59 protein-coding genes, 1 pseudogene and 2 riboswitches (1 of these 62 running past the window's edge) are annotated in these 54,016 nt (G+C 62.6%); of the genes and pseudogenes, 31 read left to right on the top strand and 29 right to left on the bottom strand.

Annotated features, from left to right (window positions below):
• Both BN1079_RS09000 and BN1079_RS08995 read left to right on the top strand, forming a co-directional pair.
• Positions 1–497: the 3' end of an RNA helicase RhlE1 gene (locus BN1079_RS09000; protein WP_037023790.1), read on the top strand. Its footprint begins 832 nt before the window's first position; only the last 497 of its 1,329 coding nucleotides appear in the window; its start codon lies beyond the left edge, outside the window; its stop codon occupies positions 495–497.
• Positions 498–679: 182 nt separating this feature from the next.
• A complete protein-coding gene (locus BN1079_RS08995) occupies positions 680–1,300 on the top strand; it encodes a glutathione S-transferase family protein (protein WP_037023788.1) in 621 nt (206 codons plus the stop codon).
• Positions 1,301–1,305: 5 nt separating this feature from the next.
• Here the strand turns inward: BN1079_RS08995 and BN1079_RS08990 are convergent, their stop codons facing one another.
• Positions 1,306–2,214 (bottom strand): LysR family transcriptional regulator, encoded by a 909-nt coding sequence (locus BN1079_RS08990; protein WP_037023787.1) that lies wholly within the window; start codon positions 2,212–2,214, stop codon positions 1,306–1,308.
• Between the two features lie 143 nt (positions 2,215–2,357).
• Between BN1079_RS08990 and BN1079_RS08985 the strand changes: the two genes are divergently transcribed.
• From BN1079_RS08985 to BN1079_RS08975, 3 genes are all read left to right on the top strand, one after another.
• Positions 2,358–3,413, top strand: a complete 1,056-nt coding sequence (locus BN1079_RS08985) for an oxidoreductase (RefSeq protein WP_037023786.1) — start codon at positions 2,358–2,360, stop codon at positions 3,411–3,413.
• Positions 3,414–3,476: 63 nt separating this feature from the next.
• On the top strand, positions 3,477–4,838 hold the full coding sequence (locus BN1079_RS08980) for an NTP/NDP exchange transporter (RefSeq protein WP_037023785.1): 1,362 nt from the start codon (positions 3,477–3,479) through the stop codon (positions 4,836–4,838).
• A gap of 81 nt (positions 4,839–4,919) precedes the next feature.
• Positions 4,920–5,666: a class I SAM-dependent methyltransferase gene (locus BN1079_RS08975; protein WP_037023784.1), complete on the top strand. Its 747-nt coding sequence runs from the start codon at positions 4,920–4,922 to the stop codon at positions 5,664–5,666.
• A gap of 27 nt (positions 5,667–5,693) precedes the next feature.
• Here BN1079_RS08975 and BN1079_RS08970 read toward each other — a convergent pair whose 3' ends face one another.
• From BN1079_RS08970 to BN1079_RS08955, 4 genes and pseudogenes are all read right to left on the bottom strand, one after another.
• The gene (locus BN1079_RS08970) at positions 5,694–6,002 is read right to left on the bottom strand and encodes an AzlD family protein (RefSeq protein ID WP_037023783.1); all 309 of its coding nucleotides are present in this window, start codon (positions 6,000–6,002) and stop codon (positions 5,694–5,696) included.
• Positions 5,992–6,707 (bottom strand): annotated as a pseudogene (locus BN1079_RS08965) (AzlC family ABC transporter permease). The gene BN1079_RS08970 and the pseudogene BN1079_RS08965 overlap by 11 nt, the downstream one beginning before the upstream one ends.
• 334 nt (positions 6,708–7,041) lie before the next feature.
• Positions 7,042–7,326, bottom strand: coding sequence for a cupin domain-containing protein (locus tag BN1079_RS08960; RefSeq protein WP_037023782.1), 285 nt, complete (start codon positions 7,324–7,326; stop codon positions 7,042–7,044).
• An 87-nt stretch (positions 7,327–7,413) separates the two neighbouring features.
• A complete protein-coding gene (locus BN1079_RS08955) occupies positions 7,414–7,845 on the bottom strand; it encodes an N-acetyltransferase (protein WP_037023781.1) in 432 nt (143 codons plus the stop codon).
• A 167-nt stretch (positions 7,846–8,012) separates the two neighbouring features.
• Here BN1079_RS08955 and BN1079_RS08950 point away from each other — a divergent pair, with 167 nt between their 5' ends.
• Both BN1079_RS08950 and BN1079_RS08945 read left to right on the top strand, forming a co-directional pair.
• Entirely contained in the window at positions 8,013–8,633 is a 621-nt protein-coding gene (locus tag BN1079_RS08950) for a flavin reductase family protein (RefSeq protein WP_037023780.1), read from the top strand.
• Between the two features lie 70 nt (positions 8,634–8,703).
• Complete coding sequence (locus BN1079_RS08945; RefSeq protein WP_037023779.1) at positions 8,704–9,096, top strand: GFA family protein; 393 nt, start codon at positions 8,704–8,706, stop codon at positions 9,094–9,096.
• Positions 9,097–9,110: 14 nt separating this feature from the next.
• Here the strand turns inward: BN1079_RS08945 and BN1079_RS08940 are convergent, their stop codons facing one another.
• Positions 9,111–10,343: a TIGR03862 family flavoprotein gene (locus BN1079_RS08940; RefSeq protein WP_037023778.1), complete on the bottom strand. Its 1,233-nt coding sequence runs from the start codon at positions 10,341–10,343 to the stop codon at positions 9,111–9,113.
• A gap of 171 nt (positions 10,344–10,514) precedes the next feature.
• A complete protein-coding gene (locus BN1079_RS08935) occupies positions 10,515–11,435 on the bottom strand; it encodes a histone deacetylase family protein (RefSeq protein ID WP_037023776.1) in 921 nt (306 codons plus the stop codon).
• 191 nt (positions 11,436–11,626) lie between these two features.
• Between BN1079_RS08935 and tesB the strand changes: the two genes are divergently transcribed.
• Together tesB and BN1079_RS08925 are read left to right on the top strand one after the other, a co-directional pair.
• Positions 11,627–12,496, top strand: coding sequence for an acyl-CoA thioesterase II (gene tesB / locus BN1079_RS08930; protein ID WP_037023774.1), 870 nt, complete (start codon positions 11,627–11,629; stop codon positions 12,494–12,496).
• Positions 12,493–13,083 carry an HAD family hydrolase gene (locus BN1079_RS08925; RefSeq protein WP_037023772.1) on the top strand — a complete coding sequence of 197 codons (591 nt, stop codon included), beginning with the start codon at positions 12,493–12,495 and terminating at the stop codon, positions 13,081–13,083. The genes tesB and BN1079_RS08925 overlap by 4 nt, the downstream gene beginning before the upstream one ends.
• 460 nt (positions 13,084–13,543) lie before the next feature.
• On the opposite strand, the gene BN1079_RS17890 is transcribed toward BN1079_RS08925, so the two are convergent.
• Both BN1079_RS17890 and trxA read right to left on the bottom strand, forming a co-directional pair.
• A complete protein-coding gene (locus tag BN1079_RS17890; RefSeq protein WP_269450523.1) occupies positions 13,544–13,666 on the bottom strand; it encodes a hypothetical protein in 123 nt (40 codons plus the stop codon).
• A 239-nt stretch (positions 13,667–13,905) separates the two neighbouring features.
• Complete coding sequence (gene trxA, locus BN1079_RS08920; protein WP_037023770.1) at positions 13,906–14,775, bottom strand: thioredoxin; 870 nt, start codon at positions 14,773–14,775, stop codon at positions 13,906–13,908.
• A 179-nt stretch (positions 14,776–14,954) separates the two neighbouring features.
• Here trxA and yedE point away from each other — a divergent pair, with 179 nt between their 5' ends.
• Together yedE and yedF are read left to right on the top strand one after the other, a co-directional pair.
• Positions 14,955–16,181 carry a selenium metabolism membrane protein YedE/FdhT gene (gene yedE / locus BN1079_RS08915; RefSeq protein ID WP_037023769.1) on the top strand — a complete coding sequence of 409 codons (1,227 nt, stop codon included), beginning with the start codon at positions 14,955–14,957 and terminating at the stop codon, positions 16,179–16,181.
• A complete protein-coding gene (gene yedF, locus BN1079_RS08910) occupies positions 16,150–16,389 on the top strand; it encodes a sulfurtransferase-like selenium metabolism protein YedF (RefSeq protein WP_037023768.1) in 240 nt (79 codons plus the stop codon). Before yedE ends, yedF begins: the two co-directional genes overlap by 32 nt.
• Before the next feature lie 12 nt (positions 16,390–16,401).
• Here the strand turns inward: yedF and thpR are convergent, their stop codons facing one another.
• The 3 genes from thpR to BN1079_RS08895 form a co-directional block, all read right to left on the bottom strand.
• Positions 16,402–16,935, bottom strand: coding sequence for an RNA 2',3'-cyclic phosphodiesterase (thpR, locus tag BN1079_RS08905; protein WP_037023766.1), 534 nt, complete (start codon positions 16,933–16,935; stop codon positions 16,402–16,404).
• A gap of 224 nt (positions 16,936–17,159) precedes the next feature.
• A complete protein-coding gene (locus BN1079_RS08900; protein WP_037023765.1) occupies positions 17,160–17,816 on the bottom strand; it encodes a class I SAM-dependent methyltransferase in 657 nt (218 codons plus the stop codon).
• On the bottom strand, positions 17,813–18,241 hold the full coding sequence (locus BN1079_RS08895; RefSeq protein ID WP_037023763.1) for a YbaY family lipoprotein: 429 nt from the start codon (positions 18,239–18,241) through the stop codon (positions 17,813–17,815). The genes BN1079_RS08900 and BN1079_RS08895 overlap by 4 nt, the downstream gene beginning before the upstream one ends.
• A 114-nt stretch (positions 18,242–18,355) precedes the next feature.
• Between BN1079_RS08895 and nrdR the strand changes: the two genes are divergently transcribed.
• Together nrdR and ribD are read left to right on the top strand one after the other, a co-directional pair.
• Positions 18,356–18,823, top strand: a complete 468-nt coding sequence (gene nrdR / locus BN1079_RS08890; protein ID WP_037023762.1) for a transcriptional regulator NrdR — start codon at positions 18,356–18,358, stop codon at positions 18,821–18,823.
• A complete protein-coding gene (gene ribD / locus BN1079_RS08885) occupies positions 18,820–19,926 on the top strand; it encodes a bifunctional diaminohydroxyphosphoribosylaminopyrimidine deaminase/5-amino-6-(5-phosphoribosylamino)uracil reductase RibD (RefSeq protein WP_037023761.1) in 1,107 nt (368 codons plus the stop codon). The genes nrdR and ribD overlap by 4 nt, the downstream gene beginning before the upstream one ends.
• Positions 19,927–20,129: 203 nt before the next feature.
• Here the strand turns inward: ribD and BN1079_RS08880 are convergent, their stop codons facing one another.
• Positions 20,130–21,035: a hypothetical protein gene (locus BN1079_RS08880; protein WP_331709044.1), complete on the bottom strand. Its 906-nt coding sequence runs from the start codon at positions 21,033–21,035 to the stop codon at positions 20,130–20,132.
• Positions 21,036–21,318: 283 nt separating this feature from the next.
• Positions 21,319–21,464: riboswitch (FMN riboswitch) on the top strand.
• An 80-nt stretch (positions 21,465–21,544) separates the two neighbouring features.
• Here BN1079_RS08880 and BN1079_RS08875 point away from each other — a divergent pair.
• The 7 genes from BN1079_RS08875 to BN1079_RS08845 all read left to right on the top strand — a co-directional run bounded on the left by BN1079_RS08875 (position 21,545) and on the right by BN1079_RS08845 (position 26,989).
• Positions 21,545–22,207 carry a riboflavin synthase gene (locus BN1079_RS08875; RefSeq protein WP_037023760.1) on the top strand — a complete coding sequence of 221 codons (663 nt, stop codon included), beginning with the start codon at positions 21,545–21,547 and terminating at the stop codon, positions 22,205–22,207.
• Between the two features lie 12 nt (positions 22,208–22,219).
• On the top strand, positions 22,220–23,299 hold the full coding sequence (ribBA, locus tag BN1079_RS08870; protein ID WP_037023758.1) for a bifunctional 3,4-dihydroxy-2-butanone-4-phosphate synthase/GTP cyclohydrolase II: 1,080 nt from the start codon (positions 22,220–22,222) through the stop codon (positions 23,297–23,299).
• A 93-nt stretch (positions 23,300–23,392) separates the two neighbouring features.
• Entirely contained in the window at positions 23,393–23,869 is a 477-nt protein-coding gene (gene ribH / locus BN1079_RS08865; protein ID WP_037023756.1) for a 6,7-dimethyl-8-ribityllumazine synthase, read from the top strand.
• A complete protein-coding gene (gene nusB / locus BN1079_RS08860; protein ID WP_037023755.1) occupies positions 23,866–24,348 on the top strand; it encodes a transcription antitermination factor NusB in 483 nt (160 codons plus the stop codon). Before ribH ends, nusB begins: the two co-directional genes overlap by 4 nt.
• A gap of 10 nt (positions 24,349–24,358) precedes the next feature.
• A complete protein-coding gene (gene thiL, locus BN1079_RS08855; RefSeq protein ID WP_037023754.1) occupies positions 24,359–25,318 on the top strand; it encodes a thiamine-phosphate kinase in 960 nt (319 codons plus the stop codon).
• 217 nt (positions 25,319–25,535) lie between these two features.
• The gene (locus tag BN1079_RS08850; protein WP_139053075.1) at positions 25,536–26,003 is read left to right on the top strand and encodes a phosphatidylglycerophosphatase A family protein; all 468 of its coding nucleotides are present in this window, start codon (positions 25,536–25,538) and stop codon (positions 26,001–26,003) included.
• A gap of 341 nt (positions 26,004–26,344) precedes the next feature.
• Positions 26,345–26,989 (top strand): retropepsin-like aspartic protease family protein, encoded by a 645-nt coding sequence (locus BN1079_RS08845; protein ID WP_037023752.1) that lies wholly within the window; start codon positions 26,345–26,347, stop codon positions 26,987–26,989.
• Between the two features lie 49 nt (positions 26,990–27,038).
• Here the strand turns inward: BN1079_RS08845 and BN1079_RS08840 are convergent, their stop codons facing one another.
• Positions 27,039–28,427 (bottom strand): O-antigen ligase family protein, encoded by a 1,389-nt coding sequence (locus tag BN1079_RS08840; RefSeq protein ID WP_037023751.1) that lies wholly within the window; start codon positions 28,425–28,427, stop codon positions 27,039–27,041.
• A gap of 349 nt (positions 28,428–28,776) precedes the next feature.
• Positions 28,777–29,214, bottom strand: a complete 438-nt coding sequence (locus BN1079_RS08835) for a pilin (protein ID WP_037023750.1) — start codon at positions 29,212–29,214, stop codon at positions 28,777–28,779.
• Positions 29,215–29,535: 321 nt separating this feature from the next.
• Between BN1079_RS08835 and pilB the strand changes: the two genes are divergently transcribed.
• The 3 genes from pilB to BN1079_RS08820 all read left to right on the top strand — a co-directional run bounded on the left by pilB (position 29,536) and on the right by BN1079_RS08820 (position 33,489).
• Positions 29,536–31,239: a type IV-A pilus assembly ATPase PilB gene (gene pilB / locus BN1079_RS08830; RefSeq protein ID WP_037023749.1), complete on the top strand. Its 1,704-nt coding sequence runs from the start codon at positions 29,536–29,538 to the stop codon at positions 31,237–31,239.
• A gap of 2 nt (positions 31,240–31,241) precedes the next feature.
• Positions 31,242–32,459 carry a type II secretion system F family protein gene (locus BN1079_RS08825; protein WP_037023748.1) on the top strand — a complete coding sequence of 406 codons (1,218 nt, stop codon included), beginning with the start codon at positions 31,242–31,244 and terminating at the stop codon, positions 32,457–32,459.
• A gap of 163 nt (positions 32,460–32,622) precedes the next feature.
• Positions 32,623–33,489, top strand: a complete 867-nt coding sequence (locus tag BN1079_RS08820; protein ID WP_037026723.1) for a prepilin peptidase — start codon at positions 32,623–32,625, stop codon at positions 33,487–33,489.
• Positions 33,490–33,585: 96 nt separating this feature from the next.
• On the opposite strand, the gene BN1079_RS08815 is transcribed toward BN1079_RS08820, so the two are convergent.
• Entirely contained in the window at positions 33,586–33,900 is a 315-nt protein-coding gene (locus BN1079_RS08815) for a c-type cytochrome (RefSeq protein ID WP_037023746.1), read from the bottom strand.
• A gap of 565 nt (positions 33,901–34,465) precedes the next feature.
• Here BN1079_RS08815 and BN1079_RS08810 point away from each other — a divergent pair.
• The 8 genes from BN1079_RS08810 to BN1079_RS08775 all read left to right on the top strand — a co-directional run bounded on the left by BN1079_RS08810 (position 34,466) and on the right by BN1079_RS08775 (position 41,726).
• Positions 34,466–35,245, top strand: a complete 780-nt coding sequence (locus tag BN1079_RS08810; RefSeq protein ID WP_171819327.1) for a CbbQ/NirQ/NorQ/GpvN family protein — start codon at positions 34,466–34,468, stop codon at positions 35,243–35,245.
• Positions 35,229–35,816: a cytochrome c oxidase subunit 3 gene (locus tag BN1079_RS08805; protein WP_037023742.1), complete on the top strand. Its 588-nt coding sequence runs from the start codon at positions 35,229–35,231 to the stop codon at positions 35,814–35,816. Before BN1079_RS08810 ends, BN1079_RS08805 begins: the two co-directional genes overlap by 17 nt.
• 10 nt (positions 35,817–35,826) lie before the next feature.
• Positions 35,827–36,078 (top strand): cytochrome C oxidase subunit IV family protein, encoded by a 252-nt coding sequence (locus BN1079_RS08800; RefSeq protein WP_037023740.1) that lies wholly within the window; start codon positions 35,827–35,829, stop codon positions 36,076–36,078.
• Positions 36,079–36,500: 422 nt separating this feature from the next.
• A complete protein-coding gene (locus BN1079_RS08795; RefSeq protein WP_037023739.1) occupies positions 36,501–36,941 on the top strand; it encodes a c-type cytochrome in 441 nt (146 codons plus the stop codon).
• Between the two features lie 3 nt (positions 36,942–36,944).
• Entirely contained in the window at positions 36,945–38,375 is a 1,431-nt protein-coding gene (locus tag BN1079_RS08790) for a cbb3-type cytochrome c oxidase subunit I (RefSeq protein ID WP_037023738.1), read from the top strand.
• Positions 38,376–38,465: 90 nt separating this feature from the next.
• Entirely contained in the window at positions 38,466–40,310 is a 1,845-nt protein-coding gene (locus tag BN1079_RS08785; protein ID WP_037023737.1) for a nitric oxide reductase activation protein NorD, read from the top strand.
• Between the two features lie 397 nt (positions 40,311–40,707).
• Positions 40,708–41,325: a GTP cyclohydrolase II gene (ribA, locus tag BN1079_RS08780; RefSeq protein ID WP_037023736.1), complete on the top strand. Its 618-nt coding sequence runs from the start codon at positions 40,708–40,710 to the stop codon at positions 41,323–41,325.
• On the top strand, positions 41,322–41,726 hold the full coding sequence (locus tag BN1079_RS08775; protein WP_037023735.1) for a hypothetical protein: 405 nt from the start codon (positions 41,322–41,324) through the stop codon (positions 41,724–41,726). The genes ribA and BN1079_RS08775 overlap by 4 nt, the downstream gene beginning before the upstream one ends.
• Before the next feature lie 4 nt (positions 41,727–41,730).
• On the opposite strand, the gene BN1079_RS08770 is transcribed toward BN1079_RS08775, so the two are convergent.
• The 13 genes from BN1079_RS08770 to BN1079_RS08715 form a co-directional block, all read right to left on the bottom strand.
• Entirely contained in the window at positions 41,731–42,075 is a 345-nt protein-coding gene (locus BN1079_RS08770; protein WP_231850772.1) for a hypothetical protein, read from the bottom strand.
• 43 nt (positions 42,076–42,118) lie between these two features.
• Positions 42,119–42,262, bottom strand: a complete 144-nt coding sequence (locus tag BN1079_RS17715; protein WP_171819295.1) for a hypothetical protein — start codon at positions 42,260–42,262, stop codon at positions 42,119–42,121.
• A gap of 4 nt (positions 42,263–42,266) precedes the next feature.
• Positions 42,267–42,995 (bottom strand): ABC transporter ATP-binding protein, encoded by a 729-nt coding sequence (locus BN1079_RS08765; RefSeq protein ID WP_037023731.1) that lies wholly within the window; start codon positions 42,993–42,995, stop codon positions 42,267–42,269.
• Positions 42,986–43,972, bottom strand: a complete 987-nt coding sequence (locus BN1079_RS08760; RefSeq protein WP_037023730.1) for a FecCD family ABC transporter permease — start codon at positions 43,970–43,972, stop codon at positions 42,986–42,988. Before BN1079_RS08760 ends, BN1079_RS08765 begins: the two co-directional genes overlap by 10 nt.
• Positions 43,960–44,730 carry an ABC transporter substrate-binding protein gene (locus BN1079_RS08755; protein ID WP_037023729.1) on the bottom strand — a complete coding sequence of 257 codons (771 nt, stop codon included), beginning with the start codon at positions 44,728–44,730 and terminating at the stop codon, positions 43,960–43,962. Before BN1079_RS08755 ends, BN1079_RS08760 begins: the two co-directional genes overlap by 13 nt.
• Before the next feature lie 113 nt (positions 44,731–44,843).
• Positions 44,844–46,790, bottom strand: coding sequence for a TonB-dependent receptor (locus tag BN1079_RS08750; protein WP_037023728.1), 1,947 nt, complete (start codon positions 46,788–46,790; stop codon positions 44,844–44,846).
• Positions 46,791–46,896: 106 nt separating this feature from the next.
• Positions 46,897–47,111: riboswitch (cobalamin riboswitch) on the bottom strand.
• A 338-nt stretch (positions 47,112–47,449) separates the two neighbouring features.
• On the bottom strand, positions 47,450–47,968 hold the full coding sequence (gene cobC / locus BN1079_RS08745; RefSeq protein WP_052114457.1) for an alpha-ribazole phosphatase family protein: 519 nt from the start codon (positions 47,966–47,968) through the stop codon (positions 47,450–47,452).
• Positions 47,953–48,729 carry an adenosylcobinamide-GDP ribazoletransferase gene (locus BN1079_RS08740; RefSeq protein ID WP_037023727.1) on the bottom strand — a complete coding sequence of 259 codons (777 nt, stop codon included), beginning with the start codon at positions 48,727–48,729 and terminating at the stop codon, positions 47,953–47,955. Before BN1079_RS08740 ends, cobC begins: the two co-directional genes overlap by 16 nt.
• On the bottom strand, positions 48,726–49,781 hold the full coding sequence (cobT, locus tag BN1079_RS08735; RefSeq protein WP_037023726.1) for a nicotinate-nucleotide--dimethylbenzimidazole phosphoribosyltransferase: 1,056 nt from the start codon (positions 49,779–49,781) through the stop codon (positions 48,726–48,728). Before cobT ends, BN1079_RS08740 begins: the two co-directional genes overlap by 4 nt.
• A gap of 124 nt (positions 49,782–49,905) precedes the next feature.
• Entirely contained in the window at positions 49,906–51,789 is a 1,884-nt protein-coding gene (gene dxs / locus BN1079_RS08730) for a 1-deoxy-D-xylulose-5-phosphate synthase (RefSeq protein WP_037023725.1), read from the bottom strand.
• Positions 51,790–51,912: 123 nt separating this feature from the next.
• A complete protein-coding gene (locus tag BN1079_RS08725) occupies positions 51,913–52,800 on the bottom strand; it encodes a polyprenyl synthetase family protein (protein WP_037023724.1) in 888 nt (295 codons plus the stop codon).
• Positions 52,797–53,039 (bottom strand): exodeoxyribonuclease VII small subunit, encoded by a 243-nt coding sequence (locus tag BN1079_RS08720; RefSeq protein WP_037023722.1) that lies wholly within the window; start codon positions 53,037–53,039, stop codon positions 52,797–52,799. Before BN1079_RS08720 ends, BN1079_RS08725 begins: the two co-directional genes overlap by 4 nt.
• Positions 53,040–53,206: 167 nt before the next feature.
• Positions 53,207–53,977, bottom strand: a complete 771-nt coding sequence (locus tag BN1079_RS08715) for a sulfite exporter TauE/SafE family protein (protein ID WP_037023714.1) — start codon at positions 53,975–53,977, stop codon at positions 53,207–53,209.
• Positions 53,978–54,016 lie beyond the last annotated feature (39 nt).

Genomic DNA, 54,016 nt, shown 5'->3' with positions numbered 1-54,016 from the left:
GGCCGCAGGCGTCGCGGCTGCGTGCGCTGGAATCGTTCAAGGCCGGTGAGGTGCAGATCCTGGTGGCCACCGATGTTGCTGCGCGCGGGCTGGATATCCATGACCTGCCGCAGGTGGTCAACTTCGACCTGCCCATCGTTGCCGAGGACTACGTGCACCGTATCGGCCGCACCGGCCGCGCGGGCGCCACCGGTGAGGCGATCTCGCTGGTCAGCGCGGATGAAGTCGACCAGCTCGCCGCCATCGAGACCCTGATCAACCAGGTTCTGCCGCGCCACGACGAGCCGGGCTTCGTTCCCGATCACCGGGTGCCGCTGACCCAGCCGGGCGGGCAGATCATCAAGAAACCGAAGAAACCCAAGAAGCCCAAGGACGGTACCGCCAAGGGCCGAATCCACCTGGGCAACTGGTTCGACGAAAGCGACAAACCCAACGCCAAGCCGGTCCGCAAGGTGCCGAGTCTGGGCGGGGCGAAGCCGGCCAAGAAGAAACGCTGAAACCACCCGGTGGATTGGTGAAGCGCGATCCACCCTAGCGTCACGGGCGTGCAGTTCGTAGGTCGCCTTTCACATCCACCACAACTCCGTGCGTTATGCGTCACCCGGCGGATCGGCGAAGTGCGATCTACCGTGGCTAGGCTAGAGTTGATGTTCCGATGCAAGCAGGCAGGTGATATCGCATGTTGAAACTCTGGGGCCGGACCAATTCCACCAACGTGAAAAAGGCGCTCTGGTGCCTCGAGGAGCTGGGCGTTCCCTACACCCGCATCGATGCCGGTGGCGCCTTCGGGGTCGTCGACGAGCCCGACTACGCCGCGAAGAACCCGAACCGCCTGGTGCCCTGCCTGGAGGATGGCGAGCTGGTGCTCTGGGAGTCCAATGCCATCGTCCGTTATCTGGCGGCGCAGTACGGTGAGCCCGCGTTGTGGAACCCCGACCCGCGCCGGCGCGCGGAGGCGGACAAGTGGATGGACTGGATGACCTCGTCCCTGGCCGCCCCCTTCCGCGTGGTGTTCTGGAACATGGTGCGCACGCCCGCCGAACAGAGGGACATGGCCGCGGTTGCGGCGGCGCTGGAGGAGTGTGGCAGCCTGCTTGCCCGGGTCGATCAGGTGCTGGCCGAACAGCCGTATCTGTCTGGCACGGCGTTCGGCATGGGCGATATCCCGCTCGGCAGTTTCATCTACGCCTGGTTCGAGATGCCCATCGATCGCCCCGAATTGCCCCATCTCCAGGCCTGGTACCAGCGCCTGCAGCAGCGCCCGGCCTATCAGCGCGCGGTGATGATTCCGCTGACCTGAGCTCGCTAGCCGTCCTCGCCCTGCGCCTCGGCCTTGATGAAATCAATGAAGGCGCGCAGCGGCGAGGGCATGTGCCGGCGCCCGTGGTAGTAGAGAAAGGGCCCGTCGAACGGCTGCCACCAGTCTTCCAGAATGGGCACCAGGCGGCCGTCGTCGAGCGCCTCGCGTAGAAATTCCTCGAAGATGTAGACGATCCCCAGGCCGTTGATCGCCGATTGGATGCGCAGGTCATGGGAGGAGGTCACTAGCTGGCCGCGCGGGGGAATACGCAGCGTCCGGCCATGCTTCTCGAACTCGAAGACACCCACCTTCCCGTTCTCGAACCGGTGCCCGAGCAGCTGGTGATCGGTCAGCTCCGACGGGTGCTGCGGCGTGCCGTGAGCGGCGAGATAGGCGGGCGAGGCGGCGGCAACGAAGCGCTGCCGGCGTGGCCCGATGGGCACGGCGATCATGTCCTTGGCCAGGCTTTCCTCGTAGCGCACGCCGGCGTCGTAGCCGGCGCCGATGACGTCGATGAAGCTGTTGTCCATCACCACCTCGACATTCACCCCAGGGTAGCGCTTGAGAAAACGCTCGAGCAGCCCGGGCATCAGGTGGCGCGCCACCGGCACCGGCACGTTCAGCTTGAGGGTGCCCACCGGGCGCTGTGATTCGTCGTCGAGGTCGTTGAAGGCGGCGCTGATTTCCTCCAGTGCCGGCCGCAGCCGCTCCAGCAGGCGCGCACCGGCGCTGGTTGGGGTGACGCTGCGGGTGGTGCGGTTGAGCAGGCGCAGGCCCAGGTCGCTTTCCAGGCGGCGCATGCAATCGCTCAGCGACGAGGCCGACATGCCGCGTTTCTGCGCGGCGGCGCGAAAACCGCCGGCTTCGACCACGGCGGCGAACAGGGCCACATCGCTCAGGTTGGGTTGGCGCATCGGAGCTCCTCGGTTGCCATGGAAAACTGTACGACCTGCCGTACAGCCCGTCCATATTTGCCTGGATTATCACCGGATATCCACCGGCGGATACTGAATCCGTCGACCATCCGGTCACTCCTGGACAACCTGAGGACACCGCCATGTGGAGCAGAACCAACACCCTGGCGTCGGGCGATGTACAGCCCACGCACCCACTGATGAAACTCGGCCGCACCCTGGTCGCCGGCGTCGCGCTGGCGGCGGCGGTCGCGGCGGAAGCCGCCAATCGCGAATCACCGAAACCGGACTGGAACACCCAGGACATGCCCTCGCAGCAAGGCCGTATCGTGCTGGTCACTGGCGGCACCAGCGGCATGGGCTACGAGGATGCGCTGGCACTGTCCCGGGCCGGCGCCGAAGTCATCATCGCCGCGCGCAATGCCGAACGCGGGCAGCAGACCCTCCAGCGCATCCGTCAGCAGGTGCCGGACGCGCGGGTCCGCTTCGAGGCCGTGGACCTGGCCGACCTGGCCTCGGTGCGTGACTTGGCCGAGCGCCTCGAGGGTCGCCTGTCGCGCCTCGATGTGCTGATCAACAACGCGGCCATCATGGCGCCGCCGCAGCGCCGGACCTCGGCCGATGGCTTCGAGCTGCAGATGGCCACCAACTATTTCGGCCACTTCGCGCTGACCGGGCTGCTGATGCCGCTGCTGCGCGAGAGCGAGGATGGCCGGGTGGTCAGCCTGTCCAGTATCGCCGCGGGCCGTGGCGCACTGGATTTCGCTGACTTGCAGTCCGAGCAGGACTACGAGCCCTACGTCGCCTATGCGCAATCCAAGCTGGCCGTGCTGAACTGGACATTCGAGCTGCAGCGCCGCAGCGACGAGGCGGGCTGGGGCATTCGCAGCATTGCCACGCACCCGGGCGTTGCCGTCACCGAGCTGATCGAACGCGGCCCCGGCCTGGACAGCCCGTTCGGCGAGCAATGGGCGCAAAACCGGGACGACTACCATTCCGCCGCCCAGGGCGCGATTTCCACGCTGTACGCGGCCACCGCACCCGAGGCTATCGGCGGCGCCTACTACGGGCCGACCGGCGAGGACGAAAAGCGCGGACCACTGGGCTTCGCCCGGACGCCGGGGGCCGCCAGCCAGCGCACGGATGCCGAGCAGCTGTGGCAACTGTCGGAGCGCCTGACCGGCGTCACCTATCCCTGATCGCCGGGGGCACGGGCCACGCGGCTCGTGCCCCGGCCGCACACGACTTCGTGGAGCCGCCTCATGAACGCGCTATCCCTCTCGCAACGCCTGAGCACCACCCTCAATGCCGAACCCCATGAGCTGTGCCCGGCGCTGCTGGGCTTCGTGCTGTTCTTCTGCCTGTTTGCCGGCTACTTCATGCTGCGCCCGATTCGCGAGTCGATGGGCATCGCGGCGGGGGTGGAGAACCTGCAATGGCTGTTCACCGCCACCTTCTTCGTCATGCTGGCGGCGGTGCCCCTGTTCGCCTGGCTCAGCTCGCGGGTGCCGCGGCTGCATTTTGTCGACTGGGTGTACGGCTTCTTCTGCGCGAACCTGCTGACGTTCGCCGCGTTGTTTCACCTCATGGGCGAAAGCCCCTGGCTGGCGCGGGTGTTCTATGTCTGGATCTCGGTCTACAACCTTTTCGTGGTCTCGGTTGGCTGGAGCCTGATGGCGGACGTGTTCGACGCCGGCCAGGCCAAGCGCCTGTTCGCCTTCATCGCCGCAGGGGCGAGCGTCGGCGGCCTGGTGGGGCCGGCGCTCAGTGCTCTGCTGGCCGCTAGCCTAGGCGAAGCCGGGCTGATGTTGCTGGCCGGGCTGCTGCTCGGTGTTGGATTGGCGCTCAAGTACTCGCTGATGCGCTGGCGCGAAGTGGGCGGCGCCGGCCGACCGGATGCGCTGCCTGCCGAAAGCACGCGCAGGCCCTTGCCCGGCAACCCCTTCAGCGGCATCACGCGGGTGCTCAAGTCCTCTTATCTGTTGGGCATCGCCGGCTTCGTCGTGCTGCTGGCCACGGTCACTACCTTTCTCTACTTCGAGCAGGCGCGGCTGGTGGCCGAGCTGTTTCCCGACCGGGCCGCGCAGATCCGTGTGTTCGGCGCCATCGACGTGATCGTCCAGGCCGGCGCCTTGCTCTCGCAGGTGTTCATCACCGGGCGTCTGGCGCAGAAGCTGGGCGTGCGCGTGCTGCTGGCGATAGTGCCGTTGCTGGTATGCCTGGGCTTCCTCGGGCTGGCACTGGCGCCCAGCTTCGCCATGCTGGCTGCGCTGATGATCGTGCGGCGGATCGGCGAGTACGCTTTCGTCAGGCCTGGGCGCGAAATGCTCTTCGCGCCGCTGGACGCCGAGAGCAAGTACAAGGCGAAGAACGTTATCGACACCATCGTCTACCGCGGCGGTGACGCCCTCAGCAGCTGGGGCAAGACCGCGCTGGACCTGTTCGGCCAGGGCGCCGGACTGGTGGCGGTGGCCGGCGCGCTCTGCGCCTTGCTGTGGGGCGGTCTCGGCTGGCAGCTGGGCCGGCAGGCCGATCGTCAGGCAGCGGGAGCCAGGGAAGAGCCGAAGTCAGTGGTTCTTGTGCCGTCAGTAGCGGCATCCGGCAGGGCGGGCCGGGTCCAGTAGCGGTCCGAACCCATCCGTTGGCGCTATGCTGCGTGCAACGAGCGAGGCAGGCCGGCCACGGCCAGGACAGAGGAGGTAGTGATGAACTTGCCGAGAAACTGGTTCGATCAGGGCGGGCAGGCTTATGCCCGCTTCCGCCCGGAATATCCATCCGGCCTGGCCGAGTATCTGGCGTCGATAGTTCCCGATACCCGGCTGGCGGTGGACGTCGGTTGCGGCAATGGCCAGCTCACCGGGCAGCTCGCCGCGCATTTCAGCTCTGTCGTTGGGCTTGATCCGAGTGCCGATCAGGTCGCTCACGCCACGGCTCGGGACAATGTGCGCTACTGCTGCGCCCCGGCCGAGGCGCTGCCGTTGGCTGACGGCAGCGCAAGCCTGATCACCGCGGCGCAGGCCGCGCACTGGTTTGATCTGCCCGTGTTTTACGCAGAGGCGCGGCGAGTCGCCAGGCCGGGCGCGGTTCTGGCGCTGGTCAGCTACGGGGTGCTGCAGTTCGGTGGTGAGCTGGATACGCGCTTTCAGCAGTTCTATCGCGAGGAAATCGGCCCCTACTGGCCGGCTGAGCGGCAACTGGTGGACAGTGGCTATTCCACCCTGGAGTTCCCCTTCGAGCCGATTGCCACGCCTGCAATGACCATCCGCCTTGAATGGAGTCTGGATGAGTTCCTTGGCTATACCGCTACCTGGTCCGCCGTGCGTCAGGCAAGGGAAGCAGGCAGGGCGGACCTTCTGCAGGGTTTCGCGAACGATCTGACCCATCTCTGGGGCGACCCGGAGCGCCGGCAGCCGATCACCTGGCCCATCAATATGCGGGTCGGGCGGCTGTGAATCAGGTTGTTGGTGATGGTTGCGACTTCAGAATTGCCTGACCAGCGCCGCGGTCAGAATGCCGGCGGCGATTGCCGGCAGCGGCTTCTTCAGTAGCAGCATGGTCACAGCGGTTGCGAGCAAAGCCAGCCGCGCGCCGCTATCGCCTTCAAGTGCCATGGGCGCCAGCAGTGCCACCAGCACCGAACCGGACATGGCGCCGATAAACTGCTTAACCCGATAACCGATGGGCACGAAGGACATCACGTAGACGCCGCCCCAGCGGGTTGCCAGTGTTACCACTGTCATCACCAGCACCAGGACCAGTGCGCCATACCCCGTGGATTCAAGATTCACGTCGTTTCTCCGGCCAGAAGGTCCCGAGCAGGCCGCCGGCCAGGGCGCCGACCACCACATGGCTGTTGTCGGGCAGGTACCAGTAGGCCAGCAGCGATGCGCCGGCGGCGACCACCCAGATCATCAGTATCCGCAGGTTCTTCTCGCCTCCTGCCACCATGGCCAGCAGAAAGCAGCCCATCACCATGTCCAGCCCCAGGCTCTTGGCATCCTCGATGGCGCTGCCGAAGTACACGCCCAGCCAAGTCCCCACTATCCAGGCAGACCAGAGTGCCAGCCCGCCGCCCAGCAGAAGCCCGATGGCCGGCTGCCCGCGGTTGAAGGCCTGCATGGCCATCGCCCAATTGGCGTCTGAGGCCACCAGCATCACCCCATAGCGCTGCGCCGGCGGTAGCTGACGCAACCACGGATACAGCGTTGCGCCCATCAGCAGGTGACGTGCGTTGATGGCGAACACGGTAATCATCAGCGTGAGCAGCGGAACCTGTGGCCCCCACAACTCCAGCGCGGCAAATTGAGAAGCGCCGGCAAAGACCAGGGCGCTCATTGCGAGGATTACCGAGCCATCCAGGCCCGCTTGCACGGCAGCCAGGCCGAACGCCGCGCCGAAAATCACCACGAACAGGGAGACCGTGCAAGTTTCTTGAAGCCGGCCCACACCATGCGCCGGTTGAATTGATGCAGCGTCGTTTCGGCGTCAGTCATGCCGCGGTCTCTGGTGGGAATGCTTATGAATGGATGCGGACGAAGCTATCGCATGACGGGGCAGGAAGGGCGTCACGCTAACCTGGTGAATGCTGCATGTTATTCGATGAGCCAGGAACAGACCCAGGCTTTCGCCATGCGACCTGCGGCGCGCACCATTCATCACGGATTGTCTCTAACGACATGAGCCATTCCCGGCTCGACCGGAGGTGAACATGCGTAGCGATCCGCTCGACAGACTTCATAGCCAGCAGCCCGAGCCCGGCTTCGGGCTAAAAACAGGTTAGGCGCTATCTTCGCCGCCTGCCGGCGCCGGGTGGAGATGCACCGCCAGCTAGAGGGCGCCGTTGGTGACACGCCGGACCACATGCAGCGTGCCGGCGGGCAGAAACAGGTAGTCGCCGGAGCGCAGCTCGACAGCCTTGCCCGCCACCTCGAGGGTCGCCTCGCCCTGGAGCAACACCACCCACTCGTCCTGCGGTTGCACGTAATCGGTTGGCGTTATATCCGCTGAGCTGATGATGCGTTCGATCACCAGGTTCCTGTGGCTCAGCAGCGCCTCGAAGCGCTCCCCGTTCAGGGGCACCTCGAAGTCGGCGAACAGGTTTCCAGTGGTCATGTTTTGCAAGGCTCCGGCTGATCCAAGCCGCGTGGCTTCGGCTTGAATGGTGTAGCGAACTCTACTGGCCCAGTGCTCTACCGCAGCCTAGGCAGACCCGCCCCAGCGCATGAGGTACTCCTCATGTCCGGTGGCAGCGTCCACGCTTTCCTGCGCAATCCTGAATCCCTGGGATTTGTAAAATCCTATGGACTTTGAATTGGCTTTATAAACGGATAAATCAAGCGCATCGCGTTTGAATTTCGCATGGGAAAGAAGCAGTTTTCCTATGCCTGTGCCTTGAAGGTCGGGCGCGACGAAAATTGCGGCGAGCTTATTTTCAAGCAGTGCGTAGAAACCGATAACCGTTGAGCCCGACTCATACACATAGACTTCCGAAGCCGGGATGTAGGTGCTGCGCATGTTTTCCAGCTGTGAGCGCCAAAAGTCTGGTGCTATGAAGTCATGCGCCTTCAGTGATGCTGACAGCCATACATCAAGCACGTCTTCTATGTCGCTTTCTGTAAATGCTCGAATCATGGTGATTGCCTTAAAACCTGGGACAGTATTTAGAGTGCGGCCATGCCGCGAATGGTTTTTTGCTCTGGCGTATCGAGCGCCACGCGTTGAAGATGCGGGCTGGAGCCGCCGCGCATGTGCATGGCAGGCCCCTTCCAGACCAGGTTGCAATGCTCAGGAGCCGCTGCATGCAGAGCGAAATGTATTACTACGAGCCCGCTCAAGGTCATGGGCTGCCCCATGATCCCTTCAACGCCATAGTCGGCCCGCGCCCCATCGGCTGGATCTCATCGCATGATGCCGAAGGGCGGCTCAACCTCGCGCCTTACAGCTTCTTCAATGCGTTCAATTACACCCCGCCAATCATTGGCTTTTCCAGCGTCGGACGTAAGGACAGCCTGAACAATATCGAGGCCACCGGCGAGTTCTGCTGGAATCTGGCGACCCGCTCGCTGGCCGAAGCGATGAACCAGAGCTGTGCCGCCGTCGCGCCCGAGGTGGATGAGTTTGCCCTCAGCGGCCTGACGCCGGTGGCTTCCAGGGTCGTGGCGGTGCCGCGGGTGGAGGAAAGCCCGGTGTCATTCGAGTGCAAGGTGACTCAGCTCATCCAGCTGCATGGCGTGGACAAGGTGGCTGTGCCGACCTGGCTGGTGCTCGGTGAAGTGGTGGCGGTGCATATCGCCAAGGCGCTGCTGGTCGATGGCATCTACGACACGGCGGCAGGCGAGCCCATTTTGCGGGGCGGCGGGCCGGCGGACTATTTCCAGCTGGGCCGCGAGGCAAACTTCAAGATGTACCGACCCAAGTGACGAGTCGCCTCAAGCTGGGCCGCTAGCGCCTGCTATCGTCCTGGCAACGGCTTATCGAGAGGAGTGCGGCATGGACCAATTCACCGGTGGCTGCCTGTGCGGCGACGTGCGAATTCTGGCTGCAGGTCGGCCGTATCGGGTCGGGATTTGCCATTGCCTCGACTGCCGCAAGCACCATGGTGCGCTGTTCTTTGCTGCGGCAATGTTCCCGCAGGAGGCGGTGACCATCGAGGGGGAAACGCATAACTACGCGGGGCGCCACTTCTGCCCGCGCTGCGGCTCGTCGGTATTCGCCCAGAGCGGCGATGAAATCGAGGTGCACCTCGGTGCGCTGGATGCGCCGGACCAGCTGTTGCCGAGCTATGAGTGTTGGACCCTGCGCCGCGAAACCTGGTTGCCGCCGTTTCCGTTCGCCAAACATTATGAGCGGGACCGTGATGGCGCAGGTCGTACTGAAGACTAGCGAGGCAGCCTGGCCTAGCGCTGCTTCAGCCAGCGCAGCATGCCTTCGGCAGCAGCACGGCCCGTGGCGAAACAGGCAGTGAGCAGATAGCCGCCGGTGGGCGCTTCCCAGTCAAGCATCTCTCCGGCGCAGAACACGCCGGGTAGCTGGCGCAGCATCAGGTTTTTATCCAGTGCTTCGAAGGGCACGCCACCGGCACTGCTGATGGCTTCGTCCAGCGGGCGTGGACTCACCAGGCGGATCGGCAGCGCCTTGATCGCCGCGGCAAGGGCGTGCGGGTCCTGAAAGGTTTCGGCAGTGCTAAGTTCACGCAGCAACGCCGCTTTGGCGCCGTCCAGCTTCAACTGCCGGTGCAGGTGCTTGGCCATGGACTGCGAGCCGCGCGGCCTGGCCAAGGCAGCGGCGATTTGTTCGTGCGAGCGATCCGGCAGCAGATCGAGCAGCACGGTTGCTGAACCGGCCGCGTTGATCGCCTCGCGGATATCGGCTGACAGCGCATAGACCAGGCTGCCTTCGATGCCGGTTGCGGTAAGGACGAATTCCCCTTTGCGCGCTGTGGTGCCGGGTAAAGCCAGGCTGACCGTCTTCAGCGGCGCGCCGGCGAATTTCTCCACCAGGTGCGTGCTCCAGCCGGTCACTTCGAAACCGCAGTTGGCCGGTTGCAGTGGCGCGATGAAGATGCCGCGGCGCTCCAGCAGTGGCACCCAGGCGCCATCCGAACCCAGCCGCGCCCAGCTGCCGCCGCCGAGGGCAAGCAGGGTGGCATTCGGATTCAGCAGCGTTTCGCCTTCCGCGCCGGTCATAAGCAGCTGACCGTCTGCGTTCCAGCCCAGCCAGCGCTGGCGGGTGTGGATCTGCACGCCGCCGTCGCGCAGGCGCTTGAGCCAGGCGCGCAGCAGCGGGGCGGCTTTCATGTCTGTAGGGAAGACACGACCGGAGCTGCCGACGAAGGTGTCGATGCCCAGGACATGAATCCATTCGCGCAGGCGTTGCGGGGGAAAGGCGTCCAGCATCGGGCGCAGCCGGTCGGCGCGCAGGCGATAACGCCCGACGAACGCGGCGTAGTCCTCGGCGTGGGTGATATTCATGCCGCCAACTCCGGCCAGCAGGAATTTGCGCCCGACCGAGGGCATGGCGTCATAAAGATCGACCGCGACGCCGGCCTGGCTCAGCACTTCGGCCGCCATCAGCCCGGCGGGGCCGCCACCGATGATGGCGATGCGGGAACGCATGGGAGTCGCGGGCATGGTTCAGGCCTGGCGGTACGGGGCCGGCATTGTAGCGAATGCTGCGCTGCGCCTGTACGTGGGAGTGAGGGTTTGCCGAGGCCTTCGTCATGAATCGCAGGACAACGCAAAAGCTTCGCCAGCAAGGACTCGGCGTCCCCTGGATCCTACAAAAGCGCGGGCCAGGGCGGCTCAGCGCAAGCCATGGCGAGTCCAGGCCTGGGCCGCGCTGAAATGCAGCTGCGCATGGCGACGGGCGAGCAGGGCGCGGTCCTTGTCGTAGCCGCCGCCGATCACGCCGACCAGCGGAATATCGCGGCCCAGACAGTGGTCGATGACGGCGCTGTCGCGCATCGCCAGGCCTTCATCGCTGAGGTTGAGCAGGCCCAGGGCGTCGTCGCGGTGCACATCGACGCCGGCGTCATAGAGCACCAGGTCCGGTTGGTACAGGGGCAGCAGGTAGTTCAGGGTGTCGTTCACCACCTTGAGGTATTCATGGTCGCCCATGCCCGGCGCCAGCTCGATATCCCAGTCGCTTCGGGCCTTGCGCAAGGGGAAGTTCTTCTCGCAATGCAGCGACACGGTGACCGCGTCCGGCACCTGTTCGAGGATGCGCGCGGTGCCATCGCCCTGGTGCACATCGCAATCGAAGATCAGCACCCGGCCTACGCGACCGCTTTCCAGCAGCGACAAGGCCATGATCGCCAGGTCATTGAAGATGCAGAAGCCCGAGGCGTGGTCGTAATGGGCGTGGTGAGTGCCGCCGGCCAGATGGCAGGCCAAGCCATGTTCCAGCGCAAGGTCAGCGGCCAGCAGCGAACCGCCCACGGCGCGCACGGTGCGCTGCGCCAGTTGCGGGCTCCATGGCAGGCCCAGGCGGCGCAATTCGTCGCGGCTCATGTCGCCACTGCAGTAGCGCTCGATATAGGCATGGTCATGGGCCAGAGCGAGAACTTCAGCTGCGCACAGTTCGGGGCGCAGAATCTCTGCGTCGGTGGTCAAACCGCTATCGACCAGGTGATCGCGCAGCAGGCGGAATTTTTCCATCGGGAAGCGGTGTCCCGGTGGCAGTGGCGGGCTGTAGTCGTCGTGAAATACCAGCGGCAGGGGCATCGATTGGCGCCTAAAGTCATTCGTAGCGCTGCGGCCGCTCTGGCGGCTCGCAAACGGCGGCAGTATGCCGGCCTGATCGCGGCACGCTCAAGGCGCGGGCGTCGTCCGGGCGGTCAGCTGGAGTCTGTTCGGTTTAAACCCTAAAATCTCCGCCTTTGCCCGGAAGGGCCTTCGCCGGAAAGGAAATTCGCATGACCGAGACACTCGATACTCTGGTGAGCTTGCTGTCGCTGGAGCGCATCGAGGAAAACCTGTTCCGTGGCAACAGCCAGGACCTGGGTTTTCCGCAGCTGTTCGGCGGTCAGGTGATCGGCCAGGCGTTGTCGGCGGCTAGCCAGACGGTGGTGCCGGAGCGGCATGTGCACTCCATCCACGGTTATTTCCTGCGCCCCGGCGACGCCCATCTGCCGGTGGTTTATGACGTCGATCGGGTGCGTGACGGCGGCAGTTTTTCCACCCGCCGCGTCAGTGCCGTCCAGAAAGGCAAGACCATCTTTACCTGCAGCGCTTCGTTCCAGATCGATGAAACCGGCTATGAGCACCAGTTGCCGATGCCCGACGTGGAAGGGCCGGAAAACCTGCCCAGCGAAAGCGCCCTGCTGGACCGGCTGGAGAGCATTGTTCCTCAGCGCGTGGTGGAAAAGCTGCGCCGGCCCAAGCCCATCGAGATTCGCCCGGTGACCCTGCTGGATCCGGTCAACCCGCAACCCATCGAACCGATCCGGCATCTGTGGTTCCGGGCTGCGGGCACGCTGCCGGACAACCCGGCGGTGCATAAATACCTAATGGCCTACGCCTCGGATTTCAACTTCGTCAGTACGGCGCTGCAGCCCCATGGAGTCACCTTCTGGAGCAAGTTCATCCAGCTGGCCAGCCTCGATCACGCCATCTGGTTTCACCGTGAAGTGCGTGCGGATGACTGGCTGCTGTATTCGATGGACAGCCCCTGGGCCGGCAACGCCCGTGGCTTTGCCCGTGGCAGTATCTTCAACCGCGCCGGCGAACTGGTGGCCTCGGTGGCTCAGGAAGGCCTGATCCGGGTGCGGGAGGACTTGCGATGACACTCTCCAGCGCACGCCACTGGGTATTCGACATGGACGGTACCCTGACCATCGCCGTGCATGACTTCCTGGCGATCAAGCGTGCGCTGGAAATCCCGCTGGAAGACGACATTCTCCATCACCTCGCCGCGTTGCCAGCTGAAGAGGCCGCGAGCAAGCGAGCCTGGCTACTGGAGCATGAGCGCGAGCTGGCTCTTGCCGCTGAACCGGCGCCGGGCGCGCTGGAACTGCTGCACGAACTACGGGACCGCGGCTGTCAGCTTGGTGTACTGACCCGTAACGCCCATGAGTTGGCGCTGATCACGCTGCAGGCCGTAGGGATGGGTGACTGCTTTGCCAGCGAAGATATTCTCGGGCGCGATGAAGCACCGCCCAAGCCCGATCCGGCTGGCTTGCTCTATCTGGCTAACAAGTGGCAGGTGGAGCCGCAGACGCTGGTTATGGTGGGTGACTTCCACTTCGACCTGGCCTGCGCAAAAGCGGCCGGTGCGCGGAGCGTGCTGGTTAACCTTCCGGAAAATCTCTGGCCGGAACTGACCGATCTGCACGCCCGCGACTGCCGTGAGCTGCGGCAGATGCTCAGCTAGAGCAGGGCGTCAGCTTTCGTGGGAACGGGCCATGCCCGTTAAGGCAACCCTGGCGAAGTGCCAAGCCATGGTTCGTGGGCATGGCCCACTCCTACAGCGGCTCGTAGGTCGCTGGGCGTGCCCGGGTTGGGGCGCGGTCACCTCGCCTGCAAGCTTGAGCACAAATCATCAGGCCCCGCTGCTTTTCGTGGGAACGGGCCATGCCCGTGAAGGCAACCCTGGCGAAGTGAAAGCCCGGTTCGTGGGCATGGCCCACTCCTACCACAGCCTGCAGGTTGCTTGGCTTGCTTGGCTTAGAGCACAGTCACCTCGCTTGCAAGCTTAAGCACAATCACCAGGCCGCGCTGCTTTTCGTGGGAACGGGCCATGCCCGTGAAGGAAGCCCTGCCGAAGGCGCAGGCCATGTTCGTGGGCATGGCCCACTCCTACCACAGCCTGCAGGTTGCTTGGCTTGCTCGGCTTAGAGCATAGTCACCTCGCGTGCAAGCTTAAGCACGATCATCAGGCCGCGCTGCTTTTCGTGGGAACGGGCCATGCCCGTGAAGGAAGCCCTGCCGAAGTGCAAGCCATGGTTCGTGGGCATGGCCCACTCCTACAGCGGCTCGTAGGTCGCTTGGCGTGCGCGGGTTGGGGCGCAGTCACCTCGTTTGCAAGCTTAAGCACAATCACCAGGCCGCCTGCTTTGTGGGAACGGGCCATGCCCGTGAAGGCAACCCTGGCGAAGTGCAAGCCCGGTTCGTGGGCATGGCCCACTCCTACCGCAGCCTGTAGGTGGCCCGATGTGCCCACCCAGGATCATGGGCACGATTGGCTTTTGCTCTCTCAGTAAATCGCCTGGTACAGCTTGCGACGGTAGGTGGTGACCAGCGGGTGGTCGTTGCCCAGCAGGTCGAACACCTGCAGCAGCGTCTTGTGGGGCAGGCCGTCGGCGTAGTTGCGGTTACGCACGAAGAGCTTGAGCAGGGCGTCCAGAGCGGTTTCATATTGCTGGCGCGCTAGCTGCTGGATGGCCAGCTGGTAGGCCGCTTCGTCATCTTCAGTGTTCTGGGCCAGGCGGCTTTTGAGGTCGGCGACTTCCGGCAGGTCGCTGGCCTGGCGCAGGAAGGTCAGTTGCGCTCGGGCAGCGGCAATGGCCTGCTTGTGCTCGTCACCCTTGGCGGCATTGAGGACGGTCTCGGCTTCGCCCAGTTCGCCCCGCTCGGCCAGGCAGCGGGCATAAAGGATCAATGCTGCGGCGTTCTCGTTGTCTTCGGTCAGCAACTGCTTGAGCAGGTTTTCCGCCTCGCTTATACGGCCTTCGGCAAACAGCGCCTGGGCGGCTTCAAGCTGGTCTGCCTCGGGAGTTGCCGGGGCCTGGACATGGGGTTCGAGCATCGCGCGGATGGCCGATTCCGGCTGTGCGCCGGCGAAGCCGTCCACCGGTTGGCCATCCTTGAACAGCACCACGGTGGGCAGGCTGCGCACGCCGAAGCGGGCCACCACTTCCTGCTCGATATCACAGTTGACCTTGGCCAGCAGCAATTCGCCCTGGTACTCCTCGGTGATCTTCGCCAGCAAGGGCATCAGCGCCTTGCACGGCGCACACCATTCGGCCCAGAAGTCCACCAGTACCGGCTTGTGAAAGGAGTTTTCCAGCACCAGCTGTTCGAAGTTGGCACTGGTGACGTCGAAGATGAAGGGAGTCTGGCTCATCAGGGTTCTCAAATGGGCGCTGTAAAGAAGGTGCATGTTATGTGGGGGCGGCGATTACCGGAAGCAAGCGTGCCCAGCCGCATGCCGACGGATTGTTCACCCAAGTCGCTCGCCAGAGGACTAGAATGCGCGCCACTTTTTTCGGTGCGGCGTTTGCAGTCGCGCAAAAGGGGTCATCAATGTCCATTCTGTCCGAGTTCCGGGCGCGCTATCTGGTGCGTTTCTGGTCACCCATTCCTGCGCTCGTCGCGCTGGGCGTCGCTTCCGCCTACTACTTCGCGATTACCGGCACCTTCTGGGCCGTGACCGGCGAGTTCACCCGATGGGGTGGGCACGTGCTGGCCTGGTTCGGGTTCCAGCCGCAGGAGTGGAGCTATTTCAAGCTGATCGGCCTGCAAGGTACGCCGCTGGATCGCATCGACGGGGTGATGATCATCGGCATGCTGCTCGGCGCGCTCTGCACCGCGCTGTGGGCCAACAACGTCAGCCTGCGCTGGCCGACCAGCAAGCGCCGGCTGGTGCAGGGGCTGATTGGCGGCATCATCGCCGGCTTCGGTGCGCGCCTGGCCATGGGTTGCAACCTGGCGGCGTTCTTTACCGGCATTCCGATGTTTTCGCTGCACGCCTGGGCCTTCATGCTGGCCACTGTCGGCGGTGCCTGGGTCGGGGTGAAGATCTGCCTGCTGCCTTTCCTGCGCGTGCCTCTGAAGGTGGGCAGCCAGGCCAGTTCGCTGTTCGCCGATCCGCAGGCGCGGGAACAGCGTAACCGGATGCAGGTGCGCCTGGGTGTGGCGGTGGCGGCCGTCGCAGTTGCATTCGCGGCCTGGCGCTTCGAAGTGTCGATTGCCCTGGGCATGGCGGTGCTGTTCGGCGTGGTCTTCGGCGGCCTTATCGAACGAGCGCAGATCTGCTTCACTAGCGCCGCGCGGGATCTCTGGACCACCGGCCGCACGCAGATCGCCTACGGCATCCTGCTGGGCATGGCCGTGGCCTGCGTCGGCACCTTCGGCGCGATCATGCTGGGCGCCAGCGCAAAGATTTTCTGGATGGGCCCGAACGCCGTGATCGGCGGCCTGCTGTTCGGCATCGGCATCGTCCTGGCCGGCGGCTGCGAAACCGGCTGGATGTACCGTGCGATGGAAGGCCAGGTGCATTTCTGGGTGGTTGGCATCGGCAACGTCATCGGCGGCACGCTGGTGGCTGTGTACTGGGATGAGCTGGGTACCTCACTGGCACTGCCCTACCCGAAGATCGACCTGCTGGAACAGATGGGGCCGGGCACCGGCCTGCTGTTCAGCTTTGCCGGCCTGGCCCTGGCCATGCTGTTGGTTCACTTGAATGCCCGTCGTTTCCAACCCAAGAGGAGTGCTGCACTTGAGCCAGCCCAAACCGAATCTCTCGCTTGATCTGCGCGGCGAACATTGCCCGTACAACGCCATCGCCACGTTGGAGACCTTGGATACCATGCAGCCGGGGCAGGTGCTGGAAGTGGTGACCGATTGCTCGCAGTCGGTGCAGGGCATCCCCGAGGACGCCAAGCTCAAGGGCTACAACTGCCTGGCGGTTGAGCAGCACGGTCCGTTGTTTCGTTTCCTGATCGAAGTACCGGCCTGATTCCAGACCCGCTCAGGTCGTCTCGGACGCCCGCAGCGGCCAACTGCCCAGTTCCCGGTAACGCACGCCGTCCGGGGTGTTCTGCGATTGGTAGAGCACGAACCGCTCGGCCTTCCAGCTGAAACTGGCGGCGGCGCCCTGGATCATCCTGGCGGCCTGTCGTGTCAAGGTCATGTGCGGCAGGTAGGGGCGACTGTCGAGCGCCAGGCCCAGCGCGACCAGGCGCTCGGCAAGGCTGGCCGCCAGGTGCAGCAGTGCCGGCGGTGCCTCGGTAGGTGCCAGGCAGACGAAGCCCTTGCTCAGCGTGATCAGCCGGTTCAGTACCAGCTCGAAGTCCGGAGAGTCGATGTCGGCGGCCAGTTGCCGGATCGCTTCCAGGTCTGACTCGGGCTGGGCGCCCAGAAACGCCAGGGTCATATGCAGATTGGCGGCCGGAACGGGCCGACCTCCCAGTCCCTGCTTGTCACGCCATTCACAGATGGCGGCGGCCTGCTCGGGTGGACAGGGTAGGGCGAAGAACAGGCGCAGGGTGTCTTCATTCGTCACGTTGAGTCACCTTTGAGGCGGTGCGGTTGCTGCTCTTCTTTCCTGGGCGCGTCCGCGTCGCGGATATTTTGTCCTTGCTGAGCAGGCTGCGGCCTGCATTCGGCGCGGGGTCGTGCCTCCCACTGAAAGCGTTGGGCGCAGTCTGGGATTGTGGGAGCGCAGCCCTCGGCGCGAAGCTTAGGACTTTGCTACAGGAAGTTTAGCCATTACGTGGCTCAAGGCTTTCAAGCCCGGCGCGCGTGGTACAGGCTGACCCGGCGGAATTCTGCAGGCTCGGCCAGATCCGGCCAGGTGCAGGCGTCGAATATGCCGAGGCGCTGGTAAAGCGGATGCTGGAAGTCGCGCACTCGCGAGTCTGCCACCAGCACTTCGCGCCCTCGGCTGAGAAACTGGTCCAGCAGCGGTAGGTTGGCGCGGTCGTAGAGCACATCGGCGACGATGATCAGATCGAAGCGGTCGGCTTCGGCGAAGAAGTCTTCGGAGTATTCCAGTGTTACGTCATTGAGTGCCGCGTTGGCACGACTGGCTTGCAGCGCCAGCGGATCAAGGTCGCAGGCCACCACTTCCAGGGCGCCAGCCTTGGCCGCAGCGATGGCCGCCACCCCGGAACCAGCACCGAAATCCAGCACCCGCTTGCCGCGGACCCATTGGGGATTTTCAGCCAGCCAGCGCGCCAGTACCAGTCCGCTGGCCCAGCAGAAGCACCAGTAGGGCGGCTCTTCCAGAATCCGGCGGGTTTCATCCGGGCTGAAGGCTCGATCCATGTTGTCCGCATCGATCAACCAGAGGCGCAGGTCGGTATCGGGCAGGGGGCTGACGCTAAGACGAGCATCGCCCAGCAATTGGCCAAGTGCGGCCTGCAGAGTGGCCGGCGGTGTCACGGCACAGGCACCAGTCGCAGCGGGCCAAGTGCCTGGTCGGAGGCCTGATGAATCTGTATCGGAAGCAGGCGCATGATCAGCTGCCCCGACTGGGTGACGCGACCGCGCAGTTCGACCCGCTGCGTGGCGGAAAAAGCTTCGGGGTTGAACTGCAGGATAAACGGCAGCTCGTTGCCGCGACCGCTCAGTTTGACGTTGCTGAGGAGCTTGTCGGGCTTGTTGCGGCGGTCGACTTCCAGCAGCGCCAGTTCCACTTCGCTGCCTGCGGGCGCACCGATCAGTGAGCCGCTCAACTGATTGAGCACCTTGGCTTGCGGCGCCTTGCTCTGTTCGATGGGCGTGGCTTTTGGTGCTTCGGAGGGCTGGCTCGCACAGCCAGCCAACAGCGCGATCAGCGCGAGGGAAATAACGGAACGTGACGGCACAAACGGCTCCTCAAGGTCATGACCGGGCGCCTGTATAGCAGCAAACCCGCCAGCTTGTCTTGCCGGTCGGATGCGCTACCATGGCCCTCTTCATACGTCTGACCAGCCCAACTCATGCATTGTCCCTTCTGCGTTGCACATGACACCAAAGTCATCGATTCGCGCCTGGCTGCCGAGGGCGACCAGGTCCGTCGTCGCCGCGAATGTCTGGCCTGTGGCGAGCGTTTCACCACTTTCGAAACCGCCGAACTGGTGATGCCGAGGCTGATCAAGCAGGACGGCAGCCGCCAACCTTTCGACGAGGACAAGCTGCGTGCCGGCATGCAGCGGGCGCTGGAAAAGCGCCCGGTCAGTGTCGAGCGTCTGGAAGCGGCCATCGCCCATATCAAGCACCGCCTGCGTGCCACTGGCGAGCGCGAGGTTAAATCCCTTGTCGTGGGCGAACTGGTGATGGGCGAGCTGCAGAAACTCGACGAGATCGCCTATATCCGCTTTGCCTCGGTTTACCGCCGCTTTCAGGATCTGAACGAGTTCCGCGAGGAAATCGAGCGGCTGTCCCGCGAACCCGCGAAGCACGAATGAGCGCCGCCGATCACGCCTGGATGGCCCACGCGCTGCGACTGGCGCGCCAGGGGCTGTATTCCACCCATCCCAATCCGCGGGTCGGCTGCGTCATCGTGCGTGACGGCCAATTACTCGGCGAGGGTTGGCATCAGCGCGCTGGCGAGCCCCATGCAGAAGTCCACGCACTGCGCCAGGCTGGAGACCGCGCACGCGGCGCCACTGCCTACGTGACCCTGGAGCCATGCAGCCATTACGGCCGCACGCCGCCTTGCGCCGAAGCCCTGGTTACGGCGGGGGTAGCACGGGTGGTGGCGGCCATGCGCGACCCCAATCCATTGGTGGCAGGCCGTGGGTTGGAGCGCCTGCGCAGCGTCGGTATCGAAGTGGCCAGCGGAGTGCTGGAAAGCGAAGCGCGAGAGCTGAACATAGGCTTCGTCAAACGCATGGAAACCGGGCTGCCTTATGTGCGCGCGAAGCTGGCGATGAGCCTGGATGGCCGAACCGCCATGGCCAGCGGCGAAAGCCAGTGGATCACCGGGCCAGCGGCGCGCAGCGAAGTGCAGCGTTTGCGGGCGCGCTCCAGCCTGGTGCTGAGTGGCGCCGATACGGTGCTGATGGATGGCGCGCGGCTGACCGTGCGGGCTGCTGAGTTGGGCCTCGATCCTGAGCAGGCCGAACTGGCTGTTAAGCGTCCGCCGCTGCGGGTGCTGGTGGATGGCCGTCAGCGGGTTCCGCTGGATGCGCCTTTCTTCCAGGCCGGCCCGGCGCTGGTGGCTTCTACATCGGAGGCTGCCGAGTCCTATCGGGCGGCGGGGCATGAGCTGCTGACGCTGGCCACTGCCGAGGGGCGCGTCGATCTGCCTGCATTGCTACGCACACTGGCCGAGCGCGGCGCCAACGAAGTGCTGCTCGAAGCCGGACCGCGTCTGGTTGGTGCCTTTGCGGCGCTGGGGCTGGTCGATGAATATCAGATTTTCGTCGCGGCCAAGTTCCTTGGCTCCTCGGCAAGGCCGCTGCTCGACCTGCCGCTGGATCGCATGAGCGAGGCGCGCGAACTGAAGATCGAGGACATTCGCGCCTTCGGCGATGACTGGCGGATTCTGGCGCGTCCGGCTGGTTGAGTACATCGGGCCGGGGCGGCCCTTGCACAAGGCCTCGAGCGTGAGCCAACAAGGGTCTAGCAGGCTGTGAAAAACTACCTGCGTTGGCAATACCGCGTTAAAACGGCCTCAAAGTGCTCATTTACAACTCGTAAACTGCGCTTTTTCGGCCTTTTTTGCCTTGTCTTGCCTGCCTCGCCTACGTTTTTCAACGGCCTGCTAGATCAGTTGACCGGTCGCAACCCGTTGTGATCCAGCTTGGCCCGGCGTTTGTTGGTGCCGAGTATCAGACGTGCCAGCCAGCTGTCGTGGTGGGGGTTGCCGAAGTGAAACAGGGCGGTAGCCCGCAGTAGTGCCGGGTCGCACTCATCATTGGCGTGCAGGCTGCGGTAGCCCCAGAACAGGTACAGATTGCCCGGCTCGAGTTTGAGCCGGATCGGCTTCAACCATCCGCGCTTGACCGCCAGCGCAACCATCTTCTGGCTGAAGCTGTTGTGCAGCACTGCCTTCTCGATGACATTGAACAGGGCGTTGAAACGCACCGGGCGCAGGTTGGGAAAGATGATCAGATCGCCGCAGTGTTCCCCTTCGGTAGGGATGTACAGCGGTAGCAGGGCGGTCACTGCCGTGGCGTCGAAATGATAGAAGTGCGACTGCTTGAGGCCGCTCTTGCCCTGCAGGCAGCGAATGACCGGGAACACCTGTTCTTCCGCCGAAGGCGCACGGCCTGTCTGCGTTTTGTAGAGTTCGCTGAGCATCTCGCGCAATGGCGTGCTGAGCGCCAGGCTTGCCGGGAGGCTGCCGCTCAATGCCTCGATGCCATGTATCGCAAAGTACTCGCCGTTATGTTGCTGGGTCTGCTGGCTGATAAAGGTCCGACCTTGTTCCAGCATCTCCGGGGAGAGGTAATTTTCCAGAATGGCAAAGCCGTTTTGGTCGATTTCCGCAGCGAGGCGTGTGATCGTCTCGTCCATTGACAGCCCGGACCAATCCGCATCGCTGGTCGGCAATAGGCTGTCAAGAACCGCTTCGACATGCTCCCCAGGAGCTTGCAGGGTCTCCGTCGTCGGTTGTGCTGAGGTCCTGAGTACTCCGGCAGCATTGACCAGCGGAGTGGTGACTTCCGACATACAAGTTCCCTCTTGAGACGGCTGATAGAGACGACTGTGTCCTGCTCTGTGGAGTGCGGCCGCCGCCGGTTACGGCTAGGTCCGCTCCCCTGAAGCAAGCAGCAATTGCGCAGGCAATGGACCGGCAAGCGAAGCGGTAGTTTCTATCCGTGCAAAGAATTTGATTTGCCGCTTGCAGTGCCTGATAGAGGGCGTCTTTGATCGTCATAGCCACTGCAGGCTGGCGCGCTCGCTGCAAATCGCGCGCGTTTGTGGTAAAAACTGCGCCGGGCCGTGACCGGCCCAACGTTCTCAGGGCGGGGTGCGATTCCCCACCGGCGGTAATGGCCTTGGCCTAGCCCGCGAGCGCTTGCCAGTTATGCTTGCAAGGTCAGCAGACCCGGTGTGATCCCGGGGCCGACGGTATAGTCCGGATGAGAGAGAGCGGGATATTCCGCGTGCGCCGTTCTGGTGTGCGCTGCGTCCCTTTCGATCTGCAACGCCCTGTTTTTTCAAAACAGGAGTTCGTCATGTTCACTGGAATAATCGAAGCCATCGGCACCATTCGCGCGATCACGCCCAAAGGTGGCGACGTTCGGGTGTTGGTCGAGACCGGCAAGCTCGACCTGGGCGACGTCAAACTGGGCGACAGCATTGCCGTCAACGGGGTCTGCCTGACCGCGGTGGAGTTGCCGGGTAACGGCTTCTGGGCCGATGTCAGCCGCGAAACCCTGGCGCGTACCGCCTTTATCGATCTCAAGGCCGGCAGCAAGGTCAACCTGGAAAAGGCCCTGACCCCCACCAGCCGCCTCGGCGGGCATCTGGTCAGCGGGCATGTGGACGGTGTCGGCGAGATCGTCTCTCGTGAGGAGAATGCCCGCGCGGTGCAGTTTCGCATTCGCGCCCCGCGCGAGCTGGCCAAGTACATCGCCTTCAAGGGCTCGATCACCGTCGATGGCACCAGCCTGACGGTAAACGCCGTCAATGGGGCCGAATTCGAACTGACCATAGTGCCGCACACCCTGAGTGAAACCATCATGGCCGACTACCGGCCTGGGCGGCAGGTGAATCTCGAGGTGGATCTGCTGGCCCGCTACCTGGAACGCCTGCTGCAGGGCGACAAGGCGGCCGAGCCCACCGCCGGCGGCATCAGCGAAGGTTTTCTGGCCGAACACGGCTACCTGAAGAATTAAGGAAAGGCGACGATGGCACTCAATACCGTAGACGAACTGCTCGAAGACATCCGCGCCGGCAAGATGGTCATCCTCATGGATGACGAGGACCGCGAAAACGAGGGCGACCTGATCATGGCCGCCGAATGCTGCCAGCCCGAGCACATCAACTTCATGGCGCGCTTCGCCCGTGGCCTCATCTGCATGCCCATGAGCAAGGAGCGCTGCGAGCGCCTGCAGCTGCCACTGATGGCGGCGCACAATGGCTCCGGCTTCGGCACCAAGTTCACCGTTTCCATCGAGGCGGCAGAAGGCGTCACCACCGGTATCTCCGCCGCCGACCGCGCGCGTACGGTGCAGGCCGCCGCGGCGAAAAATGCCAAGGCAGAAGATATCGTCAGTCCCGGCCATATCTTCCCGCTGATGGCCCAGCCCGGCGGCGTGCTGGCCCGCGCCGGTCACACCGAGGCGGCGTGCGATCTGGCGCGCATGGCCGGCTTCGATGCCAGCGGCGTGATCTGCGAGATCATGAATGACGACGGCAGCATGGCTCGTCGTCCGGAGCTGGAAGTCTTCGCCCAAGAGCACGGCATCAAGATCGGCACCATCGCCGATCTGATCCACTACCGCATGATCCACGAGCGCACCATCGAGCGTGTGTCCGAGCAGCCGCTGGATACGGAGCTGGGTCAGTTCAACCTGGTCACCTACCGCGACGGCGTCGAGGACACCGTGCACATGGCTCTGACCATGGGCGAGATCGGGCCTGAGGTGCCGACACTGGTGCGCGTGCACAACATGGAGCCGCTGCGTGATCTGCTGATGGTCAACGTGCCGGGGCGCTGGAGCCTGCGCGCGGCGATGGGCGAGGTGGCCAAGGCTGGCAGCGGCGTGGTGCTGCTGCTGGGCAACCCGCTCACCGGCCCGCAGTTGCTGGCCCAGCTCAACCGCCAGGTGCCGCCGACACCAGCGATCTACAGCACCGTGGGTGCCGGCTCGCAGATTCTGCGCGACCTCGGCGTGCGCAAGATGCGCCTGATGAGTTCGCCGATGAAGTTCAACGCGATATCCGGGTTTGACTTGGAAGTTGTAGAATACCTGCCCGCTGAGTAAGACGACCGCGCTACCTTGCTCGAGCTACAGAATTTTTGGCAAGCCTGTGTGAGGCTTGCCCAAGCTCTTTAACGTTTATACGAGACCTGTTCCATGACCCTGAAGACCATCGAAGGTACCTTCATCGCCCCGCAAGGGAAGTTCGCGCTGGTAGTCGGCCGCTTCAACAGCTTCGTCGTCGAAAGCCTGGTGAGTGGCGCCATCGACGCGCTGGTTCGCCACGGTGTGAGCGAAGACGACATCATCATCATCCGCGCGCCAGGCGCCTTCGAGATTCCGCTGGTGGCACAGAAGGTCGCCCAGCAGGGTGAGTACGACGCCATCATCGCCCTGGGTGCGGTCATTCGTGGCGGCACCCCGCACTTCGAATACGTCGCCGGCGAATGCACCAAGGGCCTGGCCCAGGTCTCCATGGAGTTCGGCGTGCCGGTCGCCTTTGGCGTGCTGACCGTCGATTCCATCGAGCAGGCCATCGAGCGTTCCGGCACCAAGGCCGGCAACAAGGGTGCCGAGGCCGCACTGTCCGCACTTGAAATGGTGAGCCTGCTGGCGCAGCTGGAGGCCAAGTGAGCCTTAATCGCGACGAAAGCCAGGAGCCCCAGCCGAAGGCCAAGGGCAAGATCGCTACGCGCCGCGTCGCGCGTAGCCTGGCGATGCAGGCCCTGTATCAGTGGCACATGGCAGGCCAGAGCCTGAACGAGATCGAGGCGCAGTTTCGCGTCGACAATGATTTCTCCGGTGTCGATGGCAACTACTTCCACGAACTGCTGACTGGCGTGGCCCGTGCCAAGACCGAGATCGACGGCGCTATCGTGCCCCACCTCGACCGCCCGCTGGAGGAACTCGACCCGGTGGAGCTGGCGATCCTGCGCCTGTCCACATTCGAGCTGATGCAGCGGATCGATGTGCCCTATCGTGTGGTGATCAACGAAGGCATCGAGCTGGCCAAGGTATTCGGCGCCACCGACGGACACAAGTTCGTCAACGGCGTGCTGGACAAGCTGGCGCCCAGCCTGCGCAGCGCTGAAGTCCGCGCCCGCAAGGGCTGATTCCGCCCCGATGGGTGAGTTCGAGCTGATCCGCCATTACTTCGCCGCCGCCGCTTGTGCCAGGGTCGGCGGCGATGTGCTGTTGGGCATCGGCGATGACTGCGCAGTGCTTGCGGTTCCGGCGGGTGAGCAGTTGGTGGTTTCCACCGACACCCTTGTGGCCGGTGTGCACTTCCCCGATCCCTGCGACCCTTATCTGCTCGGCCAGCGCGCGCTGGCGGTGTCCACCAGCGACCTGGCGGCCATGGGCGCCACCCCCATCGGCTTTACCCTGGCTCTGTCCCTTCCCGCAGCCGAACCTGGGTGGCTGGAGGGCTTTGCACGGGGCCTCGATGCAATGGCGGCCCGCTGCGAGATGCGCCTGATCGGCGGCGATACCACCCGTGGCCCGCTGAGTATCACCGTGACGGTATTCGGTCGTGTACCGGCGGGGCAGGCGTTGCTGCGCAGCGGTGCCAGGGCCGGAGACCTGCTTTGTGTTGGCGGGATGCTCGGTGATGCGGCCGGCGCATTGCCGCTGGTCCTGGGTGAGCGTGAATGTGGAACTGCGGAGGCCGCGCAGCTGCTTGACCGCTATTGGTCGCCACAGCCGCAGTTGGCCTTTGGTCAGGCCTTGCGTGGCAAGGCTACGTCGGCGCTGGATATTTCCGATGGTCTGTTGGCCGACTGCGGGCATATCGCCGCGGCATCGGGTGTGCAGCTGTGCATCCAACAGCAGCAGGTGCCGTTGTCGGAGGCGTTGACCGAGTTGTTGGGGCCGGAGGCCGCGCTGCAGTGCGGCCTGACCGGCGGCGATGATTATGTGCTCGCATTCACTTTGCCTGCAGATGAACTACAAGGTTTGCAAGCCGCTGGCTGGCCGGTGCAGGTAATTGGCGCTGTTGAGCCTGGTGAAGGTGTTCGCCTGCTGGACGCCGACGGCAATACTTCGGTCGTGGGCAAACAGGGTTACAACCATTTCAGCCCCTGAGTGGCCATTTGGAGAGCTATGTTCCCGTTACGTGTTGGTGAAGCAGCCCCGCTTTCGCGGGAGCGGCTTTTAGATCTGAGCTCTCCGCGAAATTCGTCACCGAAGCGGAACGCCGCCCGACCGCTCTTGCAGTGGCCACCTCATATCTCCGCTTGTAACAGCCAGCACCACTCGGAGGGCAGCCGGTTTGACTGATTCCCTGCAATCCAGCCAGCCGATGCCATTGTCGGTATGGCGCAATCCTTGGCACAACCTGGCGTTTGGTTTCGGCTCCGGCACCCTGCCAAAAGCGCCGGGCACCTGGGGCTCGCTGCTGGCGCTGGCCTTCGTGCCGCTGTGGCAGACGCTGCCCGGCTGGGCCTATGGGTTGGTGATTGTCGCAAGCATGCTGTTTGGTATCTGGCTGTGCGGCAAGGTTGCGCAAGATTTGGGAGTGCACGACCACGAAGGCATCGTCTGGGACGAGTTTGCAGGTATCTGGATCACCTTCTGGCTGGTGCCTGCCGGCTGGCCGTGGCTGCTGCTGGGCTTCCTGGTGTTCCGCGTGCTGGATATCGTCAAGCCCTGGCCGCTCAGCTGGGTAGACCGCAATGTCACTGGCGGCCTCGGCATCATGCTCGACGATATCCTTGCCGGTTTTGCTGCCTGTGGTCTGGTGCATCTGGTGGTGTGGCTGGTCGGCTGAGGAAACAACGGACTTGGCTTTGTAGGGTGGATATCGCTTTTATATCCACCAAGCCCCCGCTCGGTGGATCGCCAGCCTGTGGATCGATGAAGCGTGATCCACCCTACGACTCTGTGCGGCGGGTCGCCGTAACCATTGCCTCGCCCGTGGAAGAATGCCGGTCAGCTTTCAACTGACTGCTTTTGGGGACGGGCCGTGCCCGTGAATGGCTTGCACAGAGGCAGCGCCTGATTCGCGAGCATGGCTCGCTCCTACACAAAATGTGTGCCGTCTGAAGATCATGCGTTTGATCGTTTAACTGACCGGCACTAGTCGCCATCCGTCTGCAAGGAAGTTGCCTGATGCGCTCCATCCCCCTGTTGCTTATCACGCTATTGCTGGTCGCCGCTTATGCTGCCGCCTCACCGCGAGTGCAGGTGGTAGGCTTGTTTCCCGGAGCCGCCGTGCTCAATGTAGATGGTCAGCGCAAACTGGTACGTGTTGGGCAAACAGGGCCGGGCGGGGTCCAGGTGGTCAGCGCTGACTCCGCTGGAGCGGTGCTGCGTGTAGAAGGTGTCGAGCGTCACTATCCCCTCAGCCGCGAGCTGAGCGGCGGATATGCCGAGCCTGAAGGCAAGCAACTGAGCATCGCCAAGGGGCAGGGCGGTCACTACTGGGTCGCCGGCTCGATCAATGGCCACCCGGTGCAGTTTCTCGTCGATACGGGCGCAACCTCGGTGGCGATCAACGAAAACCAGGCGCGTCGCCTGGGCATCGACTATCGCGTCAACGGCAAACAAGTCGTGGTCGGCACCGCCAGCGGTACGGCCAAGGCCTGGCGGGTGCACCTCAACAGCGTCAAGGTCGGCGCCATCAATGTTATGGGCGTAGAGGCGGTGGTCGTGGAGGGCTCATCCCCTACCGAAGCACTACTGGGTATGAGCTTTCTCGGGCGAGTCAGCTGGCGCGAAGACCAGGGCTTGCTGAGGCTTGAGTCGAAGATTTGAAAGCGGTGGTAGCCGCGCAGATTCATCCGCCTATAGTGTTTTCCAGCATCTACGGCGTTTCCATTGGTATCCATCCTTGGGACCAAAAGCGAGGCGTCCAGCCTGTATGGTGCTCTTCTATATATGCTTCTTGAACTTGCGGAAGTGTCGGGACTTCTATTACCAGCACTTGGCCCAGCACTAGCACAACCGGTACGGCAAGGATGCCGAGCGCGATACGTTGGGCAGCTTTTGCTGGGGTGGGAGAGTTCCAGCGGGCCATAGCCAGGCCAATTAGCAGGGCCAGCCAGGTTTCCGTATACGGCATGACAAAAACGCCATCAACCTGCGCCAGTACAAGTGCGCCGGCAATTGCCCCCCATAGTCCGGCGTCCAGTTCGTTGGCGGATGCTTGGCGTAAATAGCGGGCGCCGTGCAACAGTCCCCAGGCGCCCAGCGCGAGGGCAATAAGGGTTGCAGCAAAGCCCCACTCAGCCAGCCATTGCAGGATGACCTGATGAGGATGGGCGGCGATTGGGTTATAGGTTGCCGAGTAGTGCATGGGGCCGGCGCCCAGCCAGGGGTTGGCCAAAGCCATTTCCCAAGCCCATTGCCAGATCTGTTCACGGCCTGAAAGACTGGTGCGCAAATTGTCACGCAGTACGGGATCCAGACCCAGCCAGAGCGGGATCAGCTTGAACAGCAGCCCAAATAGCAGAAGGCCCGACAATGCGGCAACTGCCTGTAACGCCAGGACGCGCAATAGCTTTCGGTTGATCAGAATCAGCGCAAGATGGCTGGTTAGCAGCCCCAGCCACAGTCCGCGACCGCCGAGCGTAAAGGCGATGCACCATTGAGTGATGAGAGCCAGTGTCAGCAGTGTCACGAGCGCCAAACGCTGCTGTTGACGGCAGCGCTCCACCAGCAGCGTCATCACGGGAATCAGCATGACTTGGAACTGGCCGAAAAAGCGCGGGTTGGAAAAGCCGCTGAACAGAATGTCGGCATCGAGCATCCGTATGCCGGAGATAAAGGCCGTCAAGTAGGCAACGAGAAACTGAAACGCATGAATAAAGCCGACAGCGGCCATGGCCCAGAGTATGAGACTTTGCCAGGTTGGGCGTGTTTTCAAGCTGCTGATAAGCAACGCCAGCAGAAGCAGTCCGGTATAGCGGCTCCACTCCTTAAGTGCCCAATCAGGCAGTGCAGCCAGTGCGGAGGAGCAGAGGCCCAAAACAAGCAAGCCAGACAAAAGCACCAGGACGGGACGGGGCAACGTTGCCTGGCGCAGTAGCGCTGCTAACGGCGCGCAGGTGCATAGCAGCAGTAATTGATAGATGCGCTGCTGGTCGTGCCACTGATATCCAGGGTGCCAAATTTGTATGGCAGACAGGCAAAAGACGGCGACTAACACAGTGAGCAGTAAATAAATTACCGCTGCCGGAGTGAATGCTTTCATCCGTAACGAAATAATATCCAAATAAAAATATATTAAGTCAGCAAGCGAGCTAGTTCGTAGGGCGTATTAGCCGGAGGCTTAGTCCGTCGCAAGACATTAGCATCATAAAATGTCAATCAGCGCAAATCGCCCTCACAGGCGGTCCGTCCTCGTGGCATACGACGGATTACGCCTTTGGCTAACCATCCTAACGATAGGACTCTACCGTGTTTAGAAAGAGTGCTGGTCGCTAGTGTTGGCGTATATGCCGATGTGTTGGGCGGCATGGCCAGAAAAAAACAAAAAACCCCGCCGATGAGGGGCGGGGTTTACGGCCTTTCAGCTGAGCGGTAGCTCGCTTCTCTGCCGATTAGCTACGGAAGTTGGCTGGTACAAACTTGGTGCAGTTAGTGTGCGAGCTTCCGGCCCATTCAAGGCTGCCAGTAGTCGCGTTTATGGTTGGGGTTAGTGTCAACGCCGGCGAAGCAGAGTTACAGCTGGTGTCAATGCCTTTAACCGTTGCAGTGATCACACCGTCATTCACAGCGAGACTGGCCACATATTGAGATGTGGTTGTGGCGCTCAATCCTGCTTTAGCAGTGTTAATACCGGTCAAGGTGTTAAGGTCTGCATAAGCTTCAGTAACACCGGTTTTTGCTGCTGCGATAAATGCTATCGCTTCGGACATTTTGGCGCGCTTGGTGTAATCCTGATAAGCAGGCAACGCAATAGCCGCCAAAATCCCGATGATCGCCACAACGATCATCAATTCAATAAGGGTAAAGCCCTTCTGCATTTGCGCTTTCATTTGTGTTTCTCCTTGGAAGTGTCAGGCAACCGCCTGCGAGAGATAGAGCAGCTTGCATGCCAGCTTTTGCGATCGCGGCGCCAATGCGGAGGAACTGTGACGTGGCTCAATTCCCTGAGGCCGGGTGGCTACTTTCAGACGGCCAGCCATGGACGGAAATGCCTATGTAGGTGGTGCTAGAGCCTTCCATCTATATGCATTCGCGAACATGTGCCCATTCATGGCGGCATTAAGTGACCTGTTTCGTCACTTGTTGTGGCGCATGTTTGCACGGCTTGGCAACTGCGCTATAAGGCGAGCTCGGAACCAAGCGAGGCAGCCATGAGCGACACTATTTCCCTATCCGGCCTAGCCCGGCAGATGGTGCAAGCCGGAGTGATGGATGAACGGACGGCCCAACAGGCGCAGGTGCAGGCGCTGCGTAGTCAGACATCACTGGTCACCTATGTAGTACAGAACAAGTTGGCCAAGGGACGTGCGGTCGCGGAGCTGGCCTCCGAGCAGTTTGGCGTGGTGCTGTTCGACCTGGCTGCGCTGGATAAGGAGGTTCAGCCCAGGGAGATCGTCAGCGAAAAGCTGGCGCGCCAGCATCGGGCGCTGCCATTGGTTAAACGTGGCAACAAACTATATGTAGCGATATCAGACCCGAGTAATCAGCAGGCAATCAGTGATATCCAGTTCAGCACTGGGCTGACCACCGAAGGCATTCTGGTAGAAGACGACAAGCTGGGCGTGGCGCTGGACAAGTTCTTCGAGGGTGGCGCTACCGGTCTGGAAGACATGGGCGACATCGATCTGGATGGTCTGGATGTCGAGACGGTCAGCGATGACGGCAAAGCCGATGACGCTGGCGAGGCTGCCGACGATGCGCCAGTGGTGCGCTTCGTCAACAAGATGCTGCTGGATGCCATACGTGGCGGCTCATCCGACCTGCATTTCGAACCCTACGAGAAAACCTTTCGGGTGCGCCTGCGTACCGACGGGGTGTTGCATGAGGTGGCGCGGCCGCCGATCCAGCTGGCGCCACGGATTTCGGCGCGCCTGAAAGTGATGGCCGGATTGGATATTTCCGAGCGGCGCAAGCCGCAGGATGGCCGGATCAAGATGAAGCTGTCGAAGAACAAGGCCATCGACTTTCGGGTTAACACCCTGCCGACCCTGTGGGGCGAGAAGATCGTGATGCGGATTCTCGACCCTTCCAGTGCGCAGATGGGCATCGATGCGTTGGGTTATGAAGAGTCGCAGAAAAAGCTCTATATGGATGCGCTGAAGCAGCCGCAAGGGATGATTCTGGTGACGGGGCCAACCGGCTCGGGCAAGACGGTTTCCCTTTATACGGGGCTGAATATCCTCAACACGCCGGATGTGAATATCTCCACGGCGGAAGACCCGGTAGAGATCAACCTGGAGGGCATCAACCAGGTCAACGTCAATCCGCGCCAGGGGATGGACTTTGCGCAGGCGCTGCGCGCCTTTCTGCGTCAGGATCCGGACATCATCATGGTCGGCGAGATTCGTGACCTGGAAACTGCGGAGATTGCCATCAAGGCCGCGCAGACCGGCCATATGGTGATGTCGACGCTGCACACCAACAGCGCCGCGGAAACCCTGACGCGTCTGCGCAACATGGGTGTGGCAGCCTTCAATATTGCCACCTCGGTGAACCTGATCATTGCTCAACGTCTGGCACGCAAGCTGTGCAGCAGTTGCAAGAAAGAGGTCGAGCTGCCGCGCGAGGCGCTGCTGCATGAAGGATTCCCGGAAGAAAAAATCGGGACTTTCAAACTGTACGGGCCGGTAGGCTGTGAAAACTGTACAGGTGGTTACAAAGGGCGTGTCGGTATTTATGAAGTGGTTAAAAACACGCCTGCACTGGCCCGGCTTATCATGGAAGACGGTAACTCAATCGATATTTCCACCCAGATGCGCAAGGACGGCTTTAACGACCTGCGGACTTCGGCGCTGATCAAGGCCATGCAGGGCGTGACGAGCCTGGAAGAAGTCAACCGGGTGACAAAGGACTAACCATGGCGCAGAAAGCGATCAAAAACAGTGTGTTCATCTGGGAAGGCCTCGACCGGCAAGGCGCGAAGGTCAAGGGTGAACTGAGCGGCGTCAGCCCGGCACTGGTCAAGGCGCAACTGCGCAAACAGGGCATCAACCCACAGAAGGTTCGCAAGAAGTCGATTTCGTTGTTCAGCGCGGGCAAGAAGATCAAGCCCATGGACATTGCGCTGTTTACCCGGCAGATGGCCACCATGATGAAAGCTGGTGTGCCGCTGTTGCAGTCGTTCGACATCATTGCTGAAGGATTCGATAACCCCAACATGCGCAAGCTGGTGGACGACCTCAAGCAGGAAGTGGCTGCGGGCAACAGCTTTGCAACGTCGCTGCGCAAGAAACCGCAATATTTCGATGAGCTGTACTGCAACCTGGTGGATTCGGGGGAGCAGTCCGGTTCGCTGGAAACGTTGCTCGACCGGGTTGCGACATACAAGGAGAAAACCGAGCAGCTCAAGGCCAAGATCAAGAAGGCGATGAACTACCCGATTGCGGTCATTGCCGTGGCCGTGATCGTTTCGGCCATTCTGCTGATCAAGGTGGTGCCGCAGTTCCAGGAAGTTTTTGCCAACTTCGGCGCGGAACTGCCGGCCTTCACGCTGATGGTGATCGGCCTTTCCGAACTGCTGCAGGAATGGTGGTATATCGTGCTGGTCGGAATGATTGGCGCAGCTTATGCCTTCAAGCAGGCACACAGCCGCTCGCAGAAGTTTCGCAACTGGTTTGACCGGCTGATGCTGAAAGTGCCGGTGGTGGGCGACATTCTGTACAAGTCTTCGGTGGCGCGTTTCGCCCGGACGCTTTCGACCACATTCGCGGCGGGCGTGCCGCTGGTGGATGCGCTGGACTCGGTGGCAGGCGCCACGGGCAACGTGGTGTTTCGCAATGCTACGGCGAAGGTCAAAAGCGATGTTTCCAGCGGTATGCAACTGAACTTCTCGATGCGCACCACCGGAACCTTCCCGAGCATGGCGGTGCAAATGACAGCGATCGGCGAGGAATCCGGTTCGCTGGATGAGATGCTGGCCAAGGTGGCGACCTTCTATGAGGAAGAAGTGGACAATATGGTCGATGGGCTTACCGCGCTGATGGAGCCGATGATCATGGCCGTCCTTGGTGTGCTGGTGGGCGGACTGATCATTGCGATGTATCTGCCGATTTTCCAGCTGGGCGCCGTGGTTTAAGCGTAGGGCGGTTTATTGGTATTTCCGTAGGAGCGGGCCATGCCCGCGAACACGGGACCAGGCAAAGCGTGGTGGCTAAAGCCGCTGCCACAGACGAAGACTTACAGCTCCGGTATGCGTGACAGACAACCGGCGCATAACCATTTCAATGGTCTGCCAAAAAATGATATTTGAGTTTCTGGCCAGCAATACGCTGGCCTTTGTTTTGTGTGTGCTGGTGCTGGGGTTGCTGGTGGGCAGCTTTCTTAACGTCCTTATTTACCGTTTGCCGGTCATGATGCAGCGGCAGTGGCGTGCACAGGCGCGGGAGTTCCTGGAGTTGCCGGTCGACTCGAATGGAGCGCCGTTCAATCTGCTTTTACCGCACTCTCGATGCCCGCATTGCAATCATCGGATTCGAGCCTGGGAGAACGTTCCGCTGGCTAGCTGGCTGGCGCTGCGTGGCAAGTGCTCGGCATGCAAGGCGCCGATCAGCAAGCGCTATCCGCTAGTGGAGCTGGCGTGTGGAGTGCTCTCGGGATATATCGCCTGGCATTTTGGATTCACCTGGCAGGCAGGAGCGATGTTGCTGCTGACCTGGGGGTTGCTGGCGATGAGCATGATCGATGTCGATCACCAGCTGCTGCCGGACTCGCTGGTGCTGCCGCTGCTATGGCTGGGGCTGATCGTTAACAGTTTCAGCCTGTTCGCTTCGCTGGAAGACGCGCTATGGGGGGCTGTGGCGGGCTATCTCAGCCTGTGGTCGGTGTACTGGTTGTTCAAGCTGGTGACCGGCAAGGAAGGCATGGGTTATGGAGACTTCAAGTTACTGGCCATGCTGGGCGCCTGGGGCGGTTGGCAGGTGCTTCCGCTGACCATATTGCTGTCTTCTGTGGTCGGCGCGGTGCTGGGAACCATCATGCTGCGCATGCAGAAAGCGGAGAGCAGTACGCCTATTCCCTTTGGCCCCTATCTGGCGATTGCCGGCTGGATTGCGTTGCTCTGGGGCGAGCAGCTCACTGCCAGTTATCTGCAGTTTGCCCGGTTCTGAAGGCGCGAGGCTAAAGAGGTGAGGTAGGGGCGGGAGCGAGGGGCATCAGGCATGACACTGCGTGGCGGGACACTTTCCTGATGCCCTCTCAGGGTATTACTTGAGGCTCAGAACCCACTCGGCGAGTGTCTTGGCTTCTTCTTCGGTAACGGCGTTTGGTGGCATGGGGATCGGACCCCATACGCCCTGGCTGCCATTCTTGATGTGACCGGCGAGCAGGTCAGCAGCCCCGTCTTGGCCAGCATATTTGGCAGCAACCTCTTTCAGCGCAGGGCCGACCAGCTTAGCGTCCAGGCTATGGCAGGCTGCGCAAGGTTTGCTCTTGAACAGCGCTTCGCCGTCCTGAGCCACAGCTGGCTGCAGAACCAGAGCGCCACCCATTGCCAGCAGTGGGATTAGAATTTTCTTCATGGGTACTTCCTCAAGGCTAATTTTTGGGGTTGGGCCCGCCACCAGGATTTCCGACAGGGCGTGCCGGAACATGCACGTTAAGTTTACCGGCTGAGCGAAGCAACCTTTTGTCCCCGATCATGGTTGCGGGCGATGCATCAACGGTACAGCTCCGGACCACAGCCACGCCGTGAGAATGCGGTACTCGCAGGCCTGGGTCCTTGACTGCAATCAACCAGAACATCGTCTCGTTTGCGGCGTCATCCGCGACCCTATGCCGCCTTAGGCGCGGGCTTCGAGGGCGGTGCTCTGTGTGCTTTGACAGCCGCAACGGGGCTTTTCGCCAGTCAGGGCTAGGGTTTTATCGGCAGGCAGGCTGCTTTACTGATCTCGTGTGCAGGAGACGCCTTCGGCTACCCCAGGCGACGGGTTTCGGCGCCATCCATACCGCTGCTTGACCGTAATCAAGCTTTGCCGGCAGGCCGCTTGAGGCGATGAGACGGAGGCGGGTACTTTGGCTGCGACTGAATTAACCAACCGTCGCAGTGAGGTATTGCCAATGAATGCGCCCGAGAGCCTTGTCGGTCTGAACGATGCGCCGTTCTACCAGGCGCTGGGCAACGAAGAGGTGCTGTTCGAACAGGCCTGGCGGCATGGCATGCCGGTGCTGATCAAAGGGCCAACCGGGTGCGGCAAGACCCGTTTCGTCCAGCACATGGCGCATCGCCTGAACCTGCCGCTGTACACCGTGGCTTGCCACGATGACCTGTCCGCTGCCGACCTGGTGGGGCGCCATCTGATCGGCTCCCAGGGCACCTGGTGGCAGGACGGCCCACTTACCCGCGCAGTGCGTGAGGGCGGTATCTGCTATCTCGACGAGGTGGTCGAGGCACGGCAGGACACCGCAGTGGTGCTGCACCCGCTGGCCGATGACCGTCGCGAGCTGTTCATCGAGCGCACCGGCGAAGCGCTCAAGGCGCCGCCGGGCTTTATGTTGGTGGTCAGCTACAACCCCGGCTACCAGAACCTGCTCAAAGGCATGAAGCCCAGCACCCGTCAGCGCTTCGTAGCCATGCGTTTCGATTATCCTGCGCCTGCCGAGGAGGTGCGCATCGTCGCCAACGAGGCGCAGGTGGATGCCGAGCTGGCAGGGCAGGTCGTCAAGCTGGGCCAGGCGTTGCGCCGGCTGGAGCAGCATGATCTGGAGGAAGTCGCCTCGACGCGTCTGCTGATCTTTGCCGCACGCATGATCCGCTCCGGCATGAGTCCGCGCGAAGCCTGCATGGCGTGTCTTGCCGAGCCGCTGTCGGATGATGCACAGACCGTCGCCGCGTTGATGGATGTCGTCGATGTCCACTTTGCCTGATACCGCTGCCGGAGCGAGCCGTCGTCTACCGGGCGACCTGGCGATGTGGTTCTTTATCCTGGTCGAGCTGTCGTGCTTCGCCATCCTGATCCTGGCCTTCGCCATCACCCAGATGCTTCATCCCGAGATGTTTGCCCAGAGCCGAGCCGCGCTCGACAGCTCGACCGGCCTGGCGCTGACGCTCAGCCTGCTGACGTCCGGCCTGTTTGCCGCGCTGGCGGTGGAACAGGTTCGCATGGGGCAGTCACGCCGTGCTGCCTGGCTGTTGCTGGCGGCGCTGCTGACGTCATGTGTCTATGTGGTGCTCAAACTCGATGAGTACGGCCACCTGGCCAGCCTCGGGCTGGGTCTGGAGCACAATACCTTTTTCACCCTGTACTGGATTCTCACCGGCTTTCATTTTCTGCACGTGCTGCTGGGCATGGTGATTCTCGGCTGGATGGCCGATCGCTGCCGGCGTCGTGCCTACAGCGCGCAGAATCACGCGGGGATGGAGTCCGGAGTGCTCTATTGGCACATGGTCGATATGGTCTGGGTGCTGCTGTTTCCGCTGGTTTATGTCCTCAACTGATGAGGTTGCGATGTCCGCTTCGAAAGTGCTGATCGGCTGCTGGTTCGGGCTTGCCGTCCTCTCCGTCGCCACCGTTATCCTCGGCAGCTCGGGCTCGACTTTGCTGCTGGCTGCTTGCGTACTGGTGGTGGCCCTGGTCAAGGCCTGGCTGATCTCCGACGGCTTTATGGAGCTACGCCATGCGCCGCTCCAGTGGCGCCTGCTGCTGGCTACCTGGCCGGTGGTAATGGCGGGCGGCATCCTGGTGGCGATGCTGCTTTGAGCTTCGCAGGACGGAATCGCTGCAGGCGCATCCGTCGCCGAAACCTCACATTTGCCGATACCCCCGCCACCGTCAGGTTCTGCTCGAAATCCAGACTACGCCTTCGGCTAAACCAGACTACGGAGCTATCGGCTACGGTCTGGCTCGCGTAGGAGTGGGCCATGCCCACGAACAAGCACTGCACCCAGGGTAGGGTTTCCTTCACGGGCATGGCACGTTCCTACGAAAGATTTTCTCCTCCGCTCGACAGCCTTTTCCCCCTCCGTTTCTCCGATTCCATTCAAAGAAAAGCACCCTGCGCGAAGCTGTCGCCTGCCTTCTTTAATACCTGAGCTCTTTGATCGGATGTTCTTGATTGGCATCAAGCAGATTTAGATAGCTGCCTTTTTAAACTGGCGACGCCAAGCCATGAGGAGGCGACCATGTCCGAGACCTTCACCAAGGGGATGGCCAGGAATATCTACTTCGGGGGAAGCATCTTCTTCTTCCTGGTATTCCTAGGTCTGACCTATCACACAGAGCAGACTTTCCCAGAGCGTACCAACGCGTCGGAGTTGACCGAGGCGGTAGTGCGCGGCAAGGAAGTCTGGGAAAACAACAACTGCATTGGCTGTCACAGCCTGCTTGGTGAAGGCGCCTACTTCGCGCCGGAGCTGGGCAACGTCTTCGTTCGTCGTGGTGAGGATGCGGCCTTCAAGCCCTTCCTGGCTGCCTGGATGAAGGCTCAGCCTCTGGGCGTACCAGGACGCCGGGCCATGCCGCAGTTCAACCTGAGCGAGCAGGAAGTGGACGATCTGGCGGAGTTCCTCAAATGGACTTCGAAGATCGATACCAACAACTGGCCGCCAAACAAGGAGGGTTGAGACATGAGCATCATGAATCCGCATCTCAAGTTCCAATCGCAGGCCGTCGCCAAACCCTACTTCGTGTTCGCGCTGGTCCTGTTCGTCGGGCAGATCCTGTTCGGTCTGATCATGGGTCTGCAGTACATAGTGGGTGACTTCCTGTTCCCGCTGATTCCATTCAACGTGGCACGGATGGTTCACACCAACCTGCTAATCGTCTGGTTGCTGTTCGGCTTCATGGGCGCGGCCTACTACCTCATACCCGAGGAAGCGGACCGCGAACTGCACAGCCCGAAGCTGGCCATCATCCTGTTCTGGGTGTTTGCCGCAGCGGGTGTGGCGACCATTCTCGGCTACCTGCTGGTGCCCTACGCCGCGCTGGCGCAGATGACCGGCAACCACCTGCTGCCGACCATGGGGCGGGAGTTCCTTGAGCAGCCGACGATCACCAAGATCGGTATCGTGGTGGTGGCCCTGGGCTTCCTATACAACGTCGGCATGACCCTGCTCAAAGGTCGCAAGACCGTGATCAGCACGGTGATGATGACGGGTCTGATCGGGCTTGCAGTGTTCTTCCTGTTCGCCTTCTACAACCCGGAAAACCTCTCGCGCGACAAGTACTACTGGTGGTTTGTGGTGCACCTGTGGGTAGAGGGCGTGTGGGAACTGATCATGGGCTCGATGCTGGCCTTCGTCCTGATCAAGGTCACCGGTGTCGACCGGGAGGTGATCGAGAAGTGGCTCTATGTGATCGTCGCCATGGCGCTGATCACCGGCATCATCGGTACCGGTCACCACTTCTTCTGGATCGGTGCGCCTGTGGTCTGGTTGTGGCTGGGGTCGATCTTCTCCGCGCTGGAGCCGCTGCCGTTCTTCGCCATGGTGCTGTTCTCGCTGAACATGGTACGGCGTCGTCGGCGTGACCACCCGAACAAGGCCGCCTCGCTGTGGGCCATCGGTACTACCGTGACTGCATTCTTCGGCGCAGGCGTATGGGGCTTCATGCACACCCTGGCTCCGGTGAACTACTACACCCACGGTTCGCAGCTGACTGCCGCCCACGGACACCTGGCCTTCTACGGTGCCTACGCGATGATCGTGATGACCATCATCAGCTACGCCATGCCGCGCCTGCGTGGTCTGGGTGAAGCACCGGATGCACGGGCACAGCGCATCGAGATCTGGGGCTTCTGGCTGATGACCGTTTCCATGGTCGCCATCACGCTGTTCCTCACCGCTGCCGGTGTGGTGCAGATCTGGCTGCAGCGTATCCCTGCCGACGGCGCTGCCATGTCGTTCATGAATACGACTGACCAGCTGATGATCTTCTTCTGGCTGCGTCTGATCGCCGGTGTGATCTTCCTGATCGGCCTGGTCTGCTACCTGTACAGCTTCAGGCAGCGTGGCCGAGTCACCGTCGACCAGACGGTTTCAGCCACGGCTGCCGCATGAGTCGCTGGTGATGTGATGTGACGGCCCGGCTGACCTAGCGGGCCGTTGCTGTTTGAAGTAGCTGCTTTGACCTGTACTGAGGGGAATGCCATGGCTTTTGCGATCGAAGTCGAAGAGTGGGTCGGTAGTGTCTGGCACCGCTTCATCACCCGCCGCGCCAGCCCGGACTTTCCCGAGGCCCGCGTCGAGCTCGAAAGCATGCGCCGCCCGCTGTCGGTGCTGTTTCGGGCCATGGGGGGTGCCAGTGGCGTCGGCGTCGAGGCGGCTAATGCGCGGGATCTGATGCTGCGCCGCAACCTGCTGCAACAGGTCGCCGGGACCTGCAAGCAGTTGCCGGTGGCCTGGTGCGATGCCAGCAATCTCCGTCTGCCGCAAAGTCTTGCGGTGTTTCCCGAGGTCGAACTTAACCAGGATTTGTATCGTTGGCTGGCGCTGCTCGCGGCGCAGGCGGGCGAGATGCGGCACTGGGCACGTGATAACCAGCGCTGGACCCAGGCACTGCTTCAACAGTATCCGGCAATGCGCTCGCGCTATGAGCGGCTGGTGGAGGCGCATCTGCTGCTGCGTCCCGATCCGGATTCTCTGCCCAAGGCCGAAGGTGCGCTGGAGCGGGCACTACGCCAGGCACTGCGCGAGCCGGGCAGCGTCGATCAATTTCCGCGCAGCGAAATTGCCCCCTGGCCGCTGCCGATGTGGCTGTACCCGGCGGAAAACCTTGGCGTGCCGCAGGCTACCGAACTGGCCGACGAGGACCCGGACAACAACCTGCAAGCGCCGCCATCCGAACAGAAGGGCCTGCGCAAACGCGCCAAGCGCGTCGAGGAAAACTCCGGCAAGGGCGGGCTGATGCTGTTCCGCCTGGAGAATCTGTTCAGCTGGACCGAGCACGTCGAGCTGGATCGCCAGAGCGATGACAGCGAAAACGAGGACGCCTCGCGCGTGGCCGAAGACCTCGACGAGATCGCCATGTCGCGCCAGCGCATGCGCAAGGGTGGTGGGCTGAAGCTGCACCTGGACCTGCCGCCGGCCGACTTCGACGATATTCCCCTGGGCGAGGGCATCAAGCTGCCGGAGTGGGACTATCGCAAACAATCCCTGCAGGAAAACTTCGTCAACCTGCAGATGATGCTGCCACGTGGTTCCGAGCCGCAGGGCTTGCCGCTGCGCCTGAGCCCGCTGGCGCGCAAGCTGCGCCGCCAGTTCGAGCACCTGCGCAACGACCCGCAATGGTTTCGCGGCCAGCCGCAGGGTTCCGAGCTGGACATGCAGGCCTGGCTGGATTTTCACGTCGAGCGCCAGCATGGCCAGTGTGCCGAGCGTGGCCTGTTTATGGAGCAGCGCCAGAGCCGTCGCGACCTGGCCTGCCTGTTGCTGGCCGACCTGTCGATGTCCACCGACGCGCATCTGGACAACGAACACCGGGTCATCGACGTGATTACCGACAGCCTGCTGCTGTTCGGCGAGGCGCTGTCGGCGGTGGGTGATGAATTCGCGCTGTACGGCTTCTCCTCGTTGCGCCGCCACCAGGTGCGAATGCAGGAGCTCAAGCGGTTCCGCCAGCCCTACGGCGACGAAACCCGCGGGCGGATCCAGGCGCTCAAGCCCGGCTTCTACACCCGCATGGGGGCGGCGATACGCCAGGCCACCGAGCTGCTCGGCAAATGCCCGCAGCGGCGTAAGCTGCTGTTGCTGGTAACTGACGGCAAGCCCAATGATCTGGATATCTACGAGGGCCGCTACGGCGTCGAAGATACCCGCGAGGCGGTGCTCGAAGCCCGCCGTCAGGGGCTGGTGCCGTTCTGCATCACCATCGACAGCGAGGCCGGCGACTACTTGCCCTACATGTTCGGCGCCAATGGCTACACCCTGATCAAGGAGCCGCAGCAACTCCCGTTCCGCCTGCCGCAACTGTACAAGCAGCTGACGCAGCGCTGAGGTTTTACCTGCCACCGGTAGGAGCGAGCCGCGCTCGCGAACGGACCCGCACCTGAGCACAAGCCCTTCACGGGCATGGCCCGTTCCCACATAAGGGGCAGTGACCCGCCCTGTAGGAGTGAGCCACGCTCGAACGGACCCGCACCTGAGCACAAGCCCTTCACGGGCATGGCCCGTTCCCACATAAGGGGCAGTGACCCGCCCTGTAGGAGCGAGCCACGCTCGCGAACGGACTCGCACCTGAGCACAAGCCCTTCACGGGCATGGCCCGTTCCCACAAATGTGCCCATACAACTTGTGGGTTGGACTTGAGGTGGATGAAAAGCGGCACCCTTCTGCGCCAGCTTTATGTGTGCTGCTGTTACAATGTCGCCTTTTCGCTTCTGGAGTTTCTCCGGTGTCTGTCGTGTTCGTCGCCGCTTCCCAATTGCCGACGCCGTTTGGCGTGTTCACCATGCATGGCTTTCTCGATCAGGAGACCGGCAAGGAGCATGTCGTTCTGACCATGGGCGACGTCGCTGACGGCCAGCCTGTGCTGGGCCGCCTGCATTCGGAATGTCTCACCGGCGATGCCCTGTTCAGCTTGCGCTGTGACTGCGGCTTCCAGCTGGAAGCGGCGTTGAAGGCCATTGCCGACGAGGGGCGTGGTGCGCTGCTGTATTTGCGTCAGGAAGGTCGTGGTATCGGCCTGCTGAACAAGATTCGCGCCTACGAACTGCAGGATCAGGGCGCCGATACTGTCGAAGCCAACGAGCGCCTGGGTTTCGCCCCGGACATGCGCGACTACGCGATCTGCCTGCCGATGCTAGACCATCTGGGCATATCCGAAATCAAGCTGATGACCAACAATCCGCGCAAGGTCAAGGCGCTGCAGGGTTTCGGCATCCGCATCGCCGAGCGCAAGCCGCTGCAGATCGCGCATAACCCACACAACCGTAAATACCTCGCCACCAAGGCCGGCAAGCTCGGTCATCTGCTAGGCGAAATTCACCAGGGCGAAGCTGAGCAATCATGACGCGTACGGAAGAAAGGACTCGACTGAACCGGCTCTGGTGGTTCTGGATGGCGCTCTGCCTGCTGCCCTGGGTCCTGCTGGGCCCCATCGACTTCAACCTCGGGTTGCCGCCCATCGCGATCTTTATCACCGGCCTGTTCGCCCTGTTCCCAAGCCTGAAGGCGTTCTCGTCATTCAAGCGCGCGCTCTTTGCCCTGCAGGAGCGCGACCCGGCCGGCGAGCGCGAACGCTGGGCCGCTTTGCAGCGGGCGCAGGTGATCGGCCTGTACTGGGCCGCGGTGCCGGCCTGGCTGGCGGCACTGGGCTCGCTGTCTGGGCTGGGCGGCGTGGCCTGCCTGCTGCTGGTGTTTGGCAGCCTGATGACCATCACGCTCTATCGCGTGCCGGGGCAGGTGCTGTAGATCGTCAGAGCTTGCCGTAGCTCTTGCTGACGAAGGGCACCTCGTCGATGTCCCGGCGCTGGTTGATCACCAGTGTCAGCACAAAGAAAAAGTTGACCATCATGTTGCATAAGCGCGGCAGGATCAAAGGCACTTCGATGCCTTCCTGATCCACCCGAACCATCGCGCGTATGGCCTTCTTCGCACAGGAGCGGGCGTGGTGAAGCTGCGGGACCGGCGCGCTTCCCCGCGGCAACACGAACCCTGTCAGACGCTCGCTTACTTCTTTCTGAAAGTGGCTCAACCGCGACTGCAGCCAGGCCAGATCAGTTTCCTCCACGGCCAGCCGCCCTCGAATCGACCCGTTCACATGAAAGGCCAATGGCTGCAGCTGTTCCAGATCGGCGCGCAGGTCATCCGAAGGGAGTCAGGTCGATGATCTCGCCGATATGGCCACATAGCTCATCGGTGAGCACTTCGAAATCGCAGAGCACCGAGGTTTCTTGGATAAAGGGATAGCAGACCTCGTCGCGGTTTTTGCTGAGTTTCAGCACCATATTTTCACCTCGGCTGGATGATCGGCGGCCAGACGCTGAAGTCCACGTGGACCTCGATGTTGAATACCTCGGCCAGATGTTCGGGTGTCAGCACCTGTTGCGGTGTGCCGGTACGGTAGAGGCGGCCCTGATGCATCAGGCACAGGCGATCGCAATAGCGCGCCGCCAGAGACAGGTCGTGAATCGACACCAGCACCGCGCGCCCCTCACCGGCGTATTGCCTGAGTAATTCGAGAATATGCCGCTGGTAATAGAGGTCCAGGCTGGCCACCGGCTCGTCGGCAATCAGCACCCTGGGCTCGCCGGCCAGTACGCGGGCCAGCCAGACACGGCTCTGCTCACCACCGGAAAGCTGGTCGATACGTCGCTCGCGCCATTGCCAGACGCCCGCCTGGTGCATGGCGTGGTGAATCTTGTCGGCATCTTCATCACCCCAGGGCAGGCGGCCGAGGGTGACGATGTTCTCCACGTTCAAGGCCCAGGCGCTCTGGCTCGATTGCGGCAGCAACGCCACTTGGCGCGCGCGCTGGTTGGCACTCATGTGCCGCTCGGGTTTACCTGCGATGTTCAGTTGGCCGCGATGCGGTTGTATGCCGGCCAGGCAGTTGAGCAGGGTGGACTTACCCGAGCCGTTGGGGCCGATGATGCCCAGCACTTCGCCAGCATTCAGGTTCAGGTCAATGCCCTGTAAGCGCTCGTCCACGCCCAGACCGGTGGCACGCATCAGCTCCATTTTTGCCGCTCCCGCCAGACCAGCCAGATAAATAGCGGTGCGCCAATCAGCGAAGTCAGCACCCCCAGCTTGAGTTCGCGGCCCGGCGGCATCAGCCTTACCAGCAGGTCCGCACAAAGCACCAGCGTCGCTCCCGCCAACATCGAGGGGATCAGCAGACGATCCGGGCGGTGGCGGACCAAGGGGCGAATCAGATGCGGCACGATCAGCCCGACAAAACCGATGGCCCCGGCCACCGCCACGGCGGAACCGACCAATATCGCCGCACCAAGGACGATCAGCCGGCTGCCGCGCCTGACATTCAGCCCCAGGCTCTGCGCGGCCTGCTCGCCAAGGCTCAGCCCGTATAGCAGCGGGCGCTGGCGCAGAATCAGAAAGCTGCCGATCAGCAGTGCCGGCAGCAATATGTGCAGGTGATCCAGGCCGCGCTCGGAGACCGAGCCTAGCAGCCAGAACACCAGCTCCTGCATGGCGAAAGGGTTGGGCGCGAAGTTCAGCACCATGGCCAGTGCCGCGCCGCTGACAGTGGAAATGGCCAATCCTGCCATGATCACCATCGAAGGCCGCGAGGAGCCAGCCAGGCCCAGCATCAGGATCAGCGCAATGCCGGCTCCGAGCAGGCCAGCCAGTGCAGGTGCCATTTCGCCGGCAAACGACAAAAGACCGAAGTAGAACACTGCCGCTGCGCCAAGCGCCGCGCCTTGGCTGGCGCCAATCAGGCCGGGATCGGCCAGCGGATTGCGTAGCAACCCTTGTAGCGCCGCGCCGGAAAGCCCTAGTGCTGCACCGACGCAGATCGCCAGGAGGGTGCGCGGCAGGCGGATATCCCCGACGACGATGGCCTCCAGCGTATCCGCGCCGCGCAGCCAATCGAACAGGCCGCCGATGGCATTGACCGAGGCCGAACCCAGGCTCAGTGAGAGCAGGGCGGCGAGCAGCAACAGGCCGCTGAGCAACGGCGTGATCAGTCGAGCCATTGATGCAATTGTCCTATCAGTTCCCAGGTCCACGGCCCCGGACATTGCCAGCGCCAGAACTCGCTGGCGAGCCAGCGTTCGGCGGGTACGGCCTTGGCCAGCGCCGGGTGTTCGGCAAATTGATTGGCCAGCGCCTGATCACCAGGCGCGGCCCATAGAATCGCATCTGGCGGATCGCTGACCAGCCGCTCCAGATCAAGACGCTGGTAGCCGGGGGCGGTCAGGTAGTTGGTCCAACCGGAATATTCGAGAATTTCACTCTCCAGGGTTTCCCGCCCAGTGCCGATGGCATTGGCGCCGAGCAGCAGCAGGCGCTGGGTCTTGGCAGGGCGGGCCGGGGCGGGCGGAACCGTACTGGCGAGCGTCTGCGGCAGGTGCAGGGTGCGCAAGAACTGTCTTTCGTACTCAACCACCTGCTGCAGGGTGTTCGGCAGCGGCAGCGCCTCCACGCGCAAGCCCAGGCTTTGCAAACGCTGGCGCAGTTGCTGCGCCGAGAACTGGCCGGTGAGCACCAGGTCGGGCTGCAACGCAAAAATATGCTCCAGGTTGCCGTCGTGCAGTGGCCAGCCGGGCGCTATCCAATGGACCGGATAGCGATGCTGTAACTGCGAAAGGCCCACGACCTTTTCCCGATCCGCGTGATAAGCGATCAGCCAATCGGTACACAAGTCGAGGGAAAGGATGCGCTGCGGGGTGGCGGAAGCCATCCATGGCAGCAGAAGCAGGGCTAGCAGGAAACAAGCGGGACGGTGGCGCATGAGGAGGGGATTCGTTATGTGTCAGCGTGCTGACAGAAAGGCGATCATCAAGGCGCCCGATTCAGCTTCTTCTACCTGGCGCTGCCATATTCGGCAGCGCCAGGCAGAGGCTATCAGAAGCGGTAGCCAACGCTCAGCTGGATCTCTTCTTCGGGAGCTGAGAAACGGCTTTGCGCACCCGATACCCAGTTGGCGTAGGAGGCGAAGCTTTCGTAGCGTTTTCCCGTCAGGTTATTCACCCGCAGTTTGGCGTTGAATTGCTGGTATGTGTAAGTCAGGGCTGCGTTGAATAGGGTGTAGCCACCAGTTCGAGGTAGAGCGTGACCTTCGTCGCTGGACAGATACCGGGCACCGGTATAAACGGCTTCGAGCCGACCGTTCAAGCTTGGAATGATCAGATAGTCTAAATGAGCGCTGGCGCTGTGGCGGGCGACCCAGGGTACTTCGTTGCCCTTGAAGCTGCCATCGCGGTACTCAGAGTCGGTGAAACTGTACTGGCCGCCAATGCCCAGGCGAGCGTTCAGCTGGCGTTGCCCTTCCAGCAACAGTCCGTCGCGACGGGTCTTGTCCTTGTTGCTGTTGGCTCCTAGACCGCCATAGGGGCCGGTCGCCAAGGCGTCGTACATGATCTCGTCTTTGAGGTCGAGTCGATAGACGCTGGCTCGGTAGCGCTGTTGCGAATCCGCCCATTCAAGTCCGCCTTCCCAAGATTCACCCGTTTGCGGTTCAAGGAAGTCGACGCCATTGGCGGTCCAGCCGTTTTCCTCGACATTTGCCCAGCGCAGTACATCCTCGCGTTTGATGAAAGCTTTAAGGTGGTCGTTGGCCTGCCAGTTCAGCCCGATGCTGGTGCTACTCTCGCGATCAGTCTGGTGTTTGCTGACTATGGCCTCACGGTCTTCCACTTCGCTGGCGCGGTAGCCCAAGGTCAGGTTTAGGCCGTGCCCCAAGGGCTGGCTGATCTGACCGTACCAGTCGCGCTGGGTCTGGCGGGCGTCGACCATAGTGGCGCTGCTCTGGTAATCGCTGGTGATATGGTCATGGCCTAGCAGCAATTCAGTCTGGCCGAGGTCAGTGTGCCAGTGTCCAGTCAAGCGAGGGCTGAAGCTCTCGGTACGCAGATCTTGGACGAAAGGTGAGGGGCCGTAACCGTAGTCGAATGAGCCGACACCATCTTGGTCACTGTGGCTGTAGTCGAAACTAGCTGTCCAGTTGTCCGACAAGCTCTGTTCCAGTGCGATGCGATGTACCTGAGTCTTGCTGTCGTTATAGCCGCTGGAGTTGCCCGTGATGCTGCCTTTGCGATCCTGCCGTTGCTGTCCGGCAGTGATATAGCCAGGGTAGAGCAACTCGTCGTCTACCGTCTGGTATTCGTAGAGTACATGGCCGGTGTCGTGATCGTAGCGCAGGCGGGTGAACGCATTGCTGTAGTTGGCATTGTTATGGTCCCGGTAGCCATCGCTGTTGCGCGTCTCACCGCTGGCGTAGAGCGAGAAACCCGCAGCCAGGGGTTGGAAGATGTGGCCGCGATAGGCCTCCAGGTCATGGCTACCGCGGCTGGCCTCAATATAGGCCTCGCGCTTGGCGGGTGTCCGGGTGACGATATTGATCACGCCGCCCACGGCCTGATCGCCGTAAAGCACAGTACCGGCGCCGCGAATGATCTCGATGCGCTCGATATTTGCCAGCGGAACACTATTGAGGTCAGGGCCCGCCAGTGCGGGCACGTTGAGGCGACGACCGTCCACCAGGACCAGGGTGTTGTTGACCGCATTCTCGCCAAAGCCGCGCAGGCTGATGGCGGCGCGGTTGCCGTCGCCCATTGTGTCGCGGATCTGCAGGCCGGCTTGGCTGCGGAGAACGTCGAGCAGATTGCTGGCGGCGCTTCGCTCGATCTGCTCGCGATCGATTACCGCGACGCTGGCGGGGGTTGGCGCTTTCAAGTTGGTCGCGCGGGTGATCACCATGGGCGGCAGCTGAGCGCTGGACTTGGTTTCATCGGCAGCAAATGCCAAACCGGGCGCAAGCGCGATAGCCAAGGCAATTCGGGACAGTTTCATCGGTAGAGAATCCTCAAAAGATCAATGCACTTTTGAGGAGGGCAGGAACAAGCGGGAAACCGGAAAATGCAGGTGGCCGCGCTTGACGGTGCTGCCCTCCGCAACACCAGTCGAATCCGCTCAGGCCGGTCTCCGGGCTCTCGACTCGCATCACGCTCGCCTTCCCATGTCGAAACACAGTGGCGGTTGAGCGGACGGCGATCACGGGGGATCGCGGTCGATTACCGTTGCGGGGGCAGCGCCGGGATTGTTCGATTGAACGCACCGGCTTCCCGTTTAATGCGCGCCTTGCGGCGGCACACCTGAATGGAAAACGCGCGCACCATAGCCGGCGGTGCGCCGGATGGCAATGATCAAGGTTAAGAATGGCCGGTGGCGGCTGTGTGCACGATGCCGCTTTTCGGGTGATGCCATCGAAGCTTTCGCGGTGTTGCTATTCACGGGCATGGCCCGTTCCCACTCAAAAGCAAGCGGGCTGCTACACCTCGTGGGAGCGGGCCATGCCCGCGAAGCTTTTGTGTGGGCGGCGGGAAAAGCTCGCGAATGAATTCGCTCCTACAGGTTGGTGCTCCGGCCGTAGGGTCGAATTTATTCGACCGTTGGCGTGCTAGCGGCCGAATGAATTCGGCCCTACAGGATCGTGCGCAGGCTTCGATCTTTCACAGGCGTAGCAGCTCTCCGTAGCCGACTGGCCGGCGAAACGCTGTTTCCAGCGGTTCATTCAGGAGTAGATGATGTATCGCGCGGATCGGGCCGGAGTGGCTGATCAATAGCGCGTCACCCGTTCCGATCTCAGCGAGGAAGTCCCGCAGGCGTGCAAGCAGCTGCGACAGGGACTCACCCGCGGGCGGCGCGGCCGATTGCCAGTTATCGCCCCAATGGCGGGCTTCAGGGGAATCCAGCTCCTGCCAGGTACGGCCTTCCCAAGCGCCGAAGTTCAGCTCCATTAGCCGCGCATCGGTGCGGTAGGGCGCCTTCAGCGCATCGGCCAACTGACGGCAGCGCAGGCTGGGGCTGCTCCATACCGGCGGCAGACCGTTGGGAAACTGCGCCGAAAGCGTTAGCTGCACGGCTTGTGCTTCTTCGGCAAAGCTGTCCGCCAGCGGCACATCCAGCTGGCCATAGCACAGGCCTGGCGCGCAGCCGACGCGGGTATGGCGGATCAGATAAAGCGACACAGCGCCAATACGCCCAGCAGGAATGTCAGTTCGCTGAGCTGCTGCAGCGCGCCGAGACAGTCCCCGGTAAAGCCGCCGATCCATTTGCGCAGCCAGCGGGCAAACCAGAAGCGCAGCGCGATCAGCGGCAGCAGTGCCAGCCAGAACAGCCCTGGTATCTCGACCCAGATAAAGGGCAGCAGCGCCAGGGTGGCTGCGATCAGCAAGCCCATTGGCGACATCTGCACTGCCAAGGGCTTGGCCTTGCCTTCGGGGCGTGCGTAGGCTTCGGTGAGCATCATGCTGGCGGCGTTGAGGCGGCTCACTGCGTGGGCCAGGATCATTATCGGAATGATCAGCGCGGTGGGCAGCGCGTTCAGCAGCAGGAACTTGCCCGCCAGGGTGCCGATCAGCGCGGTGGCACCGTAAGTGCCCAGACGCGAGTCCTGCATGATGGTGAGGATGCGCTCGCGATCCCAGCCGCCGCCCATGCCGTCCATGCAGTCGGCCAGGCCGTCTTCGTGGAAGCAACCGGTCAGCAGCAGGCTGAACACCATGCTCAGCAGAATCGCTACCGGCTCGGGCCAGAGCAAGGAAGCGCACCAGTAGACCAGCGCGCAGAGCGTGCCGATCAGAGTGCCGATCAGCGGGAAATAGATTGCCGCCTGGTTGAGCTCGTCTTCCGAGTAGGGCACTCGGGCGGGAATCGGGATGCGGGTAAAGAACTGCAACGAAAGCAGGAAACGGTCGCTCTCGCGGCGCCAGGTGGTGCGCTCGTTCATGGCGTGGCCTCACTGCTCACGCCCGCTTCCTCGAACGATGCCATCTCGTTGAGGAAGCCGCAGGCCGCCTGCAGCAAGGGGAAGGCCAGCACCGCACCGCTGCCTTCACCGAGGCGCAGATCCAGTTGCAGCAGCGGTTTCGCCTGCAGATGCTCGAGCAGCAGGGGATGGCCGCCCTCCTGGGAACGGTGGCCGAAAACCGCATAGTCGCGTACCGCCGGCTCGATGTGCATGGCCGCCAGTAGCGCCGCGCTGGCGATAAAGCCGTCGACGATGATCAGCGCACCTTTCTCTGCAGCGCCGAGCATGGCGCCGGCCATCATCACCACTTCGAAGCCGCCGACCTCGGCGAGGATGTCGAGCACTGTATGAGGACCGGAGCCGACGCGCGCCGCGACGGCTTCGAGCGTGGCGATCTTGCGTGCCAGCCCCGGGTCATCCAGGCCAGTGCCGCGGCCGGTGCAGGCGGCAATCGGCAGCCCGGCAAGGAAATGGGCCAGAAGCGTGGCGCTGGAGGTGTTGCCGATACCCATCTCGCCAAAGGCCAGCACATTGCTGCCTTTATCCGCATCCTCATGGGCGATGCGGCGCCCGATTTCCAGGCCCTGCACGGCCTGAGCCTTACTCATCGCCGCCATCTCCAACGCATTGGCGGTGCCGTAGCCGAGCTTTTCGTGGCGTAGGGGTAGATCGCTCGGGAAGTCGCTGTTGACGCCAGCATCCACTACCTGCAGCTCGAAGCCGCGCTGGCGGGCAAAGATATTGGTGGCTGCGCCACCGGCGACGAAATTGAGCACCATCTGCGGCGTGACTTCCGCCGGATAGGCGCTGACTCCGGCGCGTGCCAGGCCGTGATCGGCAGCAAAGATGGTCAGGCTGGGGCGCTGCAGGCTGGGGGTCAGGCTCTGCTGGACCAGGCCGATTTGCAGCGCCAGGGCTTCCAGCTGCCCGAGTGCGCCCAGTGGTTTGGTCTTGCGATCGATCTTGTGGCGTAGGGCGTGAGCCAGCGCGGGGTCAGGGCGATGAATGATGAAGTTGGGCAGAGATGACATGAGGGTTCGTACCGGTGTGCGGCTTGCAGGCCGGGCCGCAATAATCAGAAGGTGCGCCGAGGCCGAATGAACTCGGCCCTACAGGTTGGCAGGCACGGTGGAAAAGCCTTTGGCGTTTGCCACCTTATGCCAGGCGGGCGCGTACCGCTGCTTCAATTCCCGCGGCATCCAGGCCGCACTCGGCGAGCATTTCGGCGGGTTTGGCGTGCTCGACGTAGATATCCGGCAGGCCCAGCTGCAGCAGTGGCTTGACGATGGCCTCACCCGCGAGGAATTCCGCCACCGCACTGCCCGCACCACCCATGATGCTGTTTTCCTCGATGGTCACCAGCAGCTCGTGGGAGTCGGCCAACTGGCGAACCAGCGCCTCGTCCAGCGGCTTGACGAAGCGCATGTCGACGACGGTCGCATCCAGGGTTTCGCCCACTTGCAGCGCCTCGGGCAACTGCACGCCGAATACCAGCAGGGCGACCTTCGAGCCTTGACGGCGGATCACGCCCTTGCCGATCTCCAGCGGTTCAAGGCCGGGCTCCAGCGCAGCGTTGGGGCCGGTACCGCGCGGATAACGCACGGCCGCCGGACCTTCGAACAGGTAGCCGGTGGTCAGCATGCGGCGCATCTCGTTCTCGTCGCTGGGGGTCATGATCAACATGCCCGGAATGCAGCGCAGGTACGACAGATCGAAACTGCCCGCGTGGGTCGGGCCGTCTTCGCCCACCAGACCGGCGCGGTCGATGGCGAACAGCACGTCGAGGTTCTGCACCGCGACATCATGGATCAGCTGGTCGTAGGCGCGCTGCAGGAAGGTCGAATAGATCGCTACCACCGGCTTTGCGCCTTCACAGGCCATGCCCGCAGCGAGGGTGACGGCGTGCTGCTCGGCGATGGCGACGTCGAAGTAGCGCTCCGGGAAGCGCTCGCTGAAGGCCACCAGATCCGAGCCTTCCTTCATCGCCGGGGTGATGCCCAGCAGGCGTGGGTCGGCGGCGGCCATGTCGCACAGCCACTGGCCGAAGATATTGGAATAGCGCGGGCCGGACGGCGCTTTTGGCGTTGGCGGGGCGTCCACGGGGTCAAGCTTGTTGATCGCATGCCAGGTGATGGGGTCGATTTCTGCAGGGGCGAAACCCTTGCCCTTCTTGGTCACCACATGCAGGAACTGCGGCCCGGAAAGGTCACGCATGTTGCGCAGCGTGGCGATCAGAGTCGGCAGGTCGTGGCCGTCGATGGGGCCGATATAGTTCCAGCCCAGCTCTTCGAACAGGGTACCGGGCACCAGCATGCCCTTGGCGTACTCCTCGGTGCGACGGGCGATTTCCCAGGCACCGGGCAGGCGCGACAGCACCTTCTTGCTGCCTTCTCGCATGCTGGTGTACGTGCGGCTGGAAAGAATCTTGGCCAGGTAGTTGGACATGCCGCCGACGTTGCGCGAGATCGACATGTCGTTGTCGTTGAGCACCACCAGCATGTCGGCCCCAACTTCCGGGGCGTGATTGAGCGCCTCGAAGGCCATGCCGGCGGTCAACGCACCATCACCGATCACGGCGATGGACTTGCGCTTCTGGCCCTGCATGCGGGCGGCGATGGCCATGCCCAGTGCCGCGCTGATGGAAGTGCTGGAATGGCCGACGCCAAAGGTGTCGTATTCACTTTCGCTGCGGCGCGGAAAGGCGGCAAGGCCGTTCTTCTGGCGCAAACTGGCCATCTGTTCGCGACGCCCGGTGAGGATCTTGTGCGGATAGGCCTGATGGCCAACATCCCAGACCAGACGGTCGTCCGGCGTATCGAAAACGTAATGCAGCGCGATGGTCAGCTCGATGACGCCGAGGCCCGCGCCGAAGTGCCCGCCGGTCTGGCCGACGCTGTAGAGCAGTTCAAGGCGCAGCTCGTTGGCGAGCTCTTCGAGTTCCGCCTCGCCCAGACGCCGCAGCTGCGCAGGCGTGGCGGCGCGGTCAAGGAGGGGCGTTTGCGGGCGAAGCCGAGGAATCTCATGGAACGTCTTGAGCATCTGGCGCATCGTTTTGGCTGAAAAAAGAGCCGCAGTTTACCCGATGGGCACTGCGATAAGAACCGCGGCGCCTGAGGGCCACTGGGCGGTGCCGTTCAGGCGAGATCTGGTGTCCATAAATGATCAGCTGCGGCGCTCGACTATAAAGCGGGCCAGCTCGCGCAGCGGTCCGGCAGTGGCGCCAAAAGGCTGCAGTGCCTGCAGGGCAATGTCGCGCAATTCCACTGCGTAGGCTTTTGCCGCCTCCATGCCCAGCAAGGCCGGATAGGTGGGCTTGTCGCGGGCGATATCGGCCCCCTGATGCTTGCCGAGCGTGGCGGTGTCGCTTTCCACGTCGAGGATGTCGTCCTGCACCTGGAAGGCCAGGCCGATGGCCTCGGCGTACTGCTGCAGCGCGGCCAGACTGGCCTCGTCGGCGCGGCCGCTGGACAGGGCGCCGAGACGGACGGAGGCTACGATCAGGGCGCCGGTCTTGTGCCGATGCATCAGTTCCAGCGCCTGACGATCAAGCTTGACCGCCACAGAGCCAAGGTCGATGGCCTGCCCGCCAACCATTCCGGCAGGGCCGGCGGCACGCGCCAGGCTGCTGAACATCTCCAGGCGCAGCGCCGGATCGGCCGGGTTGTGCGCCGGTGCGGCCAGGGCTTCGAAGGCAAGACTCTGCAGGCCATCGCCGGCAAGAATCGCGCAGGCTTCGTCGAATGCCTTGTGGGTAGTCGGCTGGCCGCGACGCAGATCGTCGTCATCCATCGCCGGAAGGTCGTCATGCACCAGGGAGTAGGCATGGATCAGCTCTACCGCACAGGCGGCGCCATCGGCCTGCGTTGCGTCGCCTTCGAGCGCTTCGCAGGCGGCGTAGACCAGCAGCGGGCGCACTCGCTTGCCGCCATTCATCACGCTGTAGCGCATGGCCTGGTAGAGGCGTTCGAGCTGTGGCAGCGGGGGAGTAAAAAGGGCGTTCAGGCGGGTGTCGACACGCTGCTGGCAGCGCTGCTGGTAGGTTTCGATCATGCTTGCGGAGCCACTTCGAAGGGTTCTTCCTGCAACTTGCCGTCGCGCTCCAGCAAAATCTGCACCTTCTGCTCGGCCTGGCTGAGTGCAGCCTGGCAGTCACGAGTCAGGCCGATGCCCTGCTCGAAACAGGTCAGCGAATCTTCCAGCGACAGCTCGCCGCTTTCCAGTCGTTCGACCAGCTGTTGCAGCTCGGCGAGGGATTGTTCGAAATCGAGGGCAACTTTCTTGCGGGCCATGGCGGAACCTGTTCATTGGGGCTGCTTTAAAACGGTCGCGACACTAGCAGAGCTGGGCGGAAAAAGCAGCCGTAAGGGGGCGTTTGCCCACTTGGCAGCAGGCGACTTCCTTTGACGATTAGGAACGCGAGAAAGTGCCCGGCGGCAGCGGGACCGCCGGGGCTGCATCACTGCATGTAGGTCGTCCAGAAGTAATAGAGGGTCATGCTTGCGCCGACCAGGATCACGAATAGCCGCAGCCAGCTGGCCGGCAGTTTCTGACTCAGCGCGCCGCCGGCGTAACCGCCCAAGGTCGTGCCAACCAGCAGAATCGCCAGCTCGTACCAGCTCACCCGGCCGGCAACGATAAAGGTGGCTGTGGCGACGCTGTAAATCACCGCGGAGATAAGGTTCTTCAGCGCGTTGGCACGCACCAGCGCATGGCCTTCGATAGAAAACGCCGCCAGCTGCAGGATGCCCATCCCTGCGCCGAAGTAGCCGCCATAGATGGAGACCAGGCCGTGTGCAGCCAGGGATAGCGGCCCGTGAGGCGGTACTTCACTGGCTTCCTTGCGCCGTGATGCCAGCCAGCGGCTGAGCAGCGGGCTGGCGGCGAACAAGGCGGTGGCCAGCAACAATAGCCAGGGAATCAGCAGGCTGAAGACATCGTCGCCACTGACCAGCAGCAGGATGCCGCCCAGCAGACCGCCAGCCAGACCGGCCAACAGTAAGGGCACCAGATAACGACCCAACGGGCGCAGGCTGGTGCGTGCAGCCCAGGCACCGGCAAGGCTAGCCGGCCAGAGCGCGACGGCGTTGGTGGCGTTGGCCGTCACCGGCGGCAGGCCGATGGCGAGCAGCGCCGGGAACGAAAAGAAGGTGCCACCACCGGCAAGGGCGTTCATTCCGCCGGCGGCAAAACCGGCGACGATCAGCAACAACATATCGAACACAGACATCGTTAAGGCTCGGCGACAAAAAGGCGCAGGGTAGCCCTG

Origin of the sequence: Pseudomonas saudiphocaensis, assembly GCF_000756775.1 — a bacterium.
GTDB lineage: Bacteria > Pseudomonadota > Gammaproteobacteria > Pseudomonadales > Pseudomonadaceae > Stutzerimonas > Stutzerimonas saudiphocaensis.
This window is presented reverse-complemented; position numbering and strand designations above follow the sequence as displayed.

What these genes read in the sequence shown, in the direction of transcription:
- BN1079_RS08995 (WP_037023788.1), top strand. Translation starts at nt 680, where the DNA reads ATGTTGAAACTCTGGGGCCGGACCAATTCCACCAACGTGAAAAAGGCG.
- BN1079_RS08990 (WP_037023787.1), bottom strand. Translation starts at nt 2,214, where the DNA reads ATGCGCCAACCCAACCTGAGCGATGTGGCCCTGTTCGCCGCCGTGGTC.
- BN1079_RS08985 (WP_037023786.1), top strand. Translation starts at nt 2,358, where the DNA reads ATGTGGAGCAGAACCAACACCCTGGCGTCGGGCGATGTACAGCCCACG.
- BN1079_RS08980 (WP_037023785.1), top strand. Translation starts at nt 3,477, where the DNA reads ATGAACGCGCTATCCCTCTCGCAACGCCTGAGCACCACCCTCAATGCC.
- BN1079_RS08975 (WP_037023784.1), top strand. Translation starts at nt 4,920, where the DNA reads ATGAACTTGCCGAGAAACTGGTTCGATCAGGGCGGGCAGGCTTATGCC.
- BN1079_RS08960 (WP_037023782.1), bottom strand. Translation starts at nt 7,326, where the DNA reads ATGACCACTGGAAACCTGTTCGCCGACTTCGAGGTGCCCCTGAACGGG.
- BN1079_RS08955 (WP_037023781.1), bottom strand. Translation starts at nt 7,845, where the DNA reads ATGATTCGAGCATTTACAGAAAGCGACATAGAAGACGTGCTTGATGTA.
- BN1079_RS08950 (WP_037023780.1), top strand. Translation starts at nt 8,013, where the DNA reads ATGCAGAGCGAAATGTATTACTACGAGCCCGCTCAAGGTCATGGGCTG.
- BN1079_RS08945 (WP_037023779.1), top strand. Translation starts at nt 8,704, where the DNA reads ATGGACCAATTCACCGGTGGCTGCCTGTGCGGCGACGTGCGAATTCTG.
- BN1079_RS08940 (WP_037023778.1), bottom strand. Translation starts at nt 10,343, where the DNA reads ATGCCCGCGACTCCCATGCGTTCCCGCATCGCCATCATCGGTGGCGGC.
- BN1079_RS08935 (WP_037023776.1), bottom strand. Translation starts at nt 11,435, where the DNA reads ATGCCCCTGCCGCTGGTATTTCACGACGACTACAGCCCGCCACTGCCA.
- tesB (WP_037023774.1), top strand. Translation starts at nt 11,627, where the DNA reads ATGACCGAGACACTCGATACTCTGGTGAGCTTGCTGTCGCTGGAGCGC.
- BN1079_RS08925 (WP_037023772.1), top strand. Translation starts at nt 12,493, where the DNA reads ATGACACTCTCCAGCGCACGCCACTGGGTATTCGACATGGACGGTACC.
- BN1079_RS17890 (WP_269450523.1), bottom strand. Translation starts at nt 13,666, where the DNA reads ATGCCCACGAACCATGGCTTGCACTTCGGCAGGGCTTCCTTCACGGGC.
- trxA (WP_037023770.1), bottom strand. Translation starts at nt 14,775, where the DNA reads ATGAGCCAGACTCCCTTCATCTTCGACGTCACCAGTGCCAACTTCGAA.
- yedE (WP_037023769.1), top strand. Translation starts at nt 14,955, where the DNA reads ATGTCCATTCTGTCCGAGTTCCGGGCGCGCTATCTGGTGCGTTTCTGG.
- nrdR (WP_037023762.1), top strand. Translation starts at nt 18,356, where the DNA reads ATGCATTGTCCCTTCTGCGTTGCACATGACACCAAAGTCATCGATTCG.
- ribD (WP_037023761.1), top strand. Translation starts at nt 18,820, where the DNA reads ATGAGCGCCGCCGATCACGCCTGGATGGCCCACGCGCTGCGACTGGCG.
- BN1079_RS08880 (WP_331709044.1), bottom strand. Translation starts at nt 21,035, where the DNA reads ATGTCGGAAGTCACCACTCCGCTGGTCAATGCTGCCGGAGTACTCAGG.
- BN1079_RS08875 (WP_037023760.1), top strand. Translation starts at nt 21,545, where the DNA reads ATGTTCACTGGAATAATCGAAGCCATCGGCACCATTCGCGCGATCACG.
- ribBA (WP_037023758.1), top strand. Translation starts at nt 22,220, where the DNA reads ATGGCACTCAATACCGTAGACGAACTGCTCGAAGACATCCGCGCCGGC.
- ribH (WP_037023756.1), top strand. Translation starts at nt 23,393, where the DNA reads ATGACCCTGAAGACCATCGAAGGTACCTTCATCGCCCCGCAAGGGAAG.
- thiL (WP_037023754.1), top strand. Translation starts at nt 24,359, where the DNA reads ATGGGTGAGTTCGAGCTGATCCGCCATTACTTCGCCGCCGCCGCTTGT.
- BN1079_RS08850 (WP_139053075.1), top strand. Translation starts at nt 25,536, where the DNA reads ATGCCATTGTCGGTATGGCGCAATCCTTGGCACAACCTGGCGTTTGGT.
- BN1079_RS08845 (WP_037023752.1), top strand. Translation starts at nt 26,345, where the DNA reads ATGCGCTCCATCCCCCTGTTGCTTATCACGCTATTGCTGGTCGCCGCT.
- BN1079_RS08840 (WP_037023751.1), bottom strand. Translation starts at nt 28,427, where the DNA reads ATGAAAGCATTCACTCCGGCAGCGGTAATTTATTTACTGCTCACTGTG.
- BN1079_RS08835 (WP_037023750.1), bottom strand. Translation starts at nt 29,214, where the DNA reads ATGAAAGCGCAAATGCAGAAGGGCTTTACCCTTATTGAATTGATGATC.
- pilB (WP_037023749.1), top strand. Translation starts at nt 29,536, where the DNA reads ATGAGCGACACTATTTCCCTATCCGGCCTAGCCCGGCAGATGGTGCAA.
- BN1079_RS08825 (WP_037023748.1), top strand. Translation starts at nt 31,242, where the DNA reads ATGGCGCAGAAAGCGATCAAAAACAGTGTGTTCATCTGGGAAGGCCTC.
- BN1079_RS08820 (WP_037026723.1), top strand. Translation starts at nt 32,623, where the DNA reads ATGATATTTGAGTTTCTGGCCAGCAATACGCTGGCCTTTGTTTTGTGT.
- BN1079_RS08815 (WP_037023746.1), bottom strand. Translation starts at nt 33,900, where the DNA reads ATGAAGAAAATTCTAATCCCACTGCTGGCAATGGGTGGCGCTCTGGTT.
- BN1079_RS08805 (WP_037023742.1), top strand. Translation starts at nt 35,229, where the DNA reads ATGTCCACTTTGCCTGATACCGCTGCCGGAGCGAGCCGTCGTCTACCG.
- BN1079_RS08800 (WP_037023740.1), top strand. Translation starts at nt 35,827, where the DNA reads ATGTCCGCTTCGAAAGTGCTGATCGGCTGCTGGTTCGGGCTTGCCGTC.
- BN1079_RS08795 (WP_037023739.1), top strand. Translation starts at nt 36,501, where the DNA reads ATGTCCGAGACCTTCACCAAGGGGATGGCCAGGAATATCTACTTCGGG.
- BN1079_RS08790 (WP_037023738.1), top strand. Translation starts at nt 36,945, where the DNA reads ATGAGCATCATGAATCCGCATCTCAAGTTCCAATCGCAGGCCGTCGCC.
- BN1079_RS08785 (WP_037023737.1), top strand. Translation starts at nt 38,466, where the DNA reads ATGGCTTTTGCGATCGAAGTCGAAGAGTGGGTCGGTAGTGTCTGGCAC.
- BN1079_RS08775 (WP_037023735.1), top strand. Translation starts at nt 41,322, where the DNA reads ATGACGCGTACGGAAGAAAGGACTCGACTGAACCGGCTCTGGTGGTTC.
- BN1079_RS17715 (WP_171819295.1), bottom strand. Translation starts at nt 42,262, where the DNA reads ATGGTGCTGAAACTCAGCAAAAACCGCGACGAGGTCTGCTATCCCTTT.
- BN1079_RS08765 (WP_037023731.1), bottom strand. Translation starts at nt 42,995, where the DNA reads ATGGAGCTGATGCGTGCCACCGGTCTGGGCGTGGACGAGCGCTTACAG.
- BN1079_RS08760 (WP_037023730.1), bottom strand. Translation starts at nt 43,972, where the DNA reads ATGGCTCGACTGATCACGCCGTTGCTCAGCGGCCTGTTGCTGCTCGCC.
- BN1079_RS08755 (WP_037023729.1), bottom strand. Translation starts at nt 44,730, where the DNA reads ATGCGCCACCGTCCCGCTTGTTTCCTGCTAGCCCTGCTTCTGCTGCCA.
- BN1079_RS08750 (WP_037023728.1), bottom strand. Translation starts at nt 46,790, where the DNA reads ATGAAACTGTCCCGAATTGCCTTGGCTATCGCGCTTGCGCCCGGTTTG.
- BN1079_RS08740 (WP_037023727.1), bottom strand. Translation starts at nt 48,729, where the DNA reads ATGAACGAGCGCACCACCTGGCGCCGCGAGAGCGACCGTTTCCTGCTT.
- cobT (WP_037023726.1), bottom strand. Translation starts at nt 49,781, where the DNA reads ATGTCATCTCTGCCCAACTTCATCATTCATCGCCCTGACCCCGCGCTG.
- dxs (WP_037023725.1), bottom strand. Translation starts at nt 51,789, where the DNA reads ATGCTCAAGACGTTCCATGAGATTCCTCGGCTTCGCCCGCAAACGCCC.
- BN1079_RS08725 (WP_037023724.1), bottom strand. Translation starts at nt 52,800, where the DNA reads ATGATCGAAACCTACCAGCAGCGCTGCCAGCAGCGTGTCGACACCCGC.
- BN1079_RS08720 (WP_037023722.1), bottom strand. Translation starts at nt 53,039, where the DNA reads ATGGCCCGCAAGAAAGTTGCCCTCGATTTCGAACAATCCCTCGCCGAG.
- BN1079_RS08715 (WP_037023714.1), bottom strand. Translation starts at nt 53,977, where the DNA reads ATGTCTGTGTTCGATATGTTGTTGCTGATCGTCGCCGGTTTTGCCGCC.